This is a genomic window from Terriglobales bacterium (assembly GCA_035561515.1).
Classification (GTDB): Bacteria; Acidobacteriota; Terriglobia; order Terriglobales; family Acidobacteriaceae; genus DATMXP01.
On sequence record DATMXP010000028.1, the window covers coordinates 57672 to 115342 of the forward strand.

General features: G+C 56.7%; 48 protein-coding genes and 2 tRNA genes (2 of these 50 cut by a window edge). 17 read left to right on the top strand and 33 right to left on the bottom strand.

Going from position 1 to position 57671, the window contains the following annotated elements; all coding sequences use genetic code 11:
* The 6 genes from pstC to VN577_14415 all read right to left on the bottom strand — a co-directional run.
* On the bottom strand, positions 1-917 hold the 5' portion of the coding sequence (pstC, locus tag VN577_14390; GenBank protein ID HWR16014.1) for a phosphate ABC transporter permease subunit PstC. The gene continues 43 nt to the left of window position 1, outside the view; the window shows 917 of its 960 coding nt (coding positions 1-917); its start codon is at positions 915-917; the stop codon falls past the left edge of the window.
* 185 nt (positions 918-1102) lie between these two features.
* Positions 1103-2755, bottom strand: a complete 1653-nt coding sequence (locus VN577_14395; protein ID HWR16015.1) for a putative porin — start codon at positions 2753-2755, stop codon at positions 1103-1105.
* Positions 2756-2793: 38 nt separating this feature from the next.
* On the bottom strand, positions 2794-3804 hold the full coding sequence (gene pstS, locus VN577_14400; protein HWR16016.1) for a phosphate ABC transporter substrate-binding protein PstS: 1011 nt from the start codon (positions 3802-3804) through the stop codon (positions 2794-2796).
* A 102-nt stretch (positions 3805-3906) separates the two neighbouring features.
* Positions 3907-4626 carry a PhoU domain-containing protein gene (locus tag VN577_14405; GenBank protein HWR16017.1) on the bottom strand — a complete coding sequence of 240 codons (720 nt, stop codon included), beginning with the start codon at positions 4624-4626 and terminating at the stop codon, positions 3907-3909.
* 95 nt (positions 4627-4721) lie between these two features.
* Entirely contained in the window at positions 4722-6464 is a 1743-nt protein-coding gene (locus VN577_14410; protein HWR16018.1) for an ATP-binding protein, read from the bottom strand.
* Positions 6461-7144: a response regulator transcription factor gene (locus VN577_14415; protein ID HWR16019.1), complete on the bottom strand. Its 684-nt coding sequence runs from the start codon at positions 7142-7144 to the stop codon at positions 6461-6463. Before VN577_14415 ends, VN577_14410 begins: the two co-directional genes overlap by 4 nt.
* Before the next feature lie 157 nt (positions 7145-7301).
* Here VN577_14415 and VN577_14420 point away from each other — a divergent pair, with 157 nt between their 5' ends.
* From VN577_14420 to VN577_14440, 5 genes are all read left to right on the top strand, one after another.
* Positions 7302-10553 (top strand): DUF3857 domain-containing protein, encoded by a 3252-nt coding sequence (locus VN577_14420; protein HWR16020.1) that lies wholly within the window; start codon positions 7302-7304, stop codon positions 10551-10553.
* Between the two features lie 132 nt (positions 10554-10685).
* Positions 10686-12626, top strand: coding sequence for a hypothetical protein (locus VN577_14425; protein HWR16021.1), 1941 nt, complete (start codon positions 10686-10688; stop codon positions 12624-12626).
* 376 nt (positions 12627-13002) lie between these two features.
* On the top strand, positions 13003-14589 hold the full coding sequence (pruA, locus tag VN577_14430; GenBank protein ID HWR16022.1) for an L-glutamate gamma-semialdehyde dehydrogenase: 1587 nt from the start codon (positions 13003-13005) through the stop codon (positions 14587-14589).
* A 229-nt stretch (positions 14590-14818) separates the two neighbouring features.
* Positions 14819-15190: a response regulator gene (locus VN577_14435; GenBank protein HWR16023.1), complete on the top strand. Its 372-nt coding sequence runs from the start codon at positions 14819-14821 to the stop codon at positions 15188-15190.
* A gap of 88 nt (positions 15191-15278) precedes the next feature.
* Positions 15279-16478, top strand: coding sequence for an ATP-binding protein (locus VN577_14440; protein HWR16024.1), 1200 nt, complete (start codon positions 15279-15281; stop codon positions 16476-16478).
* Positions 16479-16542: 64 nt separating this feature from the next.
* Here VN577_14440 and VN577_14445 read toward each other — a convergent pair whose 3' ends face one another.
* The 10 genes from VN577_14445 to typA all read right to left on the bottom strand — a co-directional run bounded on the left by VN577_14445 (position 16543) and on the right by typA (position 26389).
* Positions 16543-17226: a response regulator transcription factor gene (locus VN577_14445; GenBank protein ID HWR16025.1), complete on the bottom strand. Its 684-nt coding sequence runs from the start codon at positions 17224-17226 to the stop codon at positions 16543-16545.
* 8 nt (positions 17227-17234) lie between these two features.
* Positions 17235-17552, bottom strand: a complete 318-nt coding sequence (locus tag VN577_14450; protein HWR16026.1) for a PilZ domain-containing protein — start codon at positions 17550-17552, stop codon at positions 17235-17237.
* Positions 17553-17756: 204 nt separating this feature from the next.
* Positions 17757-18002, bottom strand: coding sequence for a hypothetical protein (locus VN577_14455; GenBank protein ID HWR16027.1), 246 nt, complete (start codon positions 18000-18002; stop codon positions 17757-17759).
* Positions 17999-18445, bottom strand: coding sequence for a phage holin family protein (locus VN577_14460; protein ID HWR16028.1), 447 nt, complete (start codon positions 18443-18445; stop codon positions 17999-18001). Before VN577_14460 ends, VN577_14455 begins: the two co-directional genes overlap by 4 nt.
* Positions 18442-18963 (bottom strand): hypothetical protein, encoded by a 522-nt coding sequence (locus VN577_14465; protein ID HWR16029.1) that lies wholly within the window; start codon positions 18961-18963, stop codon positions 18442-18444. Before VN577_14465 ends, VN577_14460 begins: the two co-directional genes overlap by 4 nt.
* A 122-nt stretch (positions 18964-19085) precedes the next feature.
* Positions 19086-20834 (bottom strand): DUF2207 domain-containing protein, encoded by a 1749-nt coding sequence (locus tag VN577_14470; GenBank protein HWR16030.1) that lies wholly within the window; start codon positions 20832-20834, stop codon positions 19086-19088.
* Between the two features lie 53 nt (positions 20835-20887).
* The gene (locus VN577_14475) at positions 20888-21439 is read right to left on the bottom strand and encodes a LemA family protein (protein ID HWR16031.1); all 552 of its coding nucleotides are present in this window, start codon (positions 21437-21439) and stop codon (positions 20888-20890) included.
* Positions 21440-21579: 140 nt separating this feature from the next.
* A complete protein-coding gene (locus tag VN577_14480; protein ID HWR16032.1) occupies positions 21580-21780 on the bottom strand; it encodes a cold-shock protein in 201 nt (66 codons plus the stop codon).
* Positions 21781-21938: 158 nt separating this feature from the next.
* A complete protein-coding gene (locus tag VN577_14485) occupies positions 21939-24386 on the bottom strand; it encodes an ABC transporter permease (GenBank protein ID HWR16033.1) in 2448 nt (815 codons plus the stop codon).
* A gap of 173 nt (positions 24387-24559) precedes the next feature.
* Complete coding sequence (gene typA / locus VN577_14490) at positions 24560-26389, bottom strand: translational GTPase TypA (GenBank protein ID HWR16034.1); 1830 nt, start codon at positions 26387-26389, stop codon at positions 24560-24562.
* Positions 26390-26762: 373 nt separating this feature from the next.
* On the opposite strand from typA, the gene VN577_14495 reads away from it, so the two are divergent.
* The gene (locus tag VN577_14495; GenBank protein HWR16035.1) at positions 26763-27539 is read left to right on the top strand and encodes a hypothetical protein; all 777 of its coding nucleotides are present in this window, start codon (positions 26763-26765) and stop codon (positions 27537-27539) included.
* A gap of 3 nt (positions 27540-27542) precedes the next feature.
* Here the strand turns inward: VN577_14495 and VN577_14500 are convergent, their stop codons facing one another.
* Positions 27543-27713, bottom strand: coding sequence for a hypothetical protein (locus VN577_14500; GenBank protein HWR16036.1), 171 nt, complete (start codon positions 27711-27713; stop codon positions 27543-27545).
* 136 nt (positions 27714-27849) lie between these two features.
* Here VN577_14500 and VN577_14505 point away from each other — a divergent pair, with 136 nt between their 5' ends.
* Positions 27850-28014, top strand: a complete 165-nt coding sequence (locus VN577_14505; protein HWR16037.1) for a zinc ribbon domain-containing protein — start codon at positions 27850-27852, stop codon at positions 28012-28014.
* Between the two features lie 62 nt (positions 28015-28076).
* Here VN577_14505 and VN577_14510 read toward each other — a convergent pair.
* The 11 genes from VN577_14510 to VN577_14560 form a co-directional block, all read right to left on the bottom strand.
* Positions 28077-28164, bottom strand: a tRNA-Leu gene (locus VN577_14510).
* 38 nt (positions 28165-28202) lie between these two features.
* Positions 28203-28925 carry an RNA methyltransferase gene (locus tag VN577_14515; GenBank protein HWR16038.1) on the bottom strand — a complete coding sequence of 241 codons (723 nt, stop codon included), beginning with the start codon at positions 28923-28925 and terminating at the stop codon, positions 28203-28205.
* Position 28926: 1 nt separating this feature from the next.
* Positions 28927-30141 carry a cation:proton antiporter gene (locus VN577_14520; protein HWR16039.1) on the bottom strand — a complete coding sequence of 405 codons (1215 nt, stop codon included), beginning with the start codon at positions 30139-30141 and terminating at the stop codon, positions 28927-28929.
* Complete coding sequence (locus VN577_14525; GenBank protein HWR16040.1) at positions 30126-31388, bottom strand: PDZ domain-containing protein; 1263 nt, start codon at positions 31386-31388, stop codon at positions 30126-30128. Before VN577_14525 ends, VN577_14520 begins: the two co-directional genes overlap by 16 nt.
* A 37-nt stretch (positions 31389-31425) precedes the next feature.
* Positions 31426-34041, bottom strand: a complete 2616-nt coding sequence (locus VN577_14530) for a protein kinase (protein ID HWR16041.1) — start codon at positions 34039-34041, stop codon at positions 31426-31428.
* Between the two features lie 72 nt (positions 34042-34113).
* Positions 34114-35136: an aldo/keto reductase gene (locus VN577_14535; protein ID HWR16042.1), complete on the bottom strand. Its 1023-nt coding sequence runs from the start codon at positions 35134-35136 to the stop codon at positions 34114-34116.
* A 74-nt stretch (positions 35137-35210) separates the two neighbouring features.
* A complete protein-coding gene (locus VN577_14540) occupies positions 35211-36332 on the bottom strand; it encodes an isomerizing glutamine--fructose-6-phosphate transaminase (GenBank protein HWR16043.1) in 1122 nt (373 codons plus the stop codon).
* 25 nt (positions 36333-36357) lie between these two features.
* On the bottom strand, positions 36358-37506 hold the full coding sequence (gene nagA, locus VN577_14545) for an N-acetylglucosamine-6-phosphate deacetylase (protein ID HWR16044.1): 1149 nt from the start codon (positions 37504-37506) through the stop codon (positions 36358-36360).
* A 33-nt stretch (positions 37507-37539) separates the two neighbouring features.
* Positions 37540-39117, bottom strand: coding sequence for a DHA2 family efflux MFS transporter permease subunit (locus tag VN577_14550; protein HWR16045.1), 1578 nt, complete (start codon positions 39115-39117; stop codon positions 37540-37542).
* Positions 39117-40361, bottom strand: coding sequence for an HlyD family secretion protein (locus tag VN577_14555; GenBank protein HWR16046.1), 1245 nt, complete (start codon positions 40359-40361; stop codon positions 39117-39119). Before VN577_14555 ends, VN577_14550 begins: the two co-directional genes overlap by 1 nt.
* On the bottom strand, positions 40361-41695 hold the full coding sequence (locus tag VN577_14560) for a TolC family protein (protein HWR16047.1): 1335 nt from the start codon (positions 41693-41695) through the stop codon (positions 40361-40363). Before VN577_14560 ends, VN577_14555 begins: the two co-directional genes overlap by 1 nt.
* 408 nt (positions 41696-42103) lie before the next feature.
* Between VN577_14560 and VN577_14565 the strand changes: the two genes are divergently transcribed.
* A tRNA-Pro gene (locus VN577_14565) sits at positions 42104-42180 on the top strand.
* Positions 42181-42205: 25 nt separating this feature from the next.
* Here the strand turns inward: VN577_14565 and VN577_14570 are convergent.
* Both VN577_14570 and VN577_14575 read right to left on the bottom strand, forming a co-directional pair.
* The gene (locus tag VN577_14570; GenBank protein HWR16048.1) at positions 42206-43462 is read right to left on the bottom strand and encodes a site-specific integrase; all 1257 of its coding nucleotides are present in this window, start codon (positions 43460-43462) and stop codon (positions 42206-42208) included.
* A 1040-nt stretch (positions 43463-44502) separates the two neighbouring features.
* Positions 44503-44712 (bottom strand): hypothetical protein, encoded by a 210-nt coding sequence (locus tag VN577_14575; GenBank protein ID HWR16049.1) that lies wholly within the window; start codon positions 44710-44712, stop codon positions 44503-44505.
* A gap of 204 nt (positions 44713-44916) precedes the next feature.
* On the opposite strand from VN577_14575, the gene VN577_14580 reads away from it, so the two are divergent.
* The 9 genes from VN577_14580 (at position 44917) to VN577_14620 (ending at position 52836) form a co-directional block, all read left to right on the top strand.
* Entirely contained in the window at positions 44917-45210 is a 294-nt protein-coding gene (locus VN577_14580) for a hypothetical protein (protein HWR16050.1), read from the top strand.
* 10 nt (positions 45211-45220) lie between these two features.
* The gene (locus tag VN577_14585; GenBank protein HWR16051.1) at positions 45221-46159 is read left to right on the top strand and encodes a hypothetical protein; all 939 of its coding nucleotides are present in this window, start codon (positions 45221-45223) and stop codon (positions 46157-46159) included.
* Between the two features lie 361 nt (positions 46160-46520).
* A complete protein-coding gene (locus tag VN577_14590; protein HWR16052.1) occupies positions 46521-47126 on the top strand; it encodes a hypothetical protein in 606 nt (201 codons plus the stop codon).
* Between the two features lie 254 nt (positions 47127-47380).
* On the top strand, positions 47381-47695 hold the full coding sequence (locus VN577_14595; GenBank protein ID HWR16053.1) for a hypothetical protein: 315 nt from the start codon (positions 47381-47383) through the stop codon (positions 47693-47695).
* Between the two features lie 15 nt (positions 47696-47710).
* The gene (locus VN577_14600; protein ID HWR16054.1) at positions 47711-48004 is read left to right on the top strand and encodes a hypothetical protein; all 294 of its coding nucleotides are present in this window, start codon (positions 47711-47713) and stop codon (positions 48002-48004) included.
* Positions 48005-48076: 72 nt separating this feature from the next.
* A complete protein-coding gene (locus VN577_14605) occupies positions 48077-48328 on the top strand; it encodes a hypothetical protein (GenBank protein ID HWR16055.1) in 252 nt (83 codons plus the stop codon).
* Between the two features lie 69 nt (positions 48329-48397).
* Positions 48398-50308 carry a recombinase family protein gene (locus VN577_14610; protein ID HWR16056.1) on the top strand — a complete coding sequence of 637 codons (1911 nt, stop codon included), beginning with the start codon at positions 48398-48400 and terminating at the stop codon, positions 50306-50308.
* A gap of 840 nt (positions 50309-51148) precedes the next feature.
* On the top strand, positions 51149-52057 hold the full coding sequence (locus tag VN577_14615) for a hypothetical protein (protein ID HWR16057.1): 909 nt from the start codon (positions 51149-51151) through the stop codon (positions 52055-52057).
* Complete coding sequence (locus VN577_14620) at positions 52054-52836, top strand: ATP-binding protein (GenBank protein HWR16058.1); 783 nt, start codon at positions 52054-52056, stop codon at positions 52834-52836. The genes VN577_14615 and VN577_14620 overlap by 4 nt, the downstream gene beginning before the upstream one ends.
* A gap of 318 nt (positions 52837-53154) precedes the next feature.
* On the opposite strand, the gene VN577_14625 is transcribed toward VN577_14620, so the two are convergent.
* The 3 genes from VN577_14625 to VN577_14635 all read right to left on the bottom strand — a co-directional run.
* Positions 53155-53508, bottom strand: coding sequence for a hypothetical protein (locus tag VN577_14625; protein HWR16059.1), 354 nt, complete (start codon positions 53506-53508; stop codon positions 53155-53157).
* An 8-nt stretch (positions 53509-53516) separates the two neighbouring features.
* Positions 53517-53819, bottom strand: a complete 303-nt coding sequence (locus VN577_14630; protein ID HWR16060.1) for a hypothetical protein — start codon at positions 53817-53819, stop codon at positions 53517-53519.
* Positions 53820-54594: 775 nt separating this feature from the next.
* Positions 54595-57671: the 3' portion of a BadF/BadG/BcrA/BcrD ATPase family protein gene (locus tag VN577_14635; GenBank protein ID HWR16061.1), read on the bottom strand. Its footprint extends 379 nt past the window's final position; only the last 3077 of its 3456 coding nucleotides appear in the window; the start codon falls outside the window, past its right edge; the stop codon is at positions 54595-54597.

Sequence of the window (57671 nt, forward strand, 5' to 3'; positions counted from 1 at the left end):
CAGACCAGAGCCTGTGCGATGGCATTCACGATGAAGGTCACGATGAAGAGTGCGAGTCCGATTTCAATAATTGCACTCACGTATAGATTGTCCGTGGCTTCACTGAACTCGTTGGCGATAACGCTGGCCATGGTGTAGCCGGGGGCAAACAGGGATTTGGCGATTTCAGGCCGATTGCCGATGACCATGGTGACGGCCATCGTCTCGCCCAGAGCGCGGCCCAGTCCGAGGATGATGCCGCCCACAATACCCGCGCGAGCGTTACGCAAGACTCCGGTGCGGATCATTTCCCAACGAGTAGCGCCCAATGCCAGCACAGCTTCTCGCTGGTTCTGTGGAACCGCCTTCATCACATCGCGTGAAATTGAGGTGATGATCGGAACAATCATGATCGCCAGAATGATTCCAGCGGCGAGCATGCCGATGCCATAAGGCGGGCCGCTAAACAGGCCAGCCCACCCGAGTGTTTTGGACAAGAATGGTTGCACGTGTTGCCGAAGCAAAGGAGCCAGCACGAAAATTGCCCAGAGTCCGTAGATGACGCTGGGAATCGCCGCCAGCAACTCCATGAGGAATGACAGCGGAGTTCTGAGCCAGCGTGGGCACATTTCCGTAATGAAGACTGCGGCCGCAAGTGAAACCGGGACCGCCAGAATGAGTGCCAGGAAGGAAGAAACCAGCGTGCCGTAGATGAACGGCAATGCCCCGAAGTCGCCTGCTACCGGATCCCAATTCTCGGAATAGAAGAACTTGAGTCCAAAAGCATCCAGTGACAACTTCGAAGAAACGTAGAGTTCGTAAGCGATGAGGCCGACGATCGAAAGGACGGAAATGGCGCAGATGATCGTAACGACGAGGAAAATCTTGTCCGCAAACTTGCTCGCGAAAGAACTGCGCTCTACAAGAGGCTTTCTCACAATAGCAGAGATCCTCCCTGCTGGAGTGGATGGATGCGACACAGGATTTGGCAGCGCGTTACCCGGGGTGCTCAATCGAACTTCCTCAAGTTAAGGCTACGGAAGTTGTGTTACAGAATTGTTAAACGCGGATAAAAGAAAAAGGCCGGCGGATTGGCTCCGCCGGCGCTGAGGAGACTTGCAGTCTAGAAGCTGTAGATAACGTCGAACTGCATACGCTTGAGGTATGGATCCTTGTCGCCAGTGGCCAATCCAGGAGTCAACGCCCTGTTCTGCAGGTTCGAGTTCAGGGTGCGACCGATCCACTGGGTAAAGGCCAGAGTGGTGTTGTTTCTGACCTTGTACTGAAGTCCGAAGGTGTGTTGGATGATGTTCGTGGGCGCCCTCTGATCGGACTCGTTGAAGGAGGCAATCACGGAATCCTGCTCCTGCCGCCAGAAGCCATAATTGAACTGGAAGTCTCCCTTGTTCTTGGTGGAGCCAAGGCTGGTTTCCACCTTGTAATAGTGAGACTGCTTGCCCAGATCTGTGGCGACGGTTCCGTCCGCCAGAAGAGGATGGTCCTGCGCATTCAGGTTATTGAGGTATTCCAACACCACGCGCCAGGTGGGCAGTTTCGCCCAGCCAGTGGAGATATTGTTGTCGAGGATGAGGTCGCTATACAGGAACTTCGAGTAGAAGCGACGAATGGACACGCCGCCGGCTGTTCCCAGCGTGACGGTTGCATTGGTAATGCCGTTAGGTGCAAATTGCCCCGCGGAACCACCGTTTACGACTGCGCTCTCGTTAAGAATGACGTCGTTGTTGCGCCAGTTCAGAATCGAGTACGAGGGTGTCAAGCTCCAGCGCTTCGTCAGTTGAAGCTTCGCCGAAACCTGTCCGCCGGCCGCGAAGGAATCACCACCGGTGATGCTGCCGCCGTTGGCGCAGATTCCATTGATACAGCTCGTGGACGAGGAAGGACGGTTCGCTTCGTTGAAGAGCAACTGCATTCCGGTGAACGTGACGTTCTTCAGCAAAGGCGAGTTGAGGTCGAACGAGAACTTCTCGCTAAAGCCTTCGGGGTTCAGGTCGTTGTCGAACGAAGCAGGGGTTCGAATCCAGGTATAGGCAAACTTGCCGCCGGTCAGGGTGAGGAACTTCGCGGCCGACGGGTTGTAGTTGATATAGGCACGATCGATGCCGATCGTTTTCCGCTCGAATACATCCGACAGTGTCTGGTTGGTCGAGGTGGGGTCGCTGAAAGCGCCGGAGGCGAGGAAAATGCCGCCAGTGAAATCCTCACCCGCTTTCCCTTCGAAGCCGAAACGCACTCGGATGCGCTCGCGAATTCTTGCATTGCAGGCGCTACCGCAGTTGCTATAGGACTGGAAGAAATCTTCCTGGCGGACACGAACGTCGCCGCTGAACCTGAATCGACTGACCAGACCTTCGACGGCACTCACACGCTTCTGATCTTCTTGAGTGCTGACGGCGGCGGTGGTCATGTTGCCCTGAAGGTCCTTCACGTCGCTGGAGAGCTTTTCGTAAGTTTCCTTCTGGGAATCGGCAGCACTCTGCGCGGCGACAGCCTTGGTTTGGGCTTCCGCCGCGGCATTTGCGGCTTGGTCGAGCCGCTGCTGCGCCGCTTGCCAGGCTGCGTCGCGCTGACGCAGTTCCTGACGAAGCTGTTCAATCTGCTGTTGTTGCGCTGCGAGCGCATCGCGAAGGGCCTTGACGTCTTCGGCCGTGATGGCGGGCTCTGCTTTCTTAACAGGCCTCTTCTTCGCCGTGGATGTTTGTCCCCATAAGGTGCTCGCCACAACAACGAGCACCGCAATTGTTAATAGGCGTTTCATTCAGCTTTCCTCTGCTCCTGAACAACCGTTACGAATAGCTACTTAATGGTCTTGATGGTGGCGCGAACTTTATCGGCGACTTCTTTCGGAAGAGGTGCGTAATCGAGGGACTGCGCCATGGGCTGCCCTTTATCGAGCATCCAGTTTAGAAAATCGACCATAACTTTGCCCTTATTCGCATCTTTCCACTGTGCGGGGATGAGAAGCCACGTAAAGCTGGAGATCGGATACGCTTCTTTTCCGGGCGCGTTGGTGATGGAGACGCGGAAGTCGGCGGGCATGCTCTTGACGGTAGCGGCAGCAGCCGTGGTTGCAGCGAGGCTGGCCTTGACGAAGGTTCCGGCGGAATTCTGAACCGAGCCGTAGTTGATCTTGTTCTGAAGAGCGTAAATGAGTTCAATGTAACCGATGGCGCCTTCCATCTGGCGGATGAGACCCGCAACGCCTTCGTTCCCCTTGGCGCCGATTCCGGTTGGCCACTTCACCGAGGTTCCCTTATTCGGGCCACTCGCCCAGTCGGGGCTGACCTTGCTGAGGTAGTCGGTGAAAATGAAGGTGGTTCCGCTGCCGTCAGACCGGTGAGCGACGATGATTGACGTACTGGGAAGCGACACGCCGGGATTCAGCTTCGTGATGGCGGGATCGTTCCACGTTGTGATCTTGCCGAGGAAGATATCGGCGAGAACCTTGCCGCTGAACTTCAGGTCGCCCTTCACTCCGGGGACGTTGTATGCGGGAACAACCGAGCCCAGCACAGTCGGAATGTGGTAGATCTTGCGACCGGCGCTGGCGAGTTGCTGGTCGGTCATGGGGCCGTCACTGGCGCCAAAGTCCACGGTACCGGTGGACAACTGGCGGATGCCACCGCCGCTGCCGATCGATTGGTAGTTGATCTGAACGTCGGGATGGGCCTTGCGGTATTCGCTAAACCACTTCGAGTAAATCGGATAAGGGAAGGTCGCGCCCGCTCCATTGAGTGCGGTTTGTGCCGTCGCGACTCCGACCAGTGCGGTGGCGATCAGCAGCAAAAAGGTGAAACGTCTGAGCATTGATGCTCCTCCGATGAGGTGTTCACCTTTGTTTTATTTCGGGCGTGTTACGACGGGTTTACAGGATTGTGAATATTGTGTGAATGAAGTTCGAGCAGGCCGCTACTTGCCTTGCTTGCGCATCCACTCCACGAACAGGAGTTCGTAAGGCTTGTCCTTTGCGCGCAGCAGGTGGCGGATGGCTTGCCCTGTAACAAGTTGACAGACTTCTTCGGCAAGGTTCTTGGCGTGGTCTCCGGCGCGCTCGACGGTTTGCGTCATGAAGACGACGTGGAAACTCTCCTGCCGCGGCTGGTTTTCACGGTTTTCGACGTGACGCATGAAGACCAGGTTGCGGAGACGGTCGAGTTCGGAATCGGCGCGGAGGATATCAAGAGTTTTCTGGAGGTCGCGCTTCGAGAAGGCAAGGTAGGCGTCACCAAGCATCTTCTCGAGGATGGAAGTCATCATGGTGAGGTCGTTGGTATCGGCGGAGTCGAGGCGCTTGCCAACGACGGCGGCCCGATTGGCGAAATTCAGCAGGAGGTCGCCAATCCGCTCAAGTTCAAGAATGAATTTCAAACAGGCGAGAAGCTCACGCGTCTGGTTTTCGTCCGTGATCTGGGCAACAGTGGAGGTAACTGCCTCGTTAAGTTCACGGTCGATATTATCGAGTTCGTCTTCGAAGCCGCGGACACGATCCAGCATGTTGCTGGAGCCGGAGGCAATTCCCTCTGCAGAGGCGCCGGCCGCCGACTTCGCAACATCAATGGCGTGCAGGGTACGTTGCAGAATCTGGTCGTAAGCCGAGTTGCTGAGGTTCTTGGCGAGAGCGGAGCTCATATGCCTCCATCAGAACAACAACAAGGATACTGCGTCCATATCAGTTGCGCGAAGCTGTTTGCAAGTTTTCCTACCAGTTAAGTTTCCACCGGCAATCATGCACGAGCCATCTCTGCCGGCTTCAAGGCAAGTGGCAGTCTGAAGCTGAATTCTGAACCGCGGTTCAAAGTACTGGTTGCTGCGACTGTGCCTCCGTGCTTGCGAACGATGTGTTTCACGATGGCCAAGCCCAAGCCGGTACCTCCGGACTCGACGGAACGGGCCTTGTCGACGCGATAGAAGCGTTCGAACAGGCGTGAGAGATGTTCGGACGGAATGCCGGGCCCGAAATCCTGTACATAGAACTCAACAAACTGATCTGAAACGCGCGCGCCGAGAAGAACTTCGGTTCCGCCCGGAGCGTACTTGATCGCATTATCCACGAGGTTTGTAAAAACCTGATGAATCGCGTCGCGGTCAGCCTGAACGGTTTCTTCCGTGCTGGAAGCGACGCGGAGAGAGATGCCGCGGGCGACGGCGAGATCATGAAGGTTCTGCTCGGCATCGTGCAGAAGAGAGGAAGCAGGAACGGCTTCGAAGCGAAAGCTCTGTTCGCCGGATTCGACTCGAGCCAGGGTAAGAAGATCCTGGGTGAGGCGCGACATGCGCGCGGCGTTTTTGCGAATGATCTCGAGGAACTCGTGGGTGGTCTTAGGGTCGGAGGGGAGTCCGTCGAGCAGGGTCTCGGTGTAGCCCTGGATCGAAGTGAGCGGGGTACGGAGCTCATGTGAGACGTTGGCGATGAAGTCGCGACGCGTTCTCTCGAGACGCTCGATTTCCGAGAGATCGTAGAGGACAACTACAACGCCTCCGCCGGGCATGGGGGCGGCCGTCACGCTGAAGCTCTTGCCCGCTGACGCCCACGAGATGCGTTCGGTGTGAGTGTTCTCAGCGGTGGCTGCGGCTTCGGCGGCACGAAGGAGATCGGGGTCGCGGAGGGTCTCGACCAAAGGTGCGCCGATGCGAACGCCGGCGGGCAGGAGTTGCTGCATCTTGCGGTTGGCCCAAATTACGCGACGGTCAGCCGAGGTAGCGAGAACGCCTTCCTCCATGCTGTTGAGGAGAGTCTCGAGTTCCTTGTGACTGAGTTCGACTTGCTGGAAGCTTTGTTCGAGGCGGCGCGCAGTGCGGTCGAGCGCGGCCGCGACCTGCGCGATTTCATCGGAGGAGTCGCCGGGATCGATGCGCGCGGTGAGGTCGCCAGCGGCGATCTTCTCGGCGAAGCGCATGATCGAGCGCAAACGGGTGCTGATAACGCGAGAAGCGATGGCGGCAAGAATGAGCGCAACGAACATCGCCAATGCGGTTGATTTGAAAAGGCTGCGGCGGACGTGCGAGTTGACCTGCTTGATCTCCGAAAGGGGGTATGCGAGACGTACGGCGCCATTGGGAATGGGAGCGGCGAGGTAAAGGAACTCAACTCCTACGGTGTGGCTGACGCGGGAGCTTTCACCTTTTTTCCCGGTGAGCGCGGCGAGGAACTCCTGCCGCGAGGCGTGGTTCTCCATCTCCTGCGGATTGGCTTCGGAGTCGGCGAGGACTTTGCCGGAAGAATCAATGATGGTGGCTCGGGCAGCGGCGGCCATGGAAATGTCACGGGCGACCTGGCCATATTGTTCGGGCGACGCGGCACGGACTCGCTCGGCGAACATCGCGACCTTTTCCGAAAGGTTCTGCTCGATGTTGCGGTAGAGCGATTGCTCCCAGGCTTCGCGAACGGTGAAATCGATGGTGACGGCAGCGACGGCGATCACCAAGAAGAAGAAGGCGAAAAGCTTGAAGAATATCCGCCGTGTCACCTTGGCGCCTCGAACCGGTAGCCCGCTCCACGAACGGTTTTGAGCATCCGCGGGCTTTCGGGATCACGCTCGATTTTCTCACGGATACGGCGGACATAGACATCGACCGAACGGGGGGTAACGAACTGGGTGTCGCGCCAGACGGCGTCGAGCAACTGGTCCCGGGTGAAAACGCGCCCGGCGTGACGGGCAAGGTAGTCGAGGAGGCGGAACTCGGTGGCGGTGGTGCCGATTTTCTTGCCGCGGACGGTGAGGGTCATGGCACCGGTGTCGATTTCGATGTCGCCTGCCTTTAGGAGCTGCGGCGCAAGCGGGCGCTCAAAACGACGCAGTACGGCCTTCACCCGAGCGACGAGTTCGCGAGGGCTAAATGGCTTGGAGATGTAGTCGTCAGCACCTAGTTCCAGCCCAAGGACTCGGTCGGCTTCCGAAGTCTTCGCCGTAACAAAAATCACCGGAATGGTTGCCAGTGCGGGGTTTTGGCGGATACGGCGGCAAAGCTCAAGGCCGTCTCCTCCGGGGATCATGATGTCGAGCAGGAATGCTTCGGGGGCACCCTTTTCGGCTTCCGGCAGGACTCCGAAAGCGGAGGGGAAAGTGCGCACCTCAAACCCGGCACCCTCGAGATGATGTTTCATCAGACGCGATATATCGGGGTCGTCTTCGACTATGAGAATCATAGGGTTAAGCGGATTTCACCGGAACAATACATCATCGGGCAGGGTTGTTAAAATTTGATTAACGGAAATCGTTCTTTGGCGCCTCATGGGGATCCCTCGCACCAAGGTACTTGCCCCATATCGCGGGCGACCAGATTCGTGCAAAATGAGTAGATACATGATTCCTGAAAGGCCCTTTGGCGCCATGAAGAAGTTTGTCCTCCTGCTCTTCTGTCTTTCCATACTATGTTCGGCGCAAATCACACCGCCACCGCTGCCGGATAGCACAACACCCACACAAACGCCCGATACGCCGCTTCCGCAGACGAAGCCGCCTGCGGACACGAACAAGCCTGTCGATTATTCGCAGGAGCCCTATATCGTCAACGACTTCCGGTACATTGCGAGGTTCGAGAACGATGGCACCGGGACAAAGACGTTCGAGGCCGATATCAAGATCCAAAGTGATGCCGGCGTGCAACAGTGGGGGCAACTGGTCTTTGGATATAACTCGGCAAACGAGAAGATGGACATCGGATACGTCCGGGTAAAGAAGGCGGATGGAAGCGTGGTCACTGCCACCCAGGATGCCGTACAGGATTTAAGCGCCGGCGTAGCGCGCTTTGCGCCGATGTACACCGATTACCGCCAGAAGCACATCACGGTGCCTTCGCTGCGGCCGGGTGACACTCTGCAGTACAGCATCATCACGAAGACAGAAACAGCGCTGGCGCCCAACCAGTTCTGGTTTGCCTACGACTTCGATCGCAACATCATCGTGTTGCACGAGTCGCTCGAGGTGAATGTCCCGAAAGACCGCAAGATCAAGCTGAAGACTGAGGACGAATACCAACCGAAGATCAGTACTTCTGGCGACCGCAAGATTTATCTCTGGGAAACTTCGAACCTGAAGCGGAAGACGGACGAGGAACTGCGCAAGGAGTTCCGCAAGCGCCGCCTGCGGAAGAATGAAGATCAGCCGGCAGTGCAGCTAACAACATTCCAAAGCTGGGAAGAACTTGGGAAGTGGTACGCGCCGCTGCAGAAAGAACGCATCCAGCCCACGCCTGAACTGCAAGCGAAGGCACTGGAACTGACCAAGGACAAGAAAGATCCGATTGATAAGGTCCGGGCGATCTACGAGTACGTTGCCCCGGAGATCCGGTATGTAAGCCTCTCGTTCGGCGTAGGAAGATTCCAGCCCCACGCAGCCGGCGAAATTTTCGCCAACAAGTATGGGGACTGCAAAGACAAGCACACGCTGCTCTCGGCGATGCTGAAGACGATCGGAATCCATACCGATCCGGTGCTGATCAATTCGGTCCGCCAACTGGATCCTGATATTCCGTCGCCCGCGCAATTCGATCACGTGATCAGCATCGTTACTCTTGGCGATCGCAAGATTTGGCTGGACACCACAGCCGAAGTTGCGCCTTTCGGGCTGCTGAGCTGGCAGCTTCGCAAGAAAAAGGCACTCTGGGTTCCGGCGGAAGGTAAAGCGCAGGTGATAGAAACTCCGGCGCAATCCCCAGTGCCGAATCAGCAGGTGCTGACGGTAGACGGCAAAGTTAACGATATCGGCACGCTAAATGCGGACGTGAAGTTCATCTTCCGCGGCGACAGCGAATTGACGTTCCGCTCGGCTTTCCGCAACGCCGCCGAAACGGAATGGAAAAACATCGCCGGAAACCTGGGCTTGAAAGGTGATGCTACCGACATATCGATCAGCAATCCGGCGGACTTCAGCAAACCGTTCGAACTGAAGTACAAGCTGAGTATTCCGAACTATATGGCGTGGTCGTCAAAGACTCCGAGCATCGTGGTGCCGCTACCGCAGGTAAGCATCCCGGAGGTCGACGATGACGACGAAGATCAACCGGACCAGATCGACCTGACGGGTTCGCCCATCGAGTGCGACTTCAAGCTGCGGCTCGAGGTTCCCGAAAAATACTCGATCGGAATGCCCGTGCCAGCTTCCGTGAAGCGAGATTACGGAACTTACTCGGTCCAGTACGCAAACGAGAAGAACATTGTCACCGCCGAACGTAAGCTGGTACTGAACCAACGCGACCTTCCGAAGGAACGGCTGGGTGATTTCCTGGCGTTCCGCCGGATCGTATTCTCGGACCAGGCACAGCAAATCTCGCTTGAGACGAAAACAGCATCCGCCGCCACATTACCGGCGAACCTGAAGGCCGATGATCTGATTGCGGCCGGTGGCGCTGCGCTACAGAACCAGAACTTCCAGGCCGCCGTGGAATCCTATAAGCGCGCCATCGAACTGGAACCCAAGAACAAAGCGGCGTATCGCGGACTGGGTGCGGCATATCTGAACCTGCAGAAGAAGGAAGATGCTATCGCCACGTTCAAAAAGCTGCTGGAGATCAATCCTTACGACGAGTATGCATGGACTGGCATCGGCTACGCGTACGGATTCGACCACGATTACGAAAAGGCAGCCGAGGCATTCCGCAAGCAGGTGGAGATCAATCCCCTGGATTCGACCGCGCAACTGAGCCTGGCAAGCATGCTGGTGCAATTGCGGCGGTTCCCGGAAGCGCGTCCAGAGATGGAAAAGGCCGCGCAACTGATGCCGCGCAACGCGGAGGTACAGGCATCGCTTGGGCAAATCTACCTGGAAGTAAAGGAGCCGGAGAAGGCCCTGGCCGCTTTTGAGAAGGCGGTTGAATTCGGTGCCAATGCGACCGTCTGGAATAACGTGGCGTACGAGTTGGCGCAGCACAGCCTACAACTCGACCGCGCACAGCAGTACGCCGAATCTGCGGTAACAGAGATCGCCACCCAGCTCCGCAATATCGATGTCCAGCGGTTGCGGATCGACGACTACCGCCGGGTGAACGCAATCAGTTCCTACTGGGACACGCTCGGATGGGTACATTTCCGGCGCGGTGATGTCACGCAGGCGAAGAAGTTCATCGAATCGGCGTGGCTGCTCGGACCGAACGGCGAAGTGGCGTATCACCTCGGCGAGATCCTGGAAAAAGAAGGACAGAAAGAAAAGGCGATCCAGATGTATGCAGCCGCGGCCGGCGTGAAGCGATATTACGCACCTGCCAGGGACAAGCTGCTGACGGTGATCGGCGACAAGAAGAAGGCTGAAGCGACGATCAAAGAAATGGGGGAGAAATACGGTGAGCCGTCGAAGTTGGACCTCGGCGCCGTAAGCAAAGAGGATGGACAGGCTGACTTCGCGTTCGTCTTTGCGCCCGGGAAAGTGGAAGGCGTGAAGTTCCTGGGTGGAGACGACAAGTTGAAGGGACTGGACCAAAAGCTGGCGGGGTTGAAGTATCCGGTGGAGTTCCCCGACGCGACTCCGACGAAGCTGGCTCGCCGCGGGACAGTGTCGTGCAAGAACGCGTCGTGCACACTCACGCTGCTGGCGGCAGAAGATGTGATCAGCGCAGAATAGAACACTTAGCTACCAAGCCGCCCGGTGGAACGGGCGGCTTTTTTACTGGGCAAACGCAATTTCCGGGCTGCGGGCCTGCAACTCGGAACGGGTCTGCTGGAATCAAACCCCTTACGCGCAGCAGGGATTCGTGTGAGCAGGGCATACGCCGCATTCATATTGCTGTTTTTTCTTTCGACCGCATTCGCTCAGGATGACGAGTTCCGTTTCATCCGTCCGGTCCACGTGGTGCAGAACAAACGCGCCGTGAAGCGAATGCCTCCGATGGACGTGTCCACGTTCAAGCCGGGATCGATACGACCTGTAGCCGACCCTCCGGAGGTTGCGATCGGCGAGCGTCTGTTCATGGAAACTCGCTTCTCGCAGTACTTCGCGGCGAACTACGACGGGAACGTTAATCACCCGCTCAAAAAGGGTGAACCCACGCTCGACCAGGTAGAAGTAAAGGGCCGTACGCTGCGCGGTCCGTTCAAGACTCGCTCCATTAATTGCCGCTCTTGCCACTTTGTGGCGGAGTTCGCCCACGAAGGAATCGGCTTCAATCGAACCTACGCAGATTTCGCGAAGCGCAGCCCGATGCCGGCACGGGAAGACGGCAAAAAGAACACACCACGCAATTCCATGAGCATGGTGGATTCGTTCATCTCGCGCGACGGTGCGACGCTACTTCATGCCGACGGCGAGTTTGCCAATGTCGAGTCGCTGGTGAAATCCACAATGACAGGCCGCAACTTCGGGTGGCTTCCGGGCGAGCAGGATGAGGCGATCGCGCATATCGCCAAGGTGATACGCGAAGACGACGGATCGGACATCATCAGCTATCGGTACGGAGGTTCGTACACGAAGATACTGGCTGGCACGGATCCGAGCATTCACTTTTCCTTCAAGCTGCCGCGGGAATACACGATTGATGTTAGTTCCGCCAGCGATCAGCAGATCCTGGATGCGGTGGCAAAGTTGGTCGGCGCATATCTGGCGAGCCTGGAATTTGCGCGAACTAACGATGGAATTCACGACGGCTCACCGTATGACATGTTTCTGAAAATCAATGGGCTGCCGCAAAAGCCCAACCAGGGTGAAACGGACGCCCAGTACACGGACAGACTCAGAAAAGCCGTCGAGGAACTGAAGCAGCCCAAGTTCGTGGACCAGGAAGAGCAGGCGACATGGTTCCAGTACCATCAGCAGAAGTTCAATTTCGGCCCGGAGGAACTGGAGGGGCTGAAGATATTCCTTCGCACGCAGGCGTCGGCCAAGCAATCTGCGAAGAAGCCGAATTTCGGGGCGATATTGGCAGTCCCGGGAGCCATTGTCCTCTTCGGTTTTGCCACGCGCAGGTCGAAGAATCGCGGAAGCACCGCAATGTGGATGTCTGTGCTGGTCGTATGCTCAATGGTGATTCTGGGCGGGTGGAGCAAAGACGGCCGCAAAATCAAACTGGCGGCGCAGAAAGAACAGGCCAACCTGACTCCGCATGTTGGAAATTGCGCATCCTGTCACACGGCGCCCGACTTCACGGATAGAGGGTTCCATAACAGCGGTGCGTCTCAGGAGGAGTACGACTCCCTTCATGGCGCAGGCAGTTTTGCGAGGCTAGCGATTCCGTCGTATGAACAGCGAGTGAAGCAGCATGATCGTTATCTTCCTGCTACACCGCAGCACCCGAAAGCGAGCGATGTGTTCCGATCCATTCCAGCCGCGGCGAATCCCAAGGCCGCAGACCTCGGCATGTGGAATATCTTCGCGAATCCCGATTATCCGGAGCCTCAGCCGTTGTTGAACAAGCTCATGTGTGGAGCAGAAAATTGCGATGTAAAGGTAACGCTTCCAAAGACAGTCGCATTGTTCCGGACGCCACCGTTACGCGATCTTGAAGATTCGAGTCCGTTCATGCACAGCGGCAGGCTCGAAACGATCGAAGACACTCTGCGTTACTACATACGTATTTCGGCACTGGCACGAAGAGGTGAAGTGCGAAATGGCGCGCCAGAGTTGAACGGAATCACTATCGATGAGCAGGATGTGAAAGCGCTTGCGGCTTTTCTGAGATCGTTGAACGAAGATTACGATTAGTTGTGTAATCAGGCATCGAAAACAGCGGGAACCCTCATCGGAATATTTGTACGCCACAGGGAAACCGGGCGTACGGGACCCCAGTTTCGAGGTGATTTAGTGTTCGCGTTTGTCCTCCCAAGCATTGCACTGTTGCCGGCCGGTTTGATTGCTGCGATCGGCACCGGCATTTACATTCGTTCGCGCCGAGCGAATGAAGACCGGCGATATCGCGAGTTGAACTTCAAATAGTTTTGGCGGACGGGCAAAACACCCGTCCGTGCTTCCCTTCCCAGCATTTCCTGCCTGTCGTAGCCGATTCCTGTTGATCCTGATCCGCGGTGTAAAATGAGTGGTTTGGGCCCCCAGCCCTGCAATCGATAGGAGATAAGCACTTATGGCTACCGTTCAAGCGCCTCCCGAGCCACTTATCGGCAAGCTGACCAAGTTCGTCAACGAGCCAGCGACCGATTTCACCAAAGAAGAAAATGCCCGTGCCATGCGCGAGGCAATCGCCAAGGTTCGAGCCGAACTTGGCCGTGACTATGACCTCGTGATCGGCGGAAAAAGAGTCAAGACTGCGGGAAAGATTAAGTCTTTAAACCCGGCGAAGCCGAGCGAAGTGGTTGCTTCGTTCTCGAAGGCAGATGAGTCGCACGTCGAACCTGCCATGAACGCCGCGCAGGAAGCTTTCAAGACGTGGAGCAAGACGACGTTCGAAGAACGCGCGGAGTTGATCTTGCGCGTTGCCAAGACGATCCGGGAGCGCAAGCACGAATTCTCCGCCTGGATGGTATTTGAAGTCGGAAAAAACTGGGCCGAAGCGGATGCAGATACGGCGGAGGCGATCGACTTCGCCGAGTTCTATGCCCGCGAAGCATTGCGGTTATCCAAGGCCGAAACGCCGATTCAGTTGCCCGGCGAGCGCGACTCCCTGATGTACATCCCGCTCGGCGTCGGGATCGTGATTCCGCCGTGGAACTTCCCGGGTGCGATTATGGCGGGTATGACGATGGCGTCGATCGTATGCGGGAATACGGTGATCCTGAAGCCTTCGAGCGATTCTCCGGCAATTGCGCGGTTCTTCTTCTCGATCCTGGAGGAGTGCGGCATGCCTGCGGGCGTGGTGAACTTCTGCCCCGGTGGTGGAGGCACATTTGGCGATGCGCTGGTTGCGCATCCGAAGACCCGGTTCATCGCGTTCACCGGTTCGCGAGAAGTTGGGCTGCACATCAATAAGTCGGCGGCCACACAGGCGAAGGGGCAGATCTGGATCAAGCGGACCATCCTCGAAATGGGGGGCAAGGACGCCATTATCGTGGAAGACGATGCTGACATCGACGCAGCAGTCGATGGCGTGGTGGCTTCGGCGTTCGGGTTCCAGGGACAGAAGTGCTCGGCGTGCTCACGATTGATCCTGAACGAGAAGGTGTACGACCAGTTCATCGAAAAGATGGTGCCGAAGGTGAAGGCGATTCAGGTCGGCGAGCCGACGGAGAACGTAAGAATGGGCCCAGTGGTGAACGAGGGTTCGATGAAGTCGATCCTGGGCTATATCGAGCACGGCAAGAAAGATGGACGCCTGGTCGCAGGCGGCAAGCGCGTGGAAGGCAAAGACGGCTACTACATCGAGCCGACGGTATTTGCCGATATTCCGGCGAAGTCGAAACTGGAGCAGGAGGAGATCTTCGGACCCGTGCTGGCGATCATCAAGTCGAAGAACTTCGATCACGCGCTGGAAATCGCGAATGATACCGAATTCGGCCTGACCGGTGCCTTGTACAGCAAAGACGAGAAGAAACTGGACCGGGCGATGAAGGAGTTCCACGTCGGCAACCTGTACTTGAACCGCAAGTGCACGGGAGCGATGGTGGGCGCGCATCCGTTCGGCGGGTTCAACATGTCGGGGACGGATTCGAAGGCCGGCGGACCGGACTACCTGTACCTGTTCACCCAAGCTAAGGCGGTAGGAAAGAAGCTGTAGGACCATCGATTGATCCAGGGAGAGCCTGCCGGTATGGCGGGCTTCCCTGTTTTTGGTACTTTTTTGTCCAAAAAATGAAATTCGGAAAGCCACGTTCCTGCTGGCTTGCATCATAGTCGGGTGTAAAGGTCTGTTTACCCCGGCCCCATTTGACACAAAGTCGGTAAGGGCCTGAAAATCGAATCAATTCGAGCCGGACAGGGGTTAACCCCGGCTCCAAAGGACGCCTATGGCGCGCATCTTGTGTGTGGACGACGAGCCCACGGTCGTCACATTGAAATGCAAGATTCTGGAAGCAGCGGGTCACACTGTGACTGCGGCGACGTCTGCCCATGAGGCCATCGAAAAGCTCGAGGCCGCGGGGTTTGATGCCGTCGTAACCGATTGGCGCCTTGGTGACGACATTGGGCGTGCGGTCGTACAGGCGGCCAAAAATCATTCAACCACTCCGGTGGTGGTGGTGTCGGGCTACGTGGCCGAGGCATTCCAGGCTGCTGAGCCGCTGGCCGATCTTTACCTGGAGAAGCCCGTCAATCCGGAAGAACTGGTCACCATCGTCAACGAGCTTTTGAAGACCCAGAGCCGGACGGCCACTCAGTAATTCCCGTCAATCCATTCCGGCGCAAGCCCGCATCCTATTTAGAACGCTCGTCTATGCCTGTGCGCCACGCGCAGGAGACCGTGTGCCTATGCCTATTGCCATCCCGCTGAACGGAGTTCTGGAAAGCGGGTTCACCTTGTTCATTGCTGGTGTGGTCCTGGTGGAACGCCGGGGCCGGCACGAGCCTTTGGATCCCAAGCGACAGATCGAAATCCGCACCCTTCTGGACAGCATGCCGGAGTCGGTGGTGATCGTGGACATCAAGGGGAAGATCGTCGATGCCAACGCTACGGCTTCGCGGCTTTCCGCATTGTCGCGCGAGCAACTGCTGGGCATGAATGTGGGTGAGTTCGCCAGGCGATTGGACGGCGAAGCAGCGGATAGATTGGTAAAGTTCCGAAAACCTATCATTTCGCGCGCACTGGCCGGAGAAGCGGTGCAAGGCGAACGGCGCGAGGTGCGCCATCCGGTAAGTGGAGAACCGATCAGCCTGCTGGTATCGGCGAATCCCATCCGGAATGAGCAAGGTGAGCTGCAAGGCGCACTTCTTATTGCGCGGGATGTCACGGAGTTGACTCAACTTCAACAGCGCCTGGCGGATACGGATCGCCACCAAGCGATAGGGCATGTCGCGGCGGGTATCGCCCACGACTTCAACAACACTCTGCAGACGATCAGCCAGGCTGTCGCCGTGCTGAAGATGGCTCCGGATAAGCCTGCCACCGAACAGAAAGTGTTTCTGGACATGATCGAGAACGCTGTCCGGCGCGGCGCCGAAGTCATTTCACGTATTCGCGATTACCTGCTCAGTGGAAAGTCCGTTCCGGGCGAGGTGGACCTGCGCTCGCTAGTTGAAGACGCTATCGAACTGACGCGTCCCATGTGGCAGGCGGCAGGAGTTTCCATCCAGCGCGAGTTGAAACAGCTTCCCAAGGTTCGCGGCAATCCAGCGGACCTACGCCGGGTGTTCACGAACCTAATTATCAATGGCGTGCAGGCAATGCCACACGGGGGGACTTTGCTCATTGGCTGTGAGGACTCCGAAAAATCGGTTCACGTATGGGTGCGAGATACTGGCCAGGGAATCTTGCCGGAGATCCGCAAGCAAGTCTTCAATCCTTATTTCACGACGAAGCCCGGGGGAACGGGGCTGGGTCTTTCTGGCGCACAGAAGATCCTTCTCGAACTGGGAGGAAACATTTCGTTTCAGAGTGAACCTGGTCGAGGAACGCAATTTGACCTGCAGTTTCCGAAACGCGAAGAAAACCAGGAGAGAAAGAGCGCCTAGCCCTGAAGTTCAGGTAATGAAAAGCCGGTCCATGGAGGACCGGCTTTTCTTGCGAGTACGAGTTCTAGGAAACGCTGGCGGCCTTGGTCGTGTCCGGAGGCAGGCTGCTGCTGGCCGAGGTGGCCGCGGCGGCTTCCGCCAGAATGCGATGGTGAATGGTGAACAACGCCAGTTCCAGTCGATCGGATACGCCGATCTTGTCGTAAACGTTGCGGAGATAGTTCTTGATCACCTGCTCGGTTGTTCCGAGTTCGGTGGCAATCTCCTTGTTCTTATATCCTTGGACGATCAAGGCGACGATACGGAGTTCCTTGTTGGTGAGGCGGTCCACGACGCGCGCCCCGACCATATCGTTTTCGCTGACTTCCGTGGGGACAGCGTTGTCCTGCACGTAAGTATCGCCCCGCGCGACATTGCGAACGCAGTCGAGCAGAGCCGGGCCCGTGACGTTGCGATACACGACACCATGAGCGCCAGCGCTGAGGTAGGCCGCGTTGTTCTCGCCGGAATCGGCGATCAGCACCAGACGTCCTTTGACCTTGGCCACGGCCTGCGCAAGGGAATGCACATCGGGATAGAAATTCACCGAGCAAACCACCACGCTGGGGCGGAAGCGTTCGAGAGCCATCGGCAGTTGGTCAGGCGTTTGGGCCTGGGCCACGATGCGCATCTCGTCTTCCACCGCCAAGACCTTGGCGATACCGGCTCGGAACACAGGTTGTTTGTCAGCAACTACAAGTTTCAACATGGGCAGACCTAAGTGGCGCGTACAAACTCATAACCGTCGATGACGCAAGCGACGCCGGTTTTATCCGGAGAATTACCTGATTCAGTTCTAACCACAGTTCCGCGGCATTGCAGCTTCACGTCCACGTCCGCCCCCGTCACGTCCCGAGGAAGCGTAATTTCGAAGGTGACCTTCGAGCCGACCTTGAACTGCGAGTTGGCGCGGAGGTACACACCAGCCGCACTTAGATTATCGGTAATTCCGTCCAGTTTCTTAGCCGAGTCGGAGGCCTCGATTGAAATTGGCAGCTTTAGCTCGAACCGCTTCCCTGTTCGTGTCTCGGACACGCTTCCTCCAAATTAACCCGGAAATCAAAAGAGCCGACGATGCTGGGGGAGATAACTACTTCGGGTTTATATCACGGAAGGAGCAGCAAAGGTAGCGTTTAGCACACTGAGAATGGACATAACTGATAAACACCGCTGCAGATAGGGTATATGCAGTAAGGGCGAGCCAAATCGCCCGCCCTTACTGCCAGGGTGAGGAGGAAATCAACTCACCATGTGTTTGACGGTTCCGGCGGTGCCGTAACCGAACAACAACCCGAGAATGGCAACTGCCGCGGACGCCGGCCAGACGTACTCGCGAGCGTGCCGACGGACGTCGAGTTTCTCCCGTACCGTACTTTTTACCTGCGTACGCAGCTCGGAAACGGTGTTATGGATACGCCGACGCTGCTCTGCGGCCTGCTGTTCAAGGATATCGGTTGGAACGTCTGGGGAGATCGGGGTGGTCATAACTGAGTCCTCGCTTCGTTCTGTAGCCAGACTTTGTCATCTCTCAGCACCTTGATGGTCCGTTCTGGCACGAGTCCCTTTTCGGTAATGCTGCGGTAGCCCATGAACAGTGCGGCACCGCCGAAGATCGCATATACAACGCCCACGATCACGCAAGCGAGGAATGTGGCATACAGCGAGCCGGCAAAGAACGTGTACACCAGCGCCACAAGCCCCGCCGTCAGTACCAGGAATGCGGTGGCTGCGAGTAACCCGCCGATTACCAGCAGAGGTGCCGACGATTTAAGATTGGCGATCTTCTCGCGCATCTCGGCTTGAAGCATCGCCAAGCGGGTTTCCGCGAATCGCTTAAATTCTTCCTTGGCTTCGTTCACGGTCGCACCGATGGAGCGACCGTTCGCGGTGCGTTCATGTTCGTCAATGTAGTGAATATTCGAGTTCATTCGTCCCTCCACACGCGCAGAAGGAAGCCCACCACAAAAGCTGTGGCTGCCGAACCGGCGATGAATTGGAGCGGATAGTTGCGTGCGTAGTATTGAGCGCGGTTACGGGCAAATCGCGCCTGCCGCGACGCGGTATCGGCAAGCTCGGAAGCCTGGTCCTTGATTCTGTCTGCGACATCACTTTCTTTTGCGCGACCGCGAATCAGACGGAACCGATACCGAAGATCCTCGACACGGTCGGAGACGAAGCCGGGGATTTGGCGGGCTTTATCCTTGACGGTGTTAAGGACGTTCGCCACTCCGCTGGAGCGATGCTCCTGGTCGAAGTCTGATGAATGCCGCTCGTGCGGCCACTCACCAAGGGATTGTTCAGTAGCAGTCTCGGGCAGCAGCGCTTGCGAGTTCGAGTAGTCGATTGACCGCTCAACAGGTACGGGTCCGGGCCGGACAGAGCTCCCGGGCGACTCGGGATAACGCATGCTGCTCAACGGTTCATCGTTGCGTACCGGTTCAGCCATGTTGTCTCTCAGTTCCATAGGTTGGATTCAAGGGTTTGGATGAGGCTTAAGGCGAGCGAGTGGTCAGGGAAAAAGAGTAAGGGCGCCACCGAAGCGGCGCCCTGGAACGGGCAACACGGCTGCTAGAAGGCTCCGCCGCCGCCGCCGCCGAACCCACCCCCGCTGAAACCTCCTCCGGAGCTGAAGCCGCCGCCGCCAAATCCGGAGCCGCTGCTGCTGGATCGAGGAGCGGAGACGAAGACGTTCTGCGCCTCCGACGTCAGGCGACTCATGTTGTGGGTGAACATCATGGAGTTGAAGTTCATTCCCGAGTAGCCACCGTATGGCTGATACCAGGTCGGCGGATTCTGCATGATGCCGGCGAAGGCCTGCGCCCATCGCTGTTCCACGCCGAGCGCCATGGCGAAGGGCAGGAACTTCTCAAAGGTGTCCGGTGGCATACGCTGTAAACGGTCCTTGTCCACGCGGTTCATAAACTCCTGCAGACCCAAAATGTGAACTCGGGTCCGTCCGCCCAGGATCGTTTTAGCACTCATGTTCCGCCCGAAGATAAGGACAAAAATAAGGGCGAGAATACCCCCGCCGATAGTCACCGTGGGTGAATCAAACAGCGAAATCGCACCCAGGAACTGCAATGCGGCAAACGGTGCCGCGATCAGGATCACGGCGAAAATCGTAAGCGCATGCGCGGAGTCCGGATCAACCAGGTACATACCTTTGGCTTTCAGCTGTGCCTTGATGTCCTGCCGCATCACCGGGAGAGCGGTGTAAAACCGATTCTTGAGACTTGAAAGGGTGGTCTGCGAACCGCCTCCGAACAAATTCGTCAACATAACCTGCTCGTGCGAACTGAGCTTCGAGAATTCCGAAGATGGCTTGAGCAGGTCGAACTCGTAGTCCTTTGAGTCGAAGAAGAAGCCCTCCTGTTTGGTCTCGCGAATGCGGACGTATCCCTTAACAGCGAGATCGACCAAGGTCGAGGTGATGTCCCGCGGGTCGGTGCGATCATCCACAAGGGTGCCGACCTCCGCGGGCGTAAGTCCCTTGGGAGGCTCATACATGGGCGCCACCGAAAGGCCTGGATCTGGATCCCGGCCTTTGTAGTACCAGAACAGAAACATCACAACGAAGGCCCAGATGGGGATGAAGATTCCGGGATTCCCTCGAATGAACCAGTTGGCGCGCGTGAGCGCTCCCGGTTGTTCGACCGCGCCCTTCGGCATGTAGATGTCGATGGTCAGTCCGCCACGCATGGGCAGCGGATTGGTGATCTCGAAGCGGACCTGCGCGCCTTCCACGGTGGCTTCGGCTTCCTGATCATGTGAGCCGTAGACGCCGGTGAAAGCCTGGGCACGAAGTCCTGACGCAGCCGTTTGCGGAAACTGCACGAAAGCAGTCGCATGGTCGATGGGAACAGGCCAGTCGTTTCCAGTTACGTTCCAGTAGAACTCGTTGTGATCGTCGAAGAAACGAGTGGCGTTTGGCGCTGAATAGGAAATGACGATGGTTTTCGAAGTGTCTTGAGCACCGGGAATGTAGACCTTCAGCTTACGGTAGGCTCCCTCTCGCTTCGATTCGTATTTTAGCGAGCGGCCCTGATCGTCGGTGACGCTGGCCACCTTCAGAAAGAGCGAGTAATTTGTTCCCCGCGGACCTGGATATTCCACGGGGATGGTGCGATAGATACCCTGGAAAGATCCGATGAAAACAAACGTGATCCGCTCGATTACAAAGACGCCGCCTGTCTTGTCGACTGAGTAGGTGGCGGCAAAATCGGAGATACGCCAGTCGCGGGCGTAGGCCGGTATTGCCAAAAGAACGACACAAAGAAAAAAGAGCCCACGAAGGCTCTTTAGAGATGTTCTGTTCATGATAAGGTCGCCCAATTCCGTTTCGAAGTTTGCGGCAAAGCCGTCATGACTTGCTAGAACTTCACCTGCGGGACCTCTCGCTCCTGAGGCGAGGAGAGTTCAAAGAACTGCTTCGCCTGGAACCCCAACGCACCAGCAATCATATTTGCCGGGAAGCTCTGGATCTTGGTGTTGTAGTCCCGCACCACGGCATTGTAGTAACGGCGTGCGTTCTGGATTGCGTCTTCCACTTCCTGCAGGGATTGTGTGAGCGACGTGAACTGCTCACTGGCGCGCAGTTGCGGATAAGCTTCGGCGACGGCAAACAACTGGCGTAGCGCGCCGGTGAGCTGATTCTCAGCTTGCGCCACTTCCGCGGGAGTGGTGGCGGACATCGCGGCGGAACGCCACTTCGCGATATTTTCGAATGTCCCCTTCTCGTGTGCGGCGTAGCCTTTCACGGTTTCCACTATGTTCGGGATGAGGTCGCGACGGCGCTTCAGTTGAACATCGATATCGGACCAGGCGGAGTCTGCGCGGACCCGCAGTTGGACCAGGCTGTTGTAGAGCCCGATGATGAAGAAGATGATGAGGGCGATGACTACAAGAATGATGATCAGGGTCAATGCCGCCTCCAAGCGTCAGTGTCGGAGGAATTGTCGCATAAAGAGGGGATAGCTCGGCAGTAATACGGAAGAGCCCGGCGGCTGGAAAACAAAAAGGACGGCTTGCGCCGCCCTTTCTATTTCTGGCTTAACGACTCAGATTAGAGAACCTGAACGCTCTCGGCCTGGAGACCCTTGGGGCCTTTCACGACGTTGAACTGGACCGTCTGGCCTTCTTGAAGGCTGCGGAATCCGTTCGACTGAATCGCGGAAAAATGCACGAATACATCTTCGCCGCTCTGACGGGTGATAAAACCAAAGCCCTTTGCATCGTTAAACCACTTTACTGTTCCTTGTTCCACTTTGTTGTTCCTCGAATTTCTAATTTGAAGCTGAATGAATCGGCGTATCTCGGGCAGGTATGCGTCAGGCGGTTACCTAGGCAGGACGTGCTCAATGAAACGAGTTCAAACTGCTACCAGCATTATACACGAGGAGGGCGGGACGGACCCGCCCGGGGTTATTCGTCGCGCAAAGTGCGTACTGGCTCCACCTGGGCGGCTCGGTACGCTGGAACGGCGGTCGCCAGTAGGGCAACGGTGACCAGGAGCACGGATACACCCGCAAAGGTCAGCGAATCCCGCGAACTGACGCCGTAGATCACGCTGGCCAGCACACGTCCCAGAGCCAGGGCCCCTGCGAATCCGAGCACCACACCGATAATGGTCGGCTTCAGGCCGTCCATCACAATCATCCGGACTACGTCACGGACCTGGGCTCCGAGCGCCATCCGGATGCCGATCTCTCGGACACGGCGGCGAACCGCGTAAGAGAGGACACTGTAGATCCCTACCGCGGCAAGTACCATAGCCAATCCGGCGAACGCTACCAGCAGGATCATGGTGAATCTGCGATGCGCTAGCGACTCCGAAACAACTTCTTCCATGGTTTGAGTGCCCACCAGGGTTTGGGTTGGATCCAGGGCGTGCACGGCGTTCGCCACTGCCGTTGTCAAGGCGCCGGGTTGGTTCACAGTACGGACCACCAGCGTCATGTATCCGGTTGACACCTGTAGAGAGGGCAGGTACACCGCTGCATTGGACCGATCGCTGTCCAGCCCTACCATATTCACATCTCCCACGATGCCGATGATTTCCCGTGGGGTAACGGGTAGCTCGAGGTATTTGTCGGTTAAGTCGAGGCTGATGTGCTTTCCGATGGGATCTTCGTTCGGAAAGAACTCCCGTGCGAGTGACTGGCTGATCAAGATCACGGGCGGTGTACCGCTTGTATCGCTATCAGAGAAATCGCGGCCTCGCAGCAACGGAACCTTCATAGTGTTGAGATAACCGGGGCTGATATTGCGAACGTGCACTTCCGGTTGATCGGCCATCTGTAGCACGGGACGACCTTCAATCAGGATCGGTTGATTCGATCCGCCCTGGAGGGGAAGCGAATCGATGTATGCAACCGACTCGACTCCCGGAAGTGCACGAATCTTGTCACGCAGCTGGGTATAGAAGCCACGGCGTTTCTCAGCTGTGTCGTACTTCGCCTCCGGCAAAGGGATGAAGGTAGTGAATACGTTCTTCGGATCCACTCCGGGGCTCGTGTTTTGCAGGTGGAAGAACGTTCGCACCATCAGGCCCGCGCCAACCAGGAGCATCAGCGACAGCGCCACCTCGGAGACAACGAGGACGCTCCGCGTCCGTGTCCCTCCGGAGTCCGCATCGGTTCGGCCAAGGCCTTGCTTCAATGCGTCGTTTACATCGCCCTTCGCGAAGCGGGATGCAGGAATGATGCCGGAGAGGAGTCCGGTAAGGATTGCTATGGCGAAGGTGAAAAGCAATACGGGCGCATCCAGTTGGATAGCGCCTGTCCTTGGCAGTGAGTCTGACAAGAAATTGGTAATCACTTGGACGCCCAAATGTGCGAAGAACAGTCCAAGCACTCCGCCGGCAAGCGATAACAGCACAGTCTCCAACACTACCTGCCGAATCAGGTCGCTACGAGATGCTCCCAACGCCGCGCGGATCGCGAGTTCCTTTCGGCGTGACAGCGTCATCGCGAGCACAAGGTTCGCAACATTGGCGCAGGCTATCAACAGCACAAACGCCACCGCACCCAACAGCACCAGCAATGCCGGTCTGACGTCACCTACCAGTTCTTCTCGCAGAGGAACAATCAGCGAGCCCCACCCGGCGTTGTCGGCGGGATACTCACTTTCCAGTCGCGAGGCAATGGTAGAAAGTTCCGCCTGTGCCTGGTCCAGCGTCACGGCCGACTTAAGGCGTCCAATCGCTAAGTAATTGTGATTGCCGCGGACCGCCGCTTCCTTCGGCGTGAACTGCAGACAGGTCCAGATTTTCGTTGTTGGCGTATAGGTAGGGAAGGTGAACTTCTCCGGCATGACGCCGACGACCGTAAACGGTTCGCCATCGAGAACGAGGTTCCTCCCAACGATGTTCTTGTCCGCACCGAAATTGATTTTCCAGAACGATTCAGACAAGATTACCGTCTTAGGCGAACTGGTACTGCCGTCCTCGGGGGTAAATGTCCGGCCCAGCAACGGTGTGGCTTTCAGCACCGAGAAGAATGCGGGAGACACTCGGGTTCCGGTAATCGACTGCGGATCGCCTGAGCCGGTCAACGTTGCGGTACCGTTCCCCATCAGCGACATACTTTCGAAACTGGTACTCTCCTTCTGCCAGTCGAGAAAGTTAGCGGGCGACAACGCGAACTTCTTTAGTCCTGGAAAACTTCTTGCCGGAGGCACGTGCCAGACCTGCACAATGCGATCCGGCTCTGGAAATGGAAGTGGCCGCAGGAGAACCGCGTCTACCACGCTGAAAATGGCAGTATTTGCGCCGATGCCGAGGGCAAGTACAACCACTATGATTGCGCTGAAGGCCGGTCGTTTCAGCAAGGTGCGGAGAGCATATTTAACTTCCTGGGGAATTCGCCACATAGGAACACCTGCTCATGTCATTGCATTGGACGTTCCATTTAAAGGCGCGTAAGCGGTTGAAAATACGGGGCGTATTGTTGGGAAATGTCCGAATCCGAGAGGGATCGTCCGGAAACGAACACGAAAAAGAGCGCGGGAGACGCCCGCGCTCTGGTGATTTCGGAACCCCAGTTTTACTTTACTTCCACGCCTTCCGGGGCCACGTTCTTCCGCGGCCGGCGGTTCGACTGAAGGATCTTCTTGCGCAGGCGCAGGGATTTCGGCGTAACTTCCACGAACTCGTCGTCGGCAATAAATTCGATCGCCTGCTCCAGGTTGAGCGGACGGAACGGGACCAGTCGAATGGCTTCGTCGGCAGTGGACGACCGCATGTTCGTGAGCTTCTTCTCTTTCACGGCGTTCACGTCGAGGTCGTTATCGCGCGAATTCTCGCCGATAATCATGCCTTCGTACACGTCCACGCCAGGGCCGATAAAGAGTTCCCCGCGTTCCTGGAGGTTATAAAGAGCATATGCCGTGGTGGTGCCCGGACGGTCCGCAACAAGCGCTCCGGTGAGGCGATGGGGAATTTCGCCCTGCCACTCCGTGTAGCCATCGAAGAGCGAGTTCATGACGATGGTTCCACGGGTGTCGGTTAGCATCTCGCTGCGAAGGCCGATCAGGCCGCGGCTCGGTACGCGGAACTCCATGCGGACGCGGCCATAGCCGTGGTTATGCATTTTCTGCATTTCGGCTTTGCGCATGCCGAGCTTCTCGATGACAACTCCCACGAATTCTTCGGGGATGTCGATGGTCAGGTGCTCGACAGGCTCCATCAACTTGCCATCGATCCTCTTGGTAACGATTTCGGGTTTCGACACAGCGAGTTCATAGCCTTCCCGCCGCATCATCTCAATCAGGATGGAGAGTTGGAGTTCGCCGCGGCCCAGCACCTTAAAGGTGTCAGGAGACGACCCTTCTTCCACGCGCAGCGAGACGTTGGTGAGCAATTCCTTGTCAAGCCGTTCGCGCAGATTTCGTGACGTGACGTACTGCCCTTCCCTGCCGGCGAAAGGCGAAGTGTTCACCGAGAACTGCATCGCGATTGTTGGTTCGTCGATGCTGATATGCGGCAGGGGCGCGGGATTTTCGACGTTGGTGATCGTTTCACCGATCGTAATCCCCGCGACACCGGCGACGGCGACGATATCCCCCAACTCGGTTTCGCTCACATCGACCCGCTTGAGCCCGTTGAAAGAAAACAGCTTAGTGATCTTTGTATTCTGAAATGAGCCATCGACTTTGGCGATGGAGACTTCTTCGCCCGCCTTCATGGTCCCGTTGAAAACGCGTGCGATCGCCAGACGGCCAAGGTAATCCGAGTAGTCCAGATTCGCGACCAGGATTTGCAGCGGACCATCGATTGTGCCCTGGGGCTCCGGAATAGTTTTTACGATCGCCTCAAACAAGGGCTGCAGATCTTCGCCGGGCTTGGCGAGATCCGTCGTTGCGGTTCCGAGTTTTCCGTTCGTATAGAGGACCGGGAAGTCGAGTTGGTCTTCCGCAGCGTCAAGATCAATGAAAAGGTCGTAGACTTCGTTCAGTACTTCCTGCGCGCGAGCATCCGGGCGGTCGATTTTGTTGATCACAAGGATGGGCGGCAGCTTGGCTTCCAACGCCTTGCTGAGCACGTAACGCGTCTGCGGCAGCGGACCTTCACTGGCGTCCACCAGCAACATCACGCCATCCACCATCTTGAGCGCGCGCTCCACTTCCCCGCCGAAATCGGAGTGGCCGGGCGTGTCCACGATGTTGATCTTGTAATCGTGGTAGAAGACGGCGGTGTTCTTGGCCAGAATGGTGATGCCTCGTTCGCGTTCGAGATCGTTCGAGTCCATGACGCGCTCGACAACGGCCTCGTTGGCGCGGAAAATCCCGCTCTGGCGAAGCATAGCGTCGACCAGCGTTGTCTTGCCGTGGTCAACGTGGGCAATGATGGCGATGTTGCGAATTCCCTTACTCAATCCAATTCCTTTTTATAGCTGGTGCGTTTGCACGCATAAACCTTATGAATGGTTGGGGTTTGCGCCTTGCAGACGGTACAGCGGTTGAAGTAACCAACAGGGGTACGTGGTTTCTAGTTTATCAGGGGCTCGGGTTCGGACGCTGATATCTCTCGTCGGATCATTAGTCAGTCAGCAGAACTCCAGCACAAAGGTGAGAGGCACCGGGCAGTTTGCACGCACTTCTATGCGGAGTTTTAGCTGACTTCGAACGCCCATTAACTCCTAAGCAGTTTTGCCTAGCTCCGTAAGGTATGTAACCGAATTCATTGCGCCGGTATTAAGCAGAGAATGTTCGGGCGCCAGTTCGTCCAGACGTCGGTCTGGAGGACGAATGTACCGGTTTCATCTGGCAGTCCTGTTGACGGCAGCGCTCTGCTTGAGCGGCTGTGGCAGTGCCGCGCAAAGTGGCTCCTCGGTTACCAGCCCTGTCCAATCGGGCCAAAACGGCGGCGTGAGTACCGCTCCCGTCAAGGTAGTTTCAGACATTCATAAGATGACAAACTGGAGTTCCTGTAGCGGAGACTGTTCCGGAGAGCCGGGCACAGACGCAACCTACTCGATGACGCAGAGCATTTCGTCTCCTTCGCTTACCGGATCGGCAATCGAGTTCCACATCAGCAGCGGAACTGCCTGGAATACGGCACTCTGGTGGAAGCAGGTCGGCGGGAACGACGCCATCACGCGCTATCTTTATGAACTTTCGTTCTACGTCGCCGACCCCGGCGCAGGCCAGGCACTGGAATTCGCGGTAAACCAGAATGCCTCAGGATGGCGCTACGAGTACGCCACCCAGTGTGACTACCGAGGCTCCGGCACTTGGCGCGTCTGGGACCACAACTCTCAACGCTGGTACACCTCAGGCAAGCAGTGCCCCGAACCGGTCGCGAATCAATGGAACCGCATGGCGTGGGAACTCGAACGAACTTCCGACAACAAAGTCCGGTTCATCGCCGTGACACTCAACGGCCAACGTTCGGAGGTGAATATGAGCTTCGACGCAATTCCGGCATCGGGAAGCGGTATCGACGTGGCGTTTCAGATGGACTCAATCAGCACCCCACGTCCATGGAGCGTTTGGGTTGACGACATCAAGCTCAGCCAGTGGTAATGCCTAGAGCATGCCGCCTGACTTGATCGTCAGGTTCTCGAGCGCCATCTCCAGTTTGACGATCGCTTCTTCCAGCTTCGGATGGCGATCGAGTTCAGTCCGAATACTCTCAAGCAGTTGGCGCACGTCGGTGAGATTCTTAATGACTTGCTGATCTGAATCTGGAGTCGCCATAAGAGCCTCCACTAGCAACTTTACCTTACCGCGCCGGGAAGGACCCGTCTGTGATTCGTTCCTCCTTGAAAAGTGACCCGGCACGGATGACACGCAGGAGTTTTGGTGGGAGAATTCTACCGCTCAGGGGGCGCCTATGCCGGTTTACGACTACTTCTGCGAAGCCTGCAAAAAGGAATTTGAATTGACACTAACCCTGCACGAGCACGACGACGAAAGGATCAAGTGTCCGAAATGCGGTAGCAAGAAAGTCCACCAGATCGCCGCCGCATTCACCGCAGTGACGTCAAAGAAGAGCTAGATGTAGCGGAAAGCACTCATCGGCCGCTCGAGAGGCGATATATCTTCGGTTGACTTGTTTGATGGTGCCGGGAGGGGGAGTCGAACCCCCAAGGTACCAAGTACCGGCGGATTTTGAGTCCGCTGCGTCTGCCAGTTCCGCCATCCCGGCTTAGGGTAGGCACAGACAGTATAGCAGGGGATTTCCTGCTACTTCTGCGACTTCAGCTTCCAGGCCACCTTCCGCAGCATCCCCAGTAGTGTCTCCGCGTCCGCCGGAGCGAGTTTCATCCGCCGCACCATTCGCCGCAGTTTCTCCTTCGTAACCGCTGCCGTCTTCGGCTTTATGTAGCCGCTGGCATCAAGTGCTTCTAGCAATACCTGGGTGAGCCGCTCCAATTCGGCGGCCGTCGCGCGGGGCGTCAATGCCGTCTCAACACGGATCTTCGGATCGCGAGCTAGTTCGTAGAGGCAGACCGCCACCGCCTGGCCGAGATTCATCGAAGGATGCGCCTCCCGGGTGGGGATCTGTAGAAGCCAGTGGCAATGCGCAAGGTCGTCATTCGAGAGACCCCGTTTCTCCGAACCGAAAAGTAACGCGACGTTGCCGGACACCAGCTGCTTGCGAATCAGTCCGCCTCCGAAAGGAAGGGTGCGGATGGGATGATCGAGTTCGCGGTTTGTGCCGGCTGTGGTGCCGACGACGAGATGGCAATCGGCAACTGCATCAGCAACCGACGCAAAACTTTTGGCGGAAGCAAGCAGTTCGGCTGCGCCCACGGCGGACCGTGCTTCTCGAAACGCAACATCATACGGATTCACGACCCGCAGCCGGGTAAATCCGAAATTGCTCATCGCCCTCGCGGCCGCACCGATGTTCAGTGGGTTCCGAGTTGAAACCAGCACCACGATGAGTTCGCCGCTCACGGGCACGTTATTCAAGGACCTCCAGCGCATTCGCGGTTCGAGCCTGCGATTCCCCACTCCGCAGCAGGACATTCCTCACGCTAACGGGTCCAGCAATTTCGTAAACGAGAATTGCGCCCAAGACGATCGTACTCAGTTCCGCACCAAGATTCGGGAAGCGTTTGGTGAGCGACAAGACTAAGCCAATCGCAAGTCCAGCATGCGCCATCAAGCCGAAGCCCATACGTCCACGGAACTCATCCGGCAGTTGTGCGAGACGAGCGCCGGCATAGCCGCCGCCAATTTTTCCAATGGCTCGTCCAAGTATGTATGCGAGACCCACAACGCCTAGTGACTTCAGCAGCCCGAGTTGCAGATGAGCTCCGGCGATGACGAAGAACACTGCATAGAAAGGCGGATCGGTGCGCGACTGCACCCGCGCGAGACGTCCGGTATTCGCCGAGAAGTTGGCCGTTGTAGCGCCTAACGTCAGGCTTACGACCAGTGTCGAGAGATCGAGTACCAGCGAAACACCTGCGCACAACAACACACATCCGATGAGCAGGATGAGCGTCTCGCCGTGCTCCACCACCTTTGTGCACCATGCCGCAAGCAGCAGGCCAACAAGATATCCAAGCGCGATTGAGCCCAGCAGTTGCCAGAGAATGGTGTAGAGAATCTGATAAACGTTGATGCCGGAACTTCCGAAGCTGCCCGTCAATTGAAGAACCGCGGTAACCAGCAGGAACGAACCGAGGCAAAAAAGGTTATTGATGGCGATGACGCCGGTAAGCGCCTGTGTGAAAGGGCCCTGGGCGTTGTACTCGCGGATTACCATCAATGTGGAAGCGGCGCCGGTTTCCATGGCAACGACTCCGAGCAAGACCGCGATCCGCCACGGTTCACCCGCCGCGAGGGTCGCCAGTGTAACCAGAATTGCTGTCGAGAAGCACTCGAGTGCCGTGATCCGCACGACGGACCTTCCGATGCTCCGGAAGTGCCCGAACTCGAAGATGGACCCGATTGAGAAGAGGATAAGCGCAAGAGCAATCTCGCTGAACACGCTCAGCGACGTCAGATTCTGCTCGTTGATCCAGCCCAGCACAGATGGTCCGACGATGATGCCGGCAAGGATGTAACCGGTGACTTCCGGAATACGCAGGAATTTGACCAGATGCCCCGCGAGCAGTGACAGCAACAGGATGAGCGCGACAGAAGCAAGTTCGTTCATGGCGTCACCCATATCAGTACTCTGCGGCCTGGGCGTTGCACGAGCACGGTTGAAGGTTCAGGCACGCGAAAATCACCCAGGGCGCGCTCTACGGAGGCGATCGATGCCTTCATTCCATCGATTTCAAGAATGCGATCGGACGGCCGAATGTCAGCGCGATCGGCACTGCTCCCGCGCAACACCCGCTTGAGCGCCACGCCCGCGTCATCGTTTGGCACGACGCCTATCAAACCCTCGGAGGACACTCTGCCCACATGAATCGGAGAGAGGTGAATGGTGATGCGTCTTTGTCCGCGACGAATTCGAAGGTCGTGGCCTGATGGAGCGGCGCGTCCGAGGATAGCGGCTGCTTCCTGCGGCAGCGAGACCTGCTGGTTGTCTACGGAAAGGATCTCGTCACCAGGCCTCAGATCGGCATCTTCGGCGGGCCAGTTGTCCCACGTCTCCTGAACTACCACACTGGGAGACGCCGAACCACCGGCGGACTGCGATCTGAAACGAACCCCGTACATGGAAAGTGCGGTACCGGTCGGCGAGTTCCCTCCGGAAATGGCCCGTTGAATTTCAGAAACGGGAATCACCGCAGGCCCGTCGTCGCAAGGCACTACCACGCCGTGCAGGTCGCCCTCGAGATCTATCAATGCGCCGCCGAGATGCGAGTTGTTCAAGGGGATCGTTGTCAACATGCGGTTCTGAATGAACGGGCCGCAATCCCCTTTCCCAAAGCCGTTATAGATGCCTGGACTAACGATGGATTCCTGAGCGGAATTCTCAGCGACGACTAGCACCCACGTAGCGAGTTGCGGTGGAGCGGTTGCCAACCTGGATTCGACAAGATCCGTGCCGGGGTTCGCGGACGACCTGAAGAAGGGCAGGCCGGGAATCCAACTGCCGGGCGAAAAGGCGGGGGCTGCAGCGCCGATTCCGATGGCACCCTCGCGGGGCAAGGCATCCAGCCTTTTGGGAACAATGAGGCCGAGTTTGGGGATTATGACCCCGGAAACGCCCCACGGTTGAATTAGAGCAACACGCGAAGAAGCCTGCTCGCCGACGCTTGCGAAGGTGTTGGAAAGATTTCGCAGGCTATTGCGGCGGACCAGTTGCTGAAGGCCTTCCAGTTCGGCGCGAGTAACAGTACGTTCTTCGCCGTTTTTGTGGTGCGAGCCGAAGTAGGGCCGGAGCAAGATTCCGGTCGTGAGTATGAGAACTGCGATGACTGCCAGAATCGCCGCGTAGCGATTGCGGTCAGAAAGAAACATTCCATCTCCGGTTCGTGAATCCGTTGTCTTACACGCGTTAGCGGAAACCTGTCACGAGGACTACATCACTCTTCTGAGAACCGCGAGAAATCACCAGGTCTTTGCCATCGGGGGTCCAGTCGAAAGAAAAGGAATCGCCTGATGGGAAGTTAGTCACCTTGTATGCAGGCTTGCCGTTGATTGGCTGAGCCCAAACGTTTCGGGCGCCGTCTTTGGCTAGAAGATACGCGACCGCGTCACCATTGGGAGTAAACCGCACGAGGTCCGCACCCAATGGAACCGGGAAGTCCGTTACCTGCTTGTTGTCGGAAACGCGAAGGACCAGGCAGCGGACTTGGAAATCCGCGCCCGTGTAGATGAACCCAAGATACCGGCCATCATTGGAGAAGAAGACGAAACCATTCATCCCTGGTTTGCCGGGGACGTCGTACTGGGTGATGGGGCCACCTTCGACGGACATGGTCTGCAACTTGCGAGAATCGCTGAAGATGATGTTCTTCCCGTCGGGAGTGCAGGAGAGGTTGTTGGCAGATCCCAAATCCGTCAGCCTGGTCAGGTTCGAGCCGTCGAGATTGATACGCCAGATGTTCAGGCTTTCTTTCAACCCAACCAGCACGACGTAATTTCCGCAGCGAGTGCCGCTCTGAATACGCTCCAGGCCGCTAACAAGGTTCTTTGGATTCGTTCCGTCAAGATCGAGTTGAACCAGTTCGGTGCGACGGTTCAATGCGTAGATGTGGTCGCCGGAGATGCGGATTCCGAAGCCGAGCGATTCACCAGACGTGATCTGGCGGGCGCGATTGGTATCTCCATTGGGCAAGCGGAACAGGTTGCTCTCGACACTGGTTTGGACGGCCACCAGCCTGCTGTCGTCACTAGTTATATCGAGACAGCAGCCGGCATAGAAACTCAGGTCGTTGGTGAAGCGAGTGCGTTTGCCATCCGGATAGGAGATGAAGAATATCTGGTTATTCGCCTGCTTCCGATCATTGATGATGGACAGCAGGCCAGATCCATCTCCTAACCACACAACAGCGAGGATGGGGTCGGGCGAACTCAACAGCCGCTTGATTGAGCCGTCTTTAGGGTTCAGTAGCTCGAGGGCAAAGGCAATATCTTTGCCGAGGTACACCGTCCCGTAGGCGATTGATTTTCCGTCGGGCGACCAGTCCACGGTTTGTGGAGACTGGCCGGTAATGGACTTCAGCACCTGCGGGTTCGAGCCATCCTGGTTCGCGATGATGAAATCTGTGCCCCGTCCAGGGACGCCACGGGCAAACACGAACTGCGAGCCGTCAGGAGAAAAGGTCGGAAGCGAATCGACGTCCTTGGCGATCTGCTGGGGAGTGCCGCCAAGCACGGGCATGACATAAAGATACCGATAATTAGCTGTGCTCTTGTCTGACCGGACAAAGTAAATGTAGTTGCCGTCTCGCGAGAACGTAACCCCGACGAATACGACCGCTTCCGGCGCGAGCACCTGAATGTCCGTGCGCGTTGCGACCTGCCGGACCCACAGACTCTGCTGTTCGCCGTTGCGCAGCACGTAAACGATGTAGCGGCCGTCGGGAGAGACACCGGCCTGGACGGCCTTGCCCGAGTCGGTAAGCTTTTCGAATTGCATGTTCTGCACATTCAGTGCAGGACGTTTCTTGAACACCGTGTATCCAGCGATCACGGCGGCGATGACGAACAGCACAGCAACGAGTGCAATGATTCCCCATCCAGAACTCTTCGGCACCACCTTCGTTGCAGTGGTGACCTGGGTTGCGATCTGCACGCGTCCGGAACTGGTGTCGCGCTTCAGACGCTTGAGTTCGGCGCGCATTTCAGCGGCACTCTGGTAGCGAAGATCGCGGTCCTTCTCCAAGGCGGTACGAATAATCTCTTCCAGCTTGGGAGGAAGAGAGCCGTTGAGCTCTGAAGGAGAGACGGGATCGCGGTTCAGGATGCCATCGAAAATCACCGCCGAGGTATCGCCCTCGAAAGGGAGCTTCGCGGTGGCCATCTGGTACAGAACGGCACCGAAGGAAAACAGATCGCTGCGGGCGTCAAGGTCCTTACCTCTGGCCTGCTCGGGGGACATATAGGCGATGGTGCCGACGGCAGTTCCGGGACTGGTGAGGTGCGAATCTGTGGCACCAACGGTGGCGGCCGTGGTCTGCGCCACGGCTTTCTTCTCGGCCACGAGCTTGGCGAGTCCGAAATCGAGTAGTTTGGCCTGCCCACGCGTGGTCACAAAGATGTTAGCGGGTTTGATGTCGCGGTGGATGATACCGCGGGAATGGGCTGCATCGAGCCCATCGGCGATCTGGATGGCGAGGTCTAGCAGTTCCTGAGTATCGAAGGGGCGCCCGGCTTGATGACGATCCAGTGGCGCACCATCCAACAACTCCATGGCGATGAAGACGTGCCCATCGACCTCGGCAATCTCGTAAATCGTGCAGATGTTCGGGTGATTCAGGGCGGAAGCGGAACGCGCCTCCATACGGAAGCGCTCCACCGCTTGCGGAGATTTCGACACGTCGTCGGGCAGGAATTTCAGCGCAACATGCCGGCCGAGGTTGAGGTCTTCGGCCTCGTACACCACACCCATGCCGCCACTTCCCAGCTTGCCAAGGATCCGATAGTGCGAAATGGTCTGCCCGATCACCCGTATGCCTTACGTGCGATGTTATGTGGGCTGCTGGCGATGGTCAACCTCTGTCGCGGCCGGCGGCAGTAGTTACAGGTTAACGCGTTTCATGGCCATCTCCGGATAGCGAGGTCCAGCGACCCTGTCGGATGGGACAGCCGAAGCGATCCGTGCCAACTCCTGAGACGTGAGCTTGACGTTCACTGCCTGTGCGTTCTGCTCGAGATACTTCTGGCGCTTGGTTCCGGGGATGGGAATGATGTCGTCGCCCTGCGCCAGTAACCACGCCAAGGCCAGTTGCGCGGGCGTGCAACTTTTCTCCCTTGCGATTTGCTCGAGTTGCTCCTGTAAAGAGATGTTGCGGGTGAAGTTCTCGCCCTGAAAACGCGGGGCGTTGCGGCGATAGTCGTTCGTCGGCAGGTCTTCCTGATGCTTGATTGCCCCGGTGAGAAAGCCGCGTCCGAGCGGACTGTATGCGACGAAAGTGATACCAAGCTCACGGCAAGTGGGAAGAATCTCCGGTTCCGGATCACGGGTAAAAACGGAATACTCGGTCTGCAGTGCGGCGATGGGATGGATTTGATGTGCGCGTCGGATGGTGCTCGATGCCGCTTCGGAGAGTCCCAGATAACGAACTTTCCCTTGCTCGACCAGTTGTTTCATAGCCCCGACTGTATCTTCAATCGGAACATTGGGATCGACGCGGTGCTGATAGTAAAGATCGATAACGTCGAGGCCAAGTCTCTGGAGACTCTGATTGCAGGCTTCGATGACGTAGTCGGGACGGCCGCAGATGTCTACCCATCCGCCGTTGGCATCGCGAACGTTACCAAATTTCGTGGCAAGGAAGATCTCGTCACGACGAGCCTTAATAGCCTTCCCTACCAGTTGCTCGTTGTGGCCCATGCCGTAAGCATCGGCGGTATCAAGGAAGTTGATACCGAGATCGAGCGCGCGATGAATGGTAGCAATAGATTCTTCGTCGTTGCGCTGGCCGTAGAACTCCGACATGCCCATGCAGCCGAGGCCGATAGCGGAGACTTGCTCCTGCGTTCTGCCCAGGCGGCGGTATTCCATGGCGGTCTGATTGGTGCTGCGGCGGTCACGAGTCATGGGATTCTCCTATCCATGAATAGATGAATGCCACTGCGGTTGGTCGCCAACGCTCCCAAATGTTTTTCCGACTACTACTCGGTTGTGACGGCCTTTACCAGGTTGCGGGGGCGATCGACATCCACCCCGCGACGCACGGCAATGTGGTACGCCAGCAGTTGCAGCGGAACGATCTCTACGAGCGGAGACAGCAGTTCGGGCGCTTCGGGAACATAGATAACATCCTGAGCAACTTCCTCGACCTTGCGATCTCCTTCGGTAGCGATAACGATCACGCGACCGCCGGTCTCCGTGATTTCCTTGCAGTTCGCGAGAGTGCGTTCCGAGCGACGCACGGCCGCTGCATCATTCGGATCGCGAGTTGCGATGGCTACAACGGGCAACTTCTCGTCTATGAGCGCATAAGGGCCGTGTTTGATTTCACCCGCGGGATACCCTTCGGCGTGGATGTACGAAGTCTCTTTCATTTTCAGGGCACCGTCGAGCGCGATCGGGAAATGAACGCCACGAGCAATGAAGAGGAAATCCTCGCTCTTGTAGAACTTTTCCGCCAAGGCGCTGCACTCAGTGTCACGCGTAAGGGTGTGCGTAATCTTGTCGGGCATGGCAAGCAGTTCGGTGATCCAGTGGCGCGACTGCTCTGAAGTCAATGTCCCGCGAAGATCGCCCAGGTAAACACCAAGCAGGAAGAGGGCGACCAGTTGGGCGCTGAAGGCCTTGGTCGAGGCAATGCTGATCTCCGCGCCGGCATGCGTGTAAATCACAGCATCGGCTTCACGGGCGATGGTGGAATCCACTACGTTGGTAATGGCCAAGATCTTCGAGCCGCGCGATTTCGCAAGATGCATAGCGCCGCGAGTATCGGCAGTCTCGCCTGACTGGGTGATAACAATCGTCAACTCATCTGGGCCCGTAATCGGATTGCCATATTCGAATTCGCTGGCATGCTCAACGTAGACGGGAACACACGCAAGTTCCTGGATCATGTACCGCCCGGCAATACCGGCGTGGCGACTGGTGCCAGAGGCGGCAATTCTGATCTTGCGGATTTTGGAGAAGTCTTCCGCGTGCAGGTGAATTCCTTCGAGCGTTACGCGGCCGGTGGCCGAATCCACTCGTCCCAAGGCTGTGTCGCGTACAGCCCGAGGATTTTCGAAGATCTCCTTGATCATTATGTGGGGGAACGTATGAACCATGTCTGATTATTCCTGCCGATCTTATTTATTCTGCAAAACCGTTCGTGATTGTTCGCTGAAGCTTGCCTTCGCGTGAGAGCACGACAAAGTCCGCCTGGGATCCGGGTGCAATAATCCCAATATCGTTTCGACCGATGACGCGTGCGGGATTGAGAGTCGCCAACTGAACCGAATGCTGTAGCGACCACCCCGAGAACTTCATAATGTTCGTCACCGCGCGGTCCAAGGTAAGCACGCTTCCGGCGAGCTTTCCTTCGTACTCGCAGCGATCGCCTTTCACTTCGACCTTGAAAGGACCGAGTTGGAACTGCCCGTCGCCCATTCCGGTGGCGCTGATCGCATCGGTAATCAGCACGGCGCGATCGCGACCTTTCGCACGAAGAAAGAGACTTACCATCGACGGATGAACATGGATTCCGTCGGCGATGATATCGGCGGTGACACGATCATCGGAGAGGACCGCACCGAGGATACCGGGATCACGGTGATCAAGCGGACGCATCGCATTGAACGTATGCGTGGCGTGACGTCCTCCGGCGGCAATTCCCTTCTCAGCCTCAGCCATCGTTGCGTTTGAGTGACCTAGACTGTTGCAGACACCTCGTTCGGCCGCGTACTTAATCGTCTCAAGAGCTCCCGGGATTTCCGGAGCGATCGTCACGACAGCGACCTTGCCTTGCGCTGCCTGCCACATCTTCTCAAACAGATCGATGGAGGGCTCTACCAAGTTTTCAGGCGGATGCACGCCGCGCTTTGCGTGACTGATAAACGGACCTTCAATATGAATTCCGGCCGGTTTCGCGCGACCGCTTTCGCCGGACTTGGCGGCCTTCGCAATGCGCTCAAGTGCGGCATAGGTCGAGTCGAGTGGGGCCGTAACGGTAGTCGGACAGTAACTTGTGACCCCGTGCTTCGCGAAATGGCGCTCCATCCGAGCACGTCCTTCGCGGTCTTCCTGCATGACGTCGTAACCCGCGCCTCCGTGGACATGAATATCCACGAATCCAGGCGCGAGGACGCTGTCGGCTAAATCGATGAGACGGACATTATCGGGGACTTGCGTGCTCGCTCGCGATGAAACGGAAACCACATAGCCGTCTTCCACCATGATGATTGGATTTTCGATCGCTGTTAGCGGTGTGAAAGCGAGCCGGGCTGTAAAAACTGTTTTCACTTTTCGGTATTGGGATCATTGTACCGAAATTCACTAGTGCATGGCTGCACCGCCGCCTCCCTTGCCCGATGTCTTTCGCATAATCAGGATGAGTGGCAGAACGGCGACGAACATAATCGCGAGAAAACGGAACGCATGAATGAATGAGACCATCGACGCCTGACGCTGAACCTCACCCCAAAGCGCGCCGACGGCCTGCTTTCCCGCAGTGGTGGAGTCCATACCCTGTGACATAAACCATGCGCGAGCGGCGTCGGTCATCTGCGTTGCAGCCGGATTGGAGGGATTGACACTGGTTCCGAGAACGTTGATGTTGCTCTGCGTTTGGCGTGCGACGATGGTTGTCACCATGGCAATACCGACGCTCGCTCCGATGTTGCGCATCAAGTTGAAGAGACTGGTCGCGTTGCCCATCTGTTCTTTGGGGATGGAGTCGTGAGTGACGGTGGTGAGCGGCACGAACACGAAGCCCATCGACATACCCTGAATGAACTGCGGCCAGAAAACATCCCAATAGCCGGCGTTCAGGTTTACGTGCGAGAGATCCCACAACGAGTACGCTGCGACGCTAAGGCCGATGAACAAGAGCTTTCTCGGCTCAACCTTCGACATCAAGATGCCGACGAACGGCATGGCGATGAACGAGCCTAGTCCGCGAGGAAGCATCGCCCAGCCAGCATCGAGCGCGGAGTAGCCAAGCAATTGCTGAAGGTAAATGGGAATCAGAACAGTCGCACCGTAAAGGACGAACCCCAGAACGGTCATCATGAACACACCAGTCGCGTAACTTCGATTCTTGAAGACGCGCAGGTTCACGATGGGCTGGTTCTCAAACAACTCGTTAATGATGAAGAAGACTAGTCCGCCTATGGCGGCGACCATCAACCAGACGATAAAGTTGGACGAAAGCCAATCTTCCTGCTGCCCCTTGTCGAGCATGATCTGCAGCGCACCCATGCCGACAGCCAGCAACCCAATACCCCAGTAGTCGACGTACTGCGACTTGCGCGAAATGTACTTGGGGTCGTGAATGAAGGCCTGGGACATGAGCATCGCCAGCAGGCCGACTGGAAGATTGATGTAGAACACCCAACGCCAACTGTAGTTCTCGGTAATCCAGCCACCCATGACGGGGCCGAGCATGGGGGCCACAACAATTCCGAGTCCCCAAAACGCCATGGCTTTCCCGCGCTTATCGGGCGGGAAAGCTTCGAGCATGATTGCTTGCGATAGCGGCTGTAGACCGCCGCCGGTCGCACCTTGTATCACGCGGAACAAGATCAGCAGCGGCAGGCTCGGAGCCATTCCGCAGGCAACCGAGGAGACCGTAAAGCCGAGGATTGAAACCATCAGCACGCGCTTGCGTCCGAAATGGTTTGAAAGCCAACCCGTCATGGGCAGAACGATAGCGTTCGAAACGAGATATGAAGTCAGAACCCATGTGGCTTCTTCGGTGCTTGCGGAGAGGTTACCCGCGATGTGCGGCAGGGACACGTTCACTACCGTGGTATCGAGCACCTCCATGAAGGTGCCCAACATCACCGCAACGGCAATGATCCACGGGTTGACCAGGCGCTCTTGCACGGAATCGATGGCAGCAGCAGTCGCCATTACTTCGTGAGCACCGTAACGACTACAGACATCCCAGGCCGCAGCCGATGTTGAGTGTCCTGCCCCTTATCGAGAACGATTTTGACCGGGACCCGTTGAACGACCTTGACGAAGTTGCCGGTGGCATTCTCGGGAGGAAGCAGGCTAAAGCGAGCTCCCGTCGCTCCGCCAATGGATTCGACTCGTCCGTTGAGATCGCTCTCGTAAGCGTCGACGTGGATCTTGGCGGACTGACCTACTCGCATGTCCTTAAGTTGAGTTTCCTTGAAGTTCGCCGTGACCCAAACATCGTCGAGGTCGACGACGGACGTTACCGGCTGCCCTGGCTGGACTACCTGTCCGACCTGGACGTTGCGCCGGCTCACAATACCGTTCACCGGAGCCTTGATGGTGGTGTAGCTGAGATTCAGTTGTGCCTGGGCCAATGCCGCTTCGCGAGTTTGCACCGTCGCACTGGCAGCTCCGGCTTTCGCCTGCTGCACCTGTATCTGCTGCGGTGCCGTCAACGAGGATTGCAACGCAGCCTGCGCCTGCGCGACCTGGCTTTCGGCGCTGGCGACTTGCGAGCCAGCAGCATCCAGGGTGGCGCGAGCAGCTTGCTCGGCAGCGACAGCAGCATCGTACTGTTGACGCGAGATCTCTTCTTTTTCGACCAGTTGCTGGAAGCGCTTCAGATCCTGCGCCGCTCGATTGTGCATGGCTTCCGCTTCGCGTGCGCGAGCCTTGGCGGCGTCTACTGCCTTCTGGGCGGCGTTCAGGTTTGCCCTCGCGGTAGCAACACCGCTGGTGCTGGTGGTGCTCGTGATCGGCACGCCCGTACTCGCAGCGCGAGCATTCGCCTGCGCGTCGCTGAGTTCAGCCTGGGCGCGCTGAAGCGCAACTTCGTAGTCGCGAGGATCGAGCTGGACTAGAACCTGCCCCTGCTGCACCTGGTCATTTTCCTGGAACCGCACTTCAATGACGGTACCTCCAACGCGAGCGCTGACCGGGTAAATATGTGCATCCATCTGCGCGTCGTCGGTGGATTCGCGAACCGTGTAATACTGCCAAAGGAACACGCCGACCGCGACGGCTACGATGACACCAATAATAAGGACCCATCTCGCCCGTGGGTGATCCCGGAAATAGGCCTTGGCCTTCGCCCCTTTACTACGGTCCTCTACTTCCTCAGGAAACGGCTCACGTGCCGAGTCCATATCTTCGGTCAAAATTGCGTTTTTCGACTCATCTCTCGAGTCAGCCACTATGGGGTACCTCCCAAAAATTCTTTCGTTGCTCGCTCTGCGGTTCCCAACGACCTCGCCAATGCTAGCTTGGCAAGGTTGAACTGGAGCGTGCTGCTTATAAATGCTTCATTACTATTGGCGACAGATTCCTGCGCCTGTACAACTTCGATGTTATTTGTAACGCCCGCGCGAAACCTATCCTGGGCTTGTGCGAGTGTCTGGTTCGCTAGTTCCAGCGTACTTTGGCCAACCCGCACCAACTCGGCTGCGGAAGCTACATCAAGAAAAGCTGCCCTGACCTCGTATTCGATCCGTCCCCGCAGATCGTCGGCTTCAGCCTGACGCAGCTTCAGGGTTGCATCGGCCTGCTGAATGTCGCTCTGAATCCGGCCACCCTGGTATATGGGAACGGTGATAGCCGCCGCAGCCGAGAAAGTTCCATGCGAGTTTCCGAGATTTGGCCCGATTACACCGTAGTCGCCACTCACGCCTAAGCGCGGCAGCCGCTCGCTCCTGGCGGCATTCTGAGTGTACTCGGCTGCCCGTACCCTCGCCTGGGCCGAGGCGAAGTCAGGGCGATCACGCAGCGCACGAGAGATTGATTCCTCCAGCGTGAGTGGAGGTGCAGGTTTATATGGGATTTTTTGTGCCAGCGTATATTCCTGCCCAACCGGCAGCCCAATTACCCGGGCTAATTGGAGCTTTAGTTTGTTGAAGCTGTTCCGAGCGGCGACAAGGCGCTGCTGCTGGGCCTGCATTTCCACCTGAGCGCGCAAGACATCGATCACGGGAACGACGCCAGCATTCTTCTGGTCAACGGCGGATTGATAGAGAGTCTGGGCCGTCTGCAACTGTGCCTGAACGGCGTCGACGCGAGCCTCTGCCGCGAGTGCCTGAACGTAAGCCAAACCAACCGCTACTACCACCAATTCACGGGCGTTCCGGTAATTGAACTGCGCTGCTTCGCTGTTCTGATCGGCAGAACGAAGCCGGTGCATGGACTCGATGTCGATGATCGGCACGTTGGCCGATGCGCGTATGTCGGTAACAGCAAACGGGCCAACGATCGGTGAACCGGTTGGAGGGGCAAATCCATACGCTGCAAGGTTGACCTGCTGGATGCTCTCAACGGCTCGTGCTGACAGCGAAGGCATAAGTGCCGACAGTGCACGCAACCGGGCCGCCCGGACCGATTCCTGTGCCCGAATAGAGGAGACTAGTCCCAAGTTGTACTTCAATCCGCGGTCGATGGCATCGAGGAGGGTGATCGAGACAGTGCCGGGCACGGCCTTCTCACCACTCACACTGCCTGCAAACGGGTTCTCGCCGCCCAGGTCAGACAGACCGGGCAACTCCCCTGCTCCCTGGCTTCCACGAGTTGTTTCCGCACTAAAAGAGGTTGGCGAATTCTGGCCGGAAGCTCCGGCTGCCAAAACTATCAAAATGGGAAGAACTGCAAACAAAAAAAGATACTTACGTTTGTGAAGCACTTGCGTTCCTCATCTATTAAACAGCTCGTACACACCAAGAGTATTGGGCTCAACCAAGCCCACCACACCACAATTAGTTTACGTGCTCGACCGAAATATTGGATGAGCAAAGTGGAGTATGGGAATCATTCGGCGTGATGCTGGAAGCTTGTGCACGCAGAAATGACTGCGGAAGGCAGGCTTCCGATGAGGACGGAACTTGGTCTGGTATAATTACGTCTGCGGTGAATAACCGCGTTCTGCAACAAAAAATCCAGCGTTCATCGACGTCGGGGAGTGGCTCAGCCTGGTAGAGCACCTGGTTCGGGACCAGGGGGTCGGAGGTTCAAATCCTCTCTCCCCGACCAATCTTTCTCTCGCCTCTTCAACATCTTACGCAGCTTTCGCTGACTTCGATTTCGACTGCTTTTTCGGTACATTCGGTACAATTGAAGCCGGAAGTTCGAAACCAACCCCGTATTCAGCCGCCTTCTGCTTCCGAAACGCCGCGTTGTCTTTCACCATGTCGTACAGATCGTCCATCGAATTTCCCGCGTGTCCCAACCAATAGTCGCGAAGACCTTTCGGACACGAGGTCTCGTTTTTCAAGTACGTATTACGGAAGCGCCGGAAAGCATGCGTCCCCGCCTTGTGGTCACCGGTGTGCGCGTTCACGTAGCCCAACGCTTTCAGCGCCGTATGCAGATGGCGACGAAGGACGTTGGTCAACGATAACGGTGTGCCGTTCCTGGTTTGGAAAAGAAACCCGCTCGTGCGCGTTCCGATGAAGCCCTTCAGCAGCTTCGCGACTTGAGGATTGAGGTCAACCTGCCGCTTGGCATTCGCCGTCTTGACTCGACGTTCTACGCGACCACGCCGCGCCTTCTGCTCGACGGTAATCGTAGCGCAGTCAGGTGAGAGGTGCTTGTCGATCTCTATGCCAAGAGCCTCACCAATACGAAGACCTGCCGCGCCGGCGAGGACAAAAAGCATTTGTTCTCGCGGCCAGCGATACTTGGCTAGTCCGGTCATAATCTCAGAAGAGAACGACGGCCGGTTCTGTTCCGAAGCATCGACAACGGGCAAATCGATGAAATCATGGTTCCACTTGCGCGGATAGACCTCATTCCCATCCCCATCGATGACGGAAGCTACCACCATCTTGGGTACCTGGATGTAATTCTCGATGCTCTTCGGCGACAGTCCCTTCTTCGACATGATCGCGACGAGCTTCTTCAGCACGCCGTTGTTCACATCGCCCACCGGGCAGTCTCCGATGTTTGGATTGATCCAGTTCCTCAAGGTGCGCTCCCAGTCTTCAATCGTCCCGGGGGCTACCGGTTTGCGTTTCCGGTTGCGAAGGTGTTCGAGCCAGCCTTGCGCCCGTTCTTTGAAGGTGATTACAGTCGCGGGCTGTTGCTTGACTACCTTGTTGAAATGTTCGACCGTGTCGGCACCGCTCGCTGCGATGATTTCACGGCCACGACGTTCGCGCTCAGACTTGGAGAGAACACCTGGACCAGAAGTCGGGCACACGCGCTCGCGCACGAGTTTCCGTTCTTCTTGCCCTGGAACATCCATCCAAAACCTGACGACATACCACTTACCGCTTTCCTCGATGTGACCTTTTTGCCCTCTGCGGCGGGACATACTCTTTCCCCTCCGCTTCATGGGCGTCGCTGGAGAAACGGTAGAGGAACTCGGCGCGACTTGCAACTGAGGCGCCAGCGAGCCCGCAACGGAGATCTGCGCCGAAACGGGTGCGATCGGAACTACATTTTCGGGAAAACCTGGAGATGAAGAGACCGCGATCTCCAAGTGCGTAGGGTTGTGCTGTGAGCCGGACTTCGGCTGAGAGTCGTGCGGGGACACGTATACGTCCTTCGATTACGTGTCCAAGGGCGATTTAGCCCTCCTCCGATGGGCCGACCAGTAACCCTATCGCGAGGCTGGAGTCATTGCGACTCCCGCCGGGTTACCCGCCGCAATTCCCATTGGCTGGTTCAGCATCTCTGCTGCCGCGCACGGAACTTCGGGTCTGCTTGCCTCAGGTAGTCTTTGAAAACGCGCCGAGGGGCATGCTGGTTGGCGCGACATCTAGCCGAATCAATCCCGGGGCCGGGAAAGTCTGCATCAATCTCTGCCGCCTATGTCCTTAGATGCAGGTGATCTGGTTTTGACGCTCGACCCAGAATTCTTAGATATTTTGGGACAGTTTTTCGGCTCTAATTTGAAGGTTTTTAGCCCTCGATTCCGTAACTGGCGGTGCCGCAGGGCTCTAGGTTGTCATCTCTGAGGTCGAGACTGAGCTCGCATATCCACCGGCCGATGATATGTGCATCCTCGCCCGACCAGAAGAATGCGTCGTTGATCAGTATCATCGTGGCCCAGTTCACTAGGTCTCGTTCGGAGAGTTCGCCAATCCTCGTTTTTACGAGAGCGTTCTCCAAATGATGCCGCGATACCTTGATCGAATGTGCCTTACAGAAAGAACTCAACCCAAAGTACGGCAGTCCGCTGGTCCGAGCGGTAATTCTACGACCCTGGCTATGTAAACGCGCCGAGAGCTCGCCGAGGGTCAGTTCGCACCTGGCGAAGTGTTCGAGATTTCTGAGAACGGAACGTTTGCGCACGACATCAGCTCCCGGAAACCTGTTGCGGTCCGAGGTAAGGAGGAAAGTCTAGCGCATCTAGGGATTGTTGGTTTTACCTAAAGCGCGGTTGGCTCGCTCAATGATCGCTTTGGCGGTGAACATACTTGTGTTCTCGCCGGTCGCGCGAAGAGCTCGTTCAAGCAGTCGCTTTGTGTCAACGTCGAGGTAGGCGACGATACGGTGAGGAAAGCCCTTCCGGGACTGTCTCTGCTTTGTCCTTCCGGTTTCTTCAGCTTTCCGCGGCATCCTCCAATGTCACCATCCTTTACTGCACCTGTCTATTAACTGGCTGTGTTCTCAACCCGCCGCCAGAAATGGTCGCGGAAGGCCAATCCGTAAGCCACTGTTTCTGTGGCACTTAAGAAGTAGCTGAAATCGGACGAGGTTATGTATAATTAGTGTGTACACAGTTTTAGGCACACTATAAAACACACATTCTCGGAGGCTTCAATGAATCGCAAGTCAAAGAAGAGCTCGCCAAAGCAGAAAGCGTATTCCGCGTTTCCCTACCATAAAGTTGCAAAGATGTGGGCGCAGAATAAGCCAATTTCTGTGATCGCCCGTGCCATCGGACGCGTGGATAAGAACAATCCCAAAGATCCGTACCACTCGCTTCGCAACTTTCTCTACCGCATGCACAAGGGCTACACCGATCACACAGGTCGGGTTGTGCGCCTTCCGCACCGTGTCTCAGCGAAGAGGGTTCGCGCTTGCAAGCAGGCCGGACTGCGGGCGTGGGCATAAGGACGGGCAGATGGCACGCACACAGTACAAATCGGGGGCGCGACTGAAGACCGAAAGGCAGACGCCGCCCCCGGGTAGCACGCGGAACATCTTGGTGATCGGCGATGTGCACGTCGGTTCGATGTACGGACTTCTGCCTCCCGACTTCGTCAGTTGCGACGGCGCTGAGAAGCCGCAGAACGAAGGCCAGAAGTATCTGTGGGAGTGCTGGCTCGACATGAAACGAAAGGCAGCGCGATTCAGCATCGACACCGTAGTAGTGAATGGCGATCTGATCGAAGGGCGGCAGGCAAAGCAAAAAGCCGCGGAGTTGACGTTGGTAGCGCCGAACGATCAGGAAGCTGCCGCAGTCTTCATCATGCGGGACCTTCGCAACTGGTTAGAGAAGAACACAGGACGCGAGGTACCGTTCTATTTCGTTCAAGGAACGGAGTACCACGAAGGCCGCGGAGCGGAAGAACTGGAATCAATTGCCGCACGCGTCCAGGGAGCAAGCATCGACTCTCACCATGCCGGTCGCCATTGCAAAGAAGTTCTGGACCTCGATGTTGGCGGTACGGTCCTAAATTTCGCACACCATGTCGGTGGCGGTTCGGGGTTCACGCGGTCGGGCGGTCTTGATGCAGAAGCCTTGTGGTGCCAGATCACCGCCAGCAAGGGGCAGTCAGTGGCTGCTGACCTGATCGTGCGATCTCATGTCCACTACTTCATGCACGTCGAGCACACGAACCGGCACGCATTTATTTGTCCTTGCTGGCAGCTACAGACTCGCTTCGCGCGGCATCGCAGCGCCTACAAGCTGATGCCTGACATAGGCGCATTGATCTTCCACGTGAGTCCGCAAACCAAGAAAGACGGCATGGACCCTATTGGCTTTACGAAGCTGCTGTACCGGCTTCCTTCGCCGAAGGTGAACAGACTGACGATTGGGAAACAACTGACGAGTTAGAGATGAAGCGCAAATCACAATTCGCGTGCGACGCAGACGTGGAACAGTACTTCACGCTCATGGCGGCCTTGTCTTACCGGCCAGCGCCGCCAGCGGACTTGTGGGAACGGATGGAGCAGAGCCGGCGAGTCGCACAGTCGAAGCGAACATTACCGACAGTTGCGAGTGCGCCTGAAAAGTTTCGCTATGAGCCGACGAGTGTCTCGCGATACCAACCTAAATTCCGGATGAGTGAAATCCGCGAGGTATCAATTGCGCCTATCAAGAAGCGCAATCGTGTGACGCGGAAAAGGATCTCACCGCCACCGAGAACGCTCGTGGACTTGGCTCAACGAGCCGCCAGTCGAAAGAGAAAGCAGAAATGAAAAGATACATCGCACTCCTGAAGAGCACTTCACCGATTTCGTTTTCGCGGTACCACGGCACCCCGAAGCGGGACCGCGAATCGGACCAAGACTACGAAGAGCGTACTTGGCGGGAACGCTTGCATACCGACGCCAGGGGAAACGTGCTGATTCCTTTGTTTGCCCTTAAGAACGCACTCGACGCTGCCGCGAAGTACGAAGGCAAGAAGATCCCCGGGAAGCGCAATGCGACCTTCACGAAGCACGTAAATTCCGGCGTCATGGTCGAGTCGGCTGTTGTGCTTCCGGTTAAGAAGTCTGCGGTACGCGGCGAGTGGCGTTTCGTGCCTGCGGATGGTACTCCAGGCGGCGCGAAGCGAGTTATGAAGTGTTTTCCGGTTATCAATGACTGGCATGCCAAAGTCTCGTTCGCGGTGATCGACGAAATCATTACGAAGGACATCCTCCAGGAGTTTCTGGAAGTTGCGGGAAGCTACATCGGCATCGGTTCGTTCCGCCCTGAAAATCGAGGCATTTGGGGGCGGTTCAAGGTTCTGGCTCTGAACGAGGCGAAGAAGGCTCCCGTATCAATGCGCGCCAGCGGTCGCAGACGCACCGCCTAAAGTTGGCTGGTCATGGCAGCGTGCGACAGGCCGTGACTTGATTGGTCGTGACTTGACGAGATGAGATTTGCGGCGGACACAGGCGAAGGTTTGATCGAGACTTGACCGGTCCAGGTGGGACCTCATTGGACATGTTGGGTCGCGATGACACGAGATCAGACGAGACTACATTTATGGCTGAAGGAAGAAAACGCGCTAAGCGGAACCGATCCCTCCGATCGCCGCGCGGCGACATTCGCGTCGGGATGCTGTTCATGAAGAAACTGAAGGACGAGGTTCAGTTCAATGAACTCGCATCGGCGAAGAGCGAATTCCGCTGGCTTGAACCGGAACAGTATCGCCGACATCGCGGACAGGTGAGATTGGTAGCTGGAGCCTCCGCAGAACTCAGTCGCTACGCGAATGCAAACCGCTTGCATCCGTTGGGCGTCGTCATTCTAGACGAACAAGGCAGACGTTCAGACATCCTGATTAGGAGCTACATCACGGCCGAGAACAGCGAAGCCGCGATGGTACTGCTTCGCCAGCATGCTGACTTTTGGTGTATCGATGAGCAGCCTCGGACGTAAGAACGGGTAAGAAGAATGCGACGATCAAAATCGCTGCGCAGCTTGGTTGGAGAAGTGATCATCATTCGAAGTTCGGTAATCGATCCGGACGACATGACACGAGTCAAGTTACACCGCGTTGACCCGGAAGGTGTCTGGATCGAATCGCAGACGTTCACCGATACAGTGATGCAGCGCTGTAACACCGCGACCTCCGAGACAACTTTGATTCAGTTCATCCCCTTCGCACGGGTTGACTTCATTGTCGCTTCGATTGACGGCGTATCGATCTCCGAACAAGCTCTCGGACTCAACGACGGTGAAGCCTGAGCAAGTGGCAGTCGCGGATCTCGCGCGAGGAGAGGAAATCAGCGCGGTGGAATCTCGAAGTGGGAGGACTGAATGAGTCAGACAAAACATCGAAGACAATCGCGGCAGCAGTGCGCTTCCGGAGTAAACAAGCAGGAGTCGCACGACAAGACCAGGTCTGAAACCGTTCTCCTGATCGCGCCAGGGGAACCGAATCCGAGCACCCTCTCGGCAATCGCTCGCGAGTGGGTAGCCCCGCGACTGGCCGGAGAATTTCTCTGCGAGCATCGAAACCGTCTTGCGAAAAACAGTAGCGAGGTGGAAGTTTCATCGACGGAACCGTAGCCGTTTGCGTTTACCCAATATCGCCCCCTTTAGATAGAGGAGGCTGCGCCAGTACCGCGCAGACAAGCTATGCAACCTAACTTTCTTAACCAGTCTTCCCAAACGACCCCCGTGAGGGTCGCCATCTACGCCAGATATTCGTCTGATCTGCAACGTCCTACGTCAATCGAAGACCAGATTCGCAACTGCAGAGCCATTGCTGGACGCAACGGCTGGATCGTTGTTGAAGAATACATTCGGTCGGACGCTGAGATCACGGGTCAGTCGCTCGACGGCAGAGACGGCCTGAACGAGTTGATTGAACTTGCTAAGACCACGCCAAAGCCATTCGACGGGATTCTGATCGACGACACGTCACGCTTCGGTCGCTACCTACCGGACGTGGTGAGACTCGCCGACATTCTCGAAGGTTACGGCGTATTCCTTCACTTCGGCACGCAGGGGCTCGATTCCCGCAGCCCGGGATTTCGTCAGGTCTTTATCATCTCTGCCATGATGGACGAGCAGTCTGTGGCGTCAATGAGGGACAAGGTGCATCGAGGGCAGCATGGTCGGGTGCTGAACGGCTGCGTCCCGGGCGGAAAGTGCTACGGGTACCAGAACATTCCGATTGAAGATCCGACACGTAAAGGCGAGTGGGGGCGACCAGCCGTCATCGGCGTCAATCAACGCCCAATCCCCGCAGAGGCGGCAATCGTTCGACGGATTTTCGAGATGTATGCGGCGGGTTCAAGTTACGCTGATGTCGCCAAGGCGCTCAATAAGGAAGGTGTTCTGTCGCCGCAACCGCCTCGCAAGGGACGTGTGCGTGCATGGTGCCCATCGGCGATCCGTGAAATGTTACTCAACGAGAAGTATCGGGGCGTCCAAGTATGGAATCGAACCAAGACCGTCCGAAATCGTGACAAGAACGGGCGTATCGAGCAACGCCCTCGTGACGAATCTGAATGGGTGCGGGTGGAAGTGCCTGAGCTTCGCATCGTCTCAGACGAGCTGTGGCAGGCTGCCCGGGAACAGAACAGAATCGTCCGTGAGAAGCATGATCCGAAGCGGCTTGGCGGCATGAACCGAACCGAAGCGAGCCGCCGCTATATCTTCAGCGGCTTGCTTGAGTGCGGCGTGTGCGGAAGGAATATGACGACCGTTTCGGGCAAAGCACCTAACGCACGCTACGGCTGTCCGAATCATCGCTTCCGTGGCGTCTGCTCGAACGACGTCACGATCCCGCAGCGACGGCTGGAAGAACAACTGCTGACGGCGCTCAGCCGAAACCTGCTCGACCACACAGAGCAGGAATCGCTGGTGCGTGCCGTTACTGACCAGGTGCGAGCGAATCTCGAAGCTCAGGCTAGTCGTGCTCGCCACGCAACAGAGCGTCAGGCGGACTTGAAACAGGAACGGGCGAAGCTGGCGAAGAAGGCGACGAACTTGGCGGCGGCGATCGCAGACTATTCGATGTCGGCAACCCTGAAGATGGAACTGCAGGCGGTCGAGGCTCGACTGAACGACGTAGACAAAATGTTGGCGCCTGCGCCTGCTGCGGCTGTGCCGTCATTCAGCGACGACGAAGTCCGTGAATTCGTGAAGCAGACCTGCCAGAACCTCGTCGATGTACTTTCGGGAGATCCCGTCACGGCGAGGCGGGAACTTCAGAAGCGAATCACCAAGCTCGTCCTGACGCCCCGCAGGCTCGTCGGTCGCCGGACGCTGGCAGTCACAGGCGACGTTTCGCTCTTCAGCCGACCCGATGTAATGGTCACCAATTCCACGGGGGGAATTGATCAGCATTACAACCACGCAACGATGATCACGGCGGTCGAACGCATTGGCAACCTGATTCCGCCCATGCAACTGTCACGGATGGAGTTACAGCCGCAGATGCTCATCGTGCGATTCCCGCCGAAGGCTATCAAGGGACTACTGCTGTTGCCAGTACTAAGTCCATCTGAGTGTTTGGGGCTCATACCCGAACGGCTCTGAGCTATCAACCACGGTGATGCCGTAAGAGAATGGCGGCACCGCCCCGCGTGCTGTCTTCAAACGCACTTCGATACGCGGGGACACCGCGAGCGTTTGTGTGCTCTACGAGGGGGCTGCTCCAGCGATCACTTCACCATTCAGGTTGCAACCACGGCATCGACGGAGCAGGCAGGAACGCACCCAGGGCAAACACGATGTGCGCAGCGCGGGAAGTGCTCTTGAGGCTGAATTGGCCAGGTTCGCTGGAGCAAAGGATTCTGTTAGTAAGTCTTTGGTTATCACTGAGTCGGATCGCAGCGCCTCAACGATTCTGTTGCCCGAGGAGTACTGAAGCTCAGCGGCCTTTCCTTCGTCTTCGGCGAGACGGCAGTCGTTCCACCGCGGGTGGTACGTATATACCCTCGTCTAATCCACGCACCAGCTTCGACATTGATATCTCGAAGACCTCGCAAATCCGAAGCAGCGTAGTCACGGTGATTGGTCGCCCGGCTTCGACCTGCTGCCAATGCCGAGTCGAGAACCCGAACGACAGCATATCCTCCTGCGAATAGCCCAGCTTGTTGCGAAGCTCCCGCACTTTGGTACCGAGAGCGAGGAAGAATTTCTCTTGATTTGCCACCTCTCGGTTTGTAGTGTGCTACGTGCAACTTAACCACGCGCAGATTAGCGTGTAATGAATTCGTTAACGGGAGACTTTGAGCTGGCAAATGCCAGCAGTGCAGAGGCACAGGGCACTTCGGCTACAAGGGCTCTGGTCCCGCGAAGAATTATCCGGCTCCGTGTCACACATGCAGGGAATCTGGCGTGTGTGCTGGATGCCACGGCACTGGAAAGAAGTAAATGGGTGAGTTCCTCCTAGCTCTGGCGGTTATAGGTGCCGTGCTGCTTTGGGCAGGCTGCAAGGCGCTCCATGGCTTTGTTTCAGGAGAGCCACGCCAGATGGAGGAACAAGAACAGAGTTTGTGGGAGGCTAAGTCCAAGTTTAGGGAAGCGGTATTACGCGACCGATTTCCCTCCGAGGCGGTGCTCTCTGTTTTGCTCAAGTGCCATAGCTACACAGATGATGACGGCTACCACAATCACAGAATTCCCGATGACCTTGGGCACATAGTTCCTTACCTGCGGTACGGGATTGATTTTGACGAAGCTGTGAATCTCGTCCGCGAGCAACAGCGAGCCGAGGCCGAACGAGAATCAACCACCAATGAATACAAAGAAACCGTCGAGCGGTTTGCGAACGTCATTTCCTTGTGCAGCGCCCCTTGGAATGAACTGAATCGCACCGCCAAAGCACTCCATGGCGACTTCAGTTCTGTGCCATTCCTGCAAGTTCTGAAATACGATCTACTGCAAATCCTGAAGTCCATGTCCGTAGCCAATGGCACGGTACCAGAGGGGCTCGGCAGGCTCTATCAGGCGGTGTTCGCCCAACTCGAGCCAAAGACACGGCTCACTGTCGCCGACTGCGTCACCGCAATTGCGCAATGGGAACACGATCCAGTGAAGCTCCCGGCTGCAATCGATCAACTCCGCACTTTCGACCAGATGAAAGCTGATTGCCTTCACCAGACTGTTGCGGCGACATACTGCTCGTTCGTCCAAGCGGCGTACAAGTGCTTCTCGGCTTCGACGGTTGTCAGAACAGTGATGAATGAGTATGACAGCCTGCTCACGCCGTTTATACCCAGACCAGAGCAAGCGGAAGCGAGCAACCGACTCGTCATGGTCTCGCTGCCGTCGCAGGCATGACCAATCTGAAGCGGCAATTGCAGGAAGAAGTTGTCGATGTATTCCGTGACCCTGAGAAGTATCGAAAGTACGGAATAACCATCCCAAACGGAATTCTCTTGTTCGGCCCTCCCGGTTGCGGCAAAACGTACATCGCTCGGCAACTGGCAGCGGAGCTAGGCTATGCCTTCATTGAGGTCGCGCCCTCCGACATCAGGAGTACGTACGTCCACGGCACGACCTTGAAGATTCGGGAGACCTTCGAGGAAGCTGTCGCTAAAGCGCCCTCCATCCTCTTCATTGATGAATTTGAAGCTCTGGTGCCAACACGATCAGCTATCGGCGACAACACCCAGTACAAGAATGAGGAGGTCAACGAATTCCTCGCTCGTCTGGGTGCATGCTCCGAACGTCGGATTCTGCTCATTGCTGCAACAAATCAGCCATGGGGGATCGACCCCGCCGTGCAGCGTACGGGCCGCTTCGACAAGAAAATGTACATTGCCCCGCCTGACCTGACTGCCCGTAGCGAGATGTTGGCGCATTATCTCGGCGAGAGATATACGGCGGCTGATCTTAATACCGAAACCATAGCAAGCCAACTGAACGGGTACTCGTCGAGTGATCTGAAACTGCTGGTCGATGAGGCGGCTAAACTCGCCTTCAAATCGAGCGAACCAATTGGTGAAAACCACTTCGTAACTGCGGCAGCGATTGTCCCTCCATCGATTTCAGCGGGGGATGAGGCTCGGTATCAATCATCCGACAGACCGCCCGGGAGATTAGGGTTCGATGTTTGAAAGTCTTTCAGCACCATCGGTGACCCGGGAAAATGATAATGCAGGAATCATTTTCGCCGTATTGCTTCCGGACATTGAAAGCAGCGATCAAAGTCGGATCTGTGAAGTCCGGGTGTCCTTCCTTCGCAATCGCAGAAGAAAATACGGTAGTATGAATTAAAAACCCCAAACACATTAGGTCAACACTCGAACTGCAAGCGACAGTGTGCGACTGTGACGGGAGTCCTCGGATGCTCATCTCGAGGTTCATCTGGTCGCTCTCGACGAACACGGCAAGGTGGTCGAGCGGAAGAGGTACACGCGCAAGCAACTGCTGGCCTATACCGCGAACCTGCAGAGCTCTCTGATCGGCATCGAAGCCTGTGGCGGAGCCCACTTTCTCGGGAAGGCGCTGGGCCAGCAAGGCCATGAAGTCAGACTCATCCCGGCGCAGTTCGTAAAACCCTTCCGCAAGTCGAACAAGAACAACTCGACGCCGAGGCCATCGCCGAAGCCGTGGCGCGGCAGAACATGCGCTTCGTGCCCATCAAGACCGACGAGCAACTGGATCTGCAAGCCATGCACCGCATGCGCGATCGTCTCGTGCATCGACGCACGGCGCTCATCAACCAGGTGTGCGGCTTCCTGCTCGAACGCGGCATCACCTTCGCCAAAGGGCCGGCAGCGCGTCATAGAGGTATTTAGTTCGAGTTCTGATCGGTGAACAAAGCCTGCTTGCCGGTTCCGTAGTAATAGCCGTAAGTTTCCGTTCCAATCAGCGGTCGCGTAATGCTGGTTGGATAGGCATGAGTCGTTGCTGGCGAAGTCGCAGTCGGCGGATTCTGGCCATTGTCGTTGAAGAAATTGTCAGTGTAGGTATATGTGGTCGCGTATGCTGGATTGTTTCTCGGATCAATAACGGAAGTAACTCTCCCTGTCGCGTCGTAGGCCATTCTTGTTGAGAGATAGATTGTGCCGCTAACCCAGCGGTCGACTTGGGTCAAATTGCCACGGAAGTTATGCCCTGGGACTTGCCAGTAAGTATCCTCCGGCAGAGCCGGAGGCTTTACGGGTCGCGGGCCCTCAAAGGGGCCTGATCGCGACCCAAGGTCAAAACCGCTCGCTCCAGGCAGTACGGGTAAAAGCTGTGCGCTTACAAAACTGCTGCGCACGCGCTGTGCAATCGCACACCATGCAACGGGCATACTCCCGGAACTGTCAAACTTTGGGAGCCTCCCCGGCAGAGCCGGGGGAACTCCCATTTCATTAGGATGCCGACGTGACGCCACCTGGTGCAGCTTGGTCGTAATAGAAATTCGTATTGCGAGCTCACGAGATTAGATAGCGCCGATGTTTCGATGTTCCGGAGGCGTTGCTCGTGCCACTCACACTATAAGCTGGGTTACTGATGCTTGCTAGAGTGGCTGCGGAAACTCGCAGTACCGTTTCCTCTTTCAAGTACGGGACGACTCCCAGCCAGGTAGAAAAGGCCTGCTGCGCCAGGTTCAAAGCCCGGCGGCCCGCGCTGCGGTCGTTTGGTCATCGAATGTGTTACTAGGGGCGGCCCTGTTTGTAGCGTTTGTTTATACTGGGCAATCATGGATTTCCGTGAGCTACCGCCGCGGTTGGCGGGGGCTCGGCCATGAGTTTCCGATCTATTCGACAGCGGCGGCTATGTGGGTCGCGGCGATCCGCAACGTATTCCGCCGCACTTGGGTACTCAACCCGAATCCTTTCTTGCCCGCGAACTCTAAGCGCAGAAAGCAACTACAAGATCAGCTATGGTTCGGCCAGTGTGTCGGGTATGCCATGGTTAGTGCACTCGGCGTTTGCAAGAGTAGATCGTGTACCAGTACGCGGGCGATGGCGTCGGAGGAAGTAATCGATGGTTTCGACGCGAAGCTTAATCGATGATACGGGCCGATTCTCGTCCAGATCTTTGAATGTGAAGAACTGTGTTCCGGCTTGTTCAACGATATACCGTAGAACTGTGTAGGCGGGAGCATCATGGCCACACTTGAAGCTCGAAAGCTCGACTGCGACGAGGTTTCGATGTCGTGCGACAAATTTCGCAGCCCAGAACTTCTGTGACGTACTGGCGGAAAACGGATGCTTCCACACGTCGACGATCTCGAGCGGATTACGGATGTGTCCCGCCTGTACGTCCTCGTCAAACAGCCGAGCTAAGGTATCATCGTCAACAGGCAAGTAAGCTTGTGAAAGAACCGGATAGCCTCGCCGCTGGAATTCCTCTGGAATACCCTGATTCAATCCTGGATCGTTGTGGTAAGACCGACCCAGGATCACGATACCGAGCCGCTCAGTCTTTTCGAGCATTTCTAGAACAGCACGAGTCTCGGTTCGCATTCGCGCTTCAAACTGTTCCAAAGCATTGTAAGCACTCTCGATTGCACGATCGCTTTCCGATGCTGACAGACCTAAGATATCTCTCCATGCGTCAAACATTTGAAGCGAGCAGAGCTTCCGGTCCGACAGGTCGAGAAGAGGATTAAGATACTTAATTCCCTTCTTTCTAAACGAGTCTATCTCTGTCGTAAATGCTGCCTTCACTGCTTCTGGAGTTAGCGTTAGCGCTGGACAGGCATTTCCGACGCAGTTCGCCAGCGGAGTCTCGACCGCGTCAACCATCGGGAAGAAGATCACGTCGAGACTTCGGTCATTCAATGACTTCCTAAGTAAATCGTGGATGTGGGCAATAGACACTTTGGAGGGAAAACAAGGATCGATCGCACCTTTGCCTGCTGCCGACGCGTACATTTCATGACCAGTGAAGCTGGAGAACGCGATATTCGAGGACGCCACTCCTAGGGCCTCCAGGTAGGTACGGAACAGAGGAGCATGGCTATACATGGACAACACACGCGGGAGCCCTATGCGCAGTTTCTGCCGTCGCACCATCAGTTCTGCCCGTTGTTTGCGAGCGAAATTGGCAGTTGCTTCAGGGTACGAATCCGCAACACTGGTCGGATTGGTGCTCTTCCATACCTCTGCTGCCGCTAGGGCCACGACATTGGGTGTCGCGTTTTTCACTTTTGTGGCTTCAGCGCGGCAAATCCGGAGTTCCTCGGCATCGCTCGTACGGCCCTCGTCGCAGTTTGCAATGATCACCTTTCGACAAGAGCCCACGGGAACCCCGGTCGATGAGACTCGCGCTTGAACCTTGATAAAGGTGCGCTGGCAACGATTTGCGCAGAATCGACAGCGGGTCGTTTCGTCGTTGATGGTTTGATACCGCATGGTTGCCAAGGCATCAATTCCGATGAAAGAAGTGCTCCGACCACCATTAGCCAATTCGATTGCTTCCAAACCCGCACCGATGGCGCCGGCTTCAGCACAATATGGATGCAGAATGATTTCTGGAGTGGAATCGTCACTAGCGCGAAAGTGCTCACGAATGAAGTCGACTTCCGCCTTTACAACGGCGAGGTTCTGTTGCGTCCCACCCTGCAGCACGATTCGCGACCCGAGCGACGCGACGTTCGGCAAGCCTGCGACATACAGAAAGACGTTTTTCGGCAACACAGCAGCAAGGCCGGCGAGGATTTCCGCATTGGTCCACCCCTGCCGCTGGAAGTTGACTACGTCAGACTGCAGGAACACAGCACATCCGTATCCGAAACGCGGCATTAATCGGGCGGAAAAAGCCACTTCAGCATAGTCGCTCACTCCTATGCCCAAAGCAGCAGCCGTCGCCTGTAGAAAGTAGCCGTTTCCCGCTGAACACTGGGTGTTCAGTCGGAAGTCCGTGACTTGGCCGTTCCGCAGGATGATGATCTTTATATCCTGCCCGCCAACATCGACAATCAATTCTGGATTGGAGCAATATCGCATCGCCGACTTCGCATGAGCGACTGTTTCAACGAGTGCCACGTCGGCTTGCAGAACTTCTTTGAGGATGTCCTTTGCGTATCCCGTCGTCCCGACTCCTAGGATTTCAAGCTGGGCACCCTGTCGCTCCACCTGTTCCCGGAGGTTGCCAAAAACATCTCGGGCATCTTCGATTGGATTGCCATTCGAAAGCTGATAGGCCTTGCACAGAACATCGCCCGCAGAAGATAGCAAGACAGCTTTCGTAGATGTCGAGCCCGCATCGATTCCGGCGAACACCTGCACGGTCTCACCTTCCGAAAACCGTGCTGGAACGAACCTTGGAAGTTGGTAACGGCTCCTGAATTCTGCGAGTTCCTGTACGGAGGTGCAGAGAGCCGGAAGAGCACTCTTCTGCTTCTGAGCATTGCGCCCGGTTCTGATGTACAGCGAAAGCAGCTCGGACCCTCGATAATCGACATCTTTGTTCATCGGCGTCCGGCCAAACTCAACTGCCCCGATAGCGCCGAAGTATTCGGCGTTCTCGGGCACGCGGATGAGCTTCTCGATATCGTCAAGAGGGGAAACCGGGGTAGCTTGGTCAGCCCAGAGTTGGGCGATGTTCACTTTCCAGGCCTCCTGCAGGCCTCGAATGAATTTGTTAGGGCCACCCAACAATAAGACGGCGGGTTGGATAAGGAACCCTCGGGTTAGAACTGTGAGGTTTTGCAGTACTACCGCCTGAAATAAGGAGGCAAGCAACTGGTCAGGAGGAACTCCTTGTTTCTGCAATCCATTAATGTCTGTCTCGGCGAAGACACCGCACTTCGCCGCAATCGGATGCAACCGAATTCCACGGTAAGGCTGAGTGCAGAGCTGATCTTGAGGGATTCGAAGTTTAGCCGCAATCTTGTCTATAACAGCACCTGTTCCGGCCGCGCATTTGTCGTTCATAGACGGCAGCTTGCGTCTTGTTCCTGAAGCGTCCTTGCGAAAGACGATAATTTTCGCGTCCTGGCCACCCAACT

Bases quoted from the DNA above. Each gene is read 5' to 3' on its own strand.
- VN577_14525 (HWR16040.1), bottom strand. From the start codon at position 31,388: ATGTTTCTTTCTGACCGCAATCGCTACGCGGCGATTCTGGCAGTCATC.
- VN577_14520 (HWR16039.1), bottom strand. From the start codon at position 30,141: ATGGGTGACGCCATGAACGAACTTGCTTCTGTCGCGCTCATCCTGTTG.
- VN577_14585 (HWR16051.1), top strand. From the start codon at position 45,221: ATGGCACGCACACAGTACAAATCGGGGGCGCGACTGAAGACCGAAAGG.
- VN577_14580 (HWR16050.1), top strand. From the start codon at position 44,917: ATGAATCGCAAGTCAAAGAAGAGCTCGCCAAAGCAGAAAGCGTATTCC.
- VN577_14465 (HWR16029.1), bottom strand. From the start codon at position 18,963: ATGGCTGAACCGGTACGCAACGATGAACCGTTGAGCAGCATGCGTTAT.
- VN577_14620 (HWR16058.1), top strand. From the start codon at position 52,054: ATGACCAATCTGAAGCGGCAATTGCAGGAAGAAGTTGTCGATGTATTC.
- VN577_14570 (HWR16048.1), bottom strand. From the start codon at position 43,462: ATGTCCCGCCGCAGAGGGCAAAAAGGTCACATCGAGGAAAGCGGTAAG.
- VN577_14415 (HWR16019.1), bottom strand. From the start codon at position 7,144: ATGATTCTCATAGTCGAAGACGACCCCGATATATCGCGTCTGATGAAA.
- VN577_14420 (HWR16020.1), top strand. From the start codon at position 7,302: ATGATTCCTGAAAGGCCCTTTGGCGCCATGAAGAAGTTTGTCCTCCTG.
- VN577_14470 (HWR16030.1), bottom strand. From the start codon at position 20,834: ATGAACAGAACATCTCTAAAGAGCCTTCGTGGGCTCTTTTTTCTTTGT.
- VN577_14505 (HWR16037.1), top strand. From the start codon at position 27,850: ATGCCGGTTTACGACTACTTCTGCGAAGCCTGCAAAAAGGAATTTGAA.
- VN577_14550 (HWR16045.1), bottom strand. From the start codon at position 39,117: ATGGCGACTGCTGCTGCCATCGATTCCGTGCAAGAGCGCCTGGTCAAC.
- VN577_14595 (HWR16053.1), top strand. From the start codon at position 47,381: ATGAAGAAACTGAAGGACGAGGTTCAGTTCAATGAACTCGCATCGGCG.
- VN577_14500 (HWR16036.1), bottom strand. From the start codon at position 27,713: ATGGCGACTCCAGATTCAGATCAGCAAGTCATTAAGAATCTCACCGAC.
- VN577_14435 (HWR16023.1), top strand. From the start codon at position 14,819: ATGGCGCGCATCTTGTGTGTGGACGACGAGCCCACGGTCGTCACATTG.
- VN577_14460 (HWR16028.1), bottom strand. From the start codon at position 18,445: ATGAACTCGAATATTCACTACATTGACGAACATGAACGCACCGCGAAC.
- VN577_14535 (HWR16042.1), bottom strand. From the start codon at position 35,136: ATGACTCGTGACCGCCGCAGCACCAATCAGACCGCCATGGAATACCGC.
- VN577_14405 (HWR16017.1), bottom strand. From the start codon at position 4,626: ATGAGCTCCGCTCTCGCCAAGAACCTCAGCAACTCGGCTTACGACCAG.
- VN577_14625 (HWR16059.1), bottom strand. From the start codon at position 53,508: ATGACGCGCTGCCGGCCCTTTGGCGAAGGTGATGCCGCGTTCGAGCAG.
- VN577_14590 (HWR16052.1), top strand. From the start codon at position 46,521: ATGAAAAGATACATCGCACTCCTGAAGAGCACTTCACCGATTTCGTTT.
- pstS (HWR16016.1), bottom strand. From the start codon at position 3,804: ATGCTCAGACGTTTCACCTTTTTGCTGCTGATCGCCACCGCACTGGTC.
- VN577_14615 (HWR16057.1), top strand. From the start codon at position 51,149: ATGGGTGAGTTCCTCCTAGCTCTGGCGGTTATAGGTGCCGTGCTGCTT.
- VN577_14610 (HWR16056.1), top strand. From the start codon at position 48,398: ATGCAACCTAACTTTCTTAACCAGTCTTCCCAAACGACCCCCGTGAGG.
- VN577_14605 (HWR16055.1), top strand. From the start codon at position 48,077: ATGAGTCAGACAAAACATCGAAGACAATCGCGGCAGCAGTGCGCTTCC.
- VN577_14440 (HWR16024.1), top strand. From the start codon at position 15,279: ATGCCTATTGCCATCCCGCTGAACGGAGTTCTGGAAAGCGGGTTCACC.
- VN577_14495 (HWR16035.1), top strand. From the start codon at position 26,763: ATGTACCGGTTTCATCTGGCAGTCCTGTTGACGGCAGCGCTCTGCTTG.
- VN577_14455 (HWR16027.1), bottom strand. From the start codon at position 18,002: ATGACCACCCCGATCTCCCCAGACGTTCCAACCGATATCCTTGAACAG.
- VN577_14395 (HWR16015.1), bottom strand. From the start codon at position 2,755: ATGAAACGCCTATTAACAATTGCGGTGCTCGTTGTTGTGGCGAGCACC.
- VN577_14575 (HWR16049.1), bottom strand. From the start codon at position 44,712: ATGCCGCGGAAAGCTGAAGAAACCGGAAGGACAAAGCAGAGACAGTCC.
- VN577_14485 (HWR16033.1), bottom strand. From the start codon at position 24,386: ATGTGGCGAATTCCCCAGGAAGTTAAATATGCTCTCCGCACCTTGCTG.
- VN577_14600 (HWR16054.1), top strand. From the start codon at position 47,711: ATGCGACGATCAAAATCGCTGCGCAGCTTGGTTGGAGAAGTGATCATC.
- VN577_14540 (HWR16043.1), bottom strand. From the start codon at position 36,332: ATGGTTCATACGTTCCCCCACATAATGATCAAGGAGATCTTCGAAAAT.
- pruA (HWR16022.1), top strand. From the start codon at position 13,003: ATGGCTACCGTTCAAGCGCCTCCCGAGCCACTTATCGGCAAGCTGACC.
- VN577_14445 (HWR16025.1), bottom strand. From the start codon at position 17,226: ATGTTGAAACTTGTAGTTGCTGACAAACAACCTGTGTTCCGAGCCGGT.